58 protein-coding genes and 1 pseudogene (1 of these 59 running past the window's edge) are annotated in these 54,482 nt (G+C 66.9%); 39 read left to right on the top strand and 20 right to left on the bottom strand.

The genetic code is table 11. The annotated features are described in order from the left end of the window. The 7 genes and pseudogenes from OCH239_RS23050 to OCH239_RS00035 form a co-directional block, all read left to right on the top strand. Window positions 1–540, top strand: a pseudogene (locus OCH239_RS23050) (hypothetical protein); the annotation flags it as partial. 678 nt (window positions 541–1,218) lie between these two features. Beyond that, window positions 1,219–2,190 (top strand): DUF1775 domain-containing protein, encoded by a 972-nt coding sequence (locus OCH239_RS00010; protein ID WP_037256831.1) that lies wholly within the window; start codon window positions 1,219–1,221, stop codon window positions 2,188–2,190. Then, window positions 2,190–2,789 (top strand): SCO family protein, encoded by a 600-nt coding sequence (locus OCH239_RS00015; RefSeq protein ID WP_037256834.1) that lies wholly within the window; start codon window positions 2,190–2,192, stop codon window positions 2,787–2,789. The genes OCH239_RS00010 and OCH239_RS00015 overlap by 1 nt, the downstream gene beginning before the upstream one ends. A 75-nt stretch (window positions 2,790–2,864) precedes the next feature. Further along, window positions 2,865–4,214 carry a PepSY-associated TM helix domain-containing protein gene (locus tag OCH239_RS00020; RefSeq protein ID WP_037256841.1) on the top strand — a complete coding sequence of 450 codons (1,350 nt, stop codon included), beginning with the start codon at window positions 2,865–2,867 and terminating at the stop codon, window positions 4,212–4,214. A gap of 250 nt (window positions 4,215–4,464) precedes the next feature. Further along, window positions 4,465–5,400 carry a YihY/virulence factor BrkB family protein gene (locus OCH239_RS00025; RefSeq protein WP_037256844.1) on the top strand — a complete coding sequence of 312 codons (936 nt, stop codon included), beginning with the start codon at window positions 4,465–4,467 and terminating at the stop codon, window positions 5,398–5,400. A 243-nt stretch (window positions 5,401–5,643) separates the two neighbouring features. Further along, window positions 5,644–5,850, top strand: coding sequence for a cold-shock protein (locus OCH239_RS00030; RefSeq protein ID WP_037256848.1), 207 nt, complete (start codon window positions 5,644–5,646; stop codon window positions 5,848–5,850). Between the two features lie 122 nt (window positions 5,851–5,972). Next, complete coding sequence (locus tag OCH239_RS00035; protein WP_037256851.1) at window positions 5,973–6,182, top strand: hypothetical protein; 210 nt, start codon at window positions 5,973–5,975, stop codon at window positions 6,180–6,182. Window positions 6,183–6,297: 115 nt separating this feature from the next. Here OCH239_RS00035 and OCH239_RS00040 read toward each other — a convergent pair whose 3' ends face one another. After that, window positions 6,298–6,726, bottom strand: a complete 429-nt coding sequence (locus OCH239_RS00040) for a PACE efflux transporter (RefSeq protein WP_037256855.1) — start codon at window positions 6,724–6,726, stop codon at window positions 6,298–6,300. A 103-nt stretch (window positions 6,727–6,829) separates the two neighbouring features. Next, on the bottom strand, window positions 6,830–7,903 hold the full coding sequence (locus OCH239_RS00045) for an HPP family protein (RefSeq protein ID WP_051489063.1): 1,074 nt from the start codon (window positions 7,901–7,903) through the stop codon (window positions 6,830–6,832). Window positions 7,904–8,441: 538 nt separating this feature from the next. Here OCH239_RS00045 and OCH239_RS23680 point away from each other — a divergent pair. The 9 genes from OCH239_RS23680 (at window position 8,442) to OCH239_RS00085 (ending at window position 16,008) form a co-directional block, all read left to right on the top strand. Then, on the top strand, window positions 8,442–8,573 hold the full coding sequence (locus OCH239_RS23680) for a hypothetical protein (RefSeq protein WP_280110269.1): 132 nt from the start codon (window positions 8,442–8,444) through the stop codon (window positions 8,571–8,573). Window positions 8,574–9,170: 597 nt separating this feature from the next. Next, complete coding sequence (locus OCH239_RS00050) at window positions 9,171–9,401, top strand: hypothetical protein (RefSeq protein ID WP_037256859.1); 231 nt, start codon at window positions 9,171–9,173, stop codon at window positions 9,399–9,401. A gap of 343 nt (window positions 9,402–9,744) precedes the next feature. Next, a complete protein-coding gene (locus OCH239_RS00055; RefSeq protein ID WP_037258001.1) occupies window positions 9,745–10,743 on the top strand; it encodes an ABC transporter ATP-binding protein in 999 nt (332 codons plus the stop codon). 47 nt (window positions 10,744–10,790) lie between these two features. Further along, window positions 10,791–12,050: an ABC transporter substrate-binding protein gene (locus OCH239_RS00060; RefSeq protein ID WP_037256861.1), complete on the top strand. Its 1,260-nt coding sequence runs from the start codon at window positions 10,791–10,793 to the stop codon at window positions 12,048–12,050. After that, entirely contained in the window at window positions 12,047–12,988 is a 942-nt protein-coding gene (locus OCH239_RS00065) for an ABC transporter permease (protein WP_037256864.1), read from the top strand. The genes OCH239_RS00060 and OCH239_RS00065 overlap by 4 nt, the downstream gene beginning before the upstream one ends. A gap of 3 nt (window positions 12,989–12,991) precedes the next feature. Then, the gene (locus OCH239_RS00070) at window positions 12,992–13,870 is read left to right on the top strand and encodes an ABC transporter permease (protein ID WP_037256866.1); all 879 of its coding nucleotides are present in this window, start codon (window positions 12,992–12,994) and stop codon (window positions 13,868–13,870) included. After that, the gene (locus OCH239_RS00075; protein ID WP_037256869.1) at window positions 13,870–14,577 is read left to right on the top strand and encodes an aspartate/glutamate racemase family protein; all 708 of its coding nucleotides are present in this window, start codon (window positions 13,870–13,872) and stop codon (window positions 14,575–14,577) included. The genes OCH239_RS00070 and OCH239_RS00075 overlap by 1 nt, the downstream gene beginning before the upstream one ends. A 127-nt stretch (window positions 14,578–14,704) precedes the next feature. After that, window positions 14,705–15,124: a nuclear transport factor 2 family protein gene (locus OCH239_RS00080; protein ID WP_037256871.1), complete on the top strand. Its 420-nt coding sequence runs from the start codon at window positions 14,705–14,707 to the stop codon at window positions 15,122–15,124. Beyond that, a complete protein-coding gene (locus OCH239_RS00085) occupies window positions 15,121–16,008 on the top strand; it encodes a polysaccharide deacetylase family protein (protein WP_037256873.1) in 888 nt (295 codons plus the stop codon). Before OCH239_RS00080 ends, OCH239_RS00085 begins: the two co-directional genes overlap by 4 nt. Before the next feature lie 62 nt (window positions 16,009–16,070). On the opposite strand, the gene OCH239_RS00090 is transcribed toward OCH239_RS00085, so the two are convergent. Next, window positions 16,071–16,838 (bottom strand): IclR family transcriptional regulator, encoded by a 768-nt coding sequence (locus tag OCH239_RS00090; RefSeq protein WP_037256876.1) that lies wholly within the window; start codon window positions 16,836–16,838, stop codon window positions 16,071–16,073. A 161-nt stretch (window positions 16,839–16,999) separates the two neighbouring features. Between OCH239_RS00090 and OCH239_RS00095 the strand changes: the two genes are divergently transcribed. From OCH239_RS00095 to OCH239_RS00125, 7 genes are all read left to right on the top strand, one after another. Then, the gene (locus tag OCH239_RS00095) at window positions 17,000–18,505 is read left to right on the top strand and encodes an ABC transporter substrate-binding protein (protein ID WP_037256880.1); all 1,506 of its coding nucleotides are present in this window, start codon (window positions 17,000–17,002) and stop codon (window positions 18,503–18,505) included. A 109-nt stretch (window positions 18,506–18,614) separates the two neighbouring features. Then, window positions 18,615–19,532: an ABC transporter permease gene (locus OCH239_RS00100; RefSeq protein ID WP_037256883.1), complete on the top strand. Its 918-nt coding sequence runs from the start codon at window positions 18,615–18,617 to the stop codon at window positions 19,530–19,532. A 1-nt stretch (window position 19,533) separates the two neighbouring features. Continuing rightward, window positions 19,534–20,430: an ABC transporter permease gene (locus tag OCH239_RS00105; RefSeq protein ID WP_037256886.1), complete on the top strand. Its 897-nt coding sequence runs from the start codon at window positions 19,534–19,536 to the stop codon at window positions 20,428–20,430. Window positions 20,431–20,434: 4 nt separating this feature from the next. After that, window positions 20,435–21,433 carry an ABC transporter ATP-binding protein gene (locus tag OCH239_RS00110; protein WP_037256889.1) on the top strand — a complete coding sequence of 333 codons (999 nt, stop codon included), beginning with the start codon at window positions 20,435–20,437 and terminating at the stop codon, window positions 21,431–21,433. After that, on the top strand, window positions 21,430–22,416 hold the full coding sequence (locus tag OCH239_RS00115) for an ABC transporter ATP-binding protein (protein ID WP_037256890.1): 987 nt from the start codon (window positions 21,430–21,432) through the stop codon (window positions 22,414–22,416). Before OCH239_RS00110 ends, OCH239_RS00115 begins: the two co-directional genes overlap by 4 nt. Before the next feature lie 3 nt (window positions 22,417–22,419). Then, window positions 22,420–23,997 (top strand): gamma-glutamyltransferase family protein, encoded by a 1,578-nt coding sequence (locus tag OCH239_RS00120; protein WP_037256893.1) that lies wholly within the window; start codon window positions 22,420–22,422, stop codon window positions 23,995–23,997. Beyond that, window positions 23,994–25,376, top strand: a complete 1,383-nt coding sequence (locus OCH239_RS00125; RefSeq protein ID WP_037256897.1) for a M20 family metallopeptidase — start codon at window positions 23,994–23,996, stop codon at window positions 25,374–25,376. The genes OCH239_RS00120 and OCH239_RS00125 overlap by 4 nt, the downstream gene beginning before the upstream one ends. Window positions 25,377–25,491: 115 nt before the next feature. Here OCH239_RS00125 and OCH239_RS00130 read toward each other — a convergent pair whose 3' ends face one another. Then, on the bottom strand, window positions 25,492–26,811 hold the full coding sequence (locus tag OCH239_RS00130) for a FliI/YscN family ATPase (RefSeq protein ID WP_037256901.1): 1,320 nt from the start codon (window positions 26,809–26,811) through the stop codon (window positions 25,492–25,494). An 88-nt stretch (window positions 26,812–26,899) separates the two neighbouring features. Between OCH239_RS00130 and OCH239_RS00135 the strand changes: the two genes are divergently transcribed. The 8 genes from OCH239_RS00135 to OCH239_RS00170 are packed head-to-tail and all read left to right on the top strand — an operon-like array spanning window position 26,900 to window position 33,166. Further along, the gene (locus OCH239_RS00135; protein WP_037256904.1) at window positions 26,900–27,295 is read left to right on the top strand and encodes a flagellar basal body rod protein FlgB; all 396 of its coding nucleotides are present in this window, start codon (window positions 26,900–26,902) and stop codon (window positions 27,293–27,295) included. A gap of 12 nt (window positions 27,296–27,307) precedes the next feature. Further along, window positions 27,308–27,718, top strand: coding sequence for a flagellar basal body rod protein FlgC (gene flgC / locus OCH239_RS00140; RefSeq protein ID WP_037256905.1), 411 nt, complete (start codon window positions 27,308–27,310; stop codon window positions 27,716–27,718). Between the two features lie 10 nt (window positions 27,719–27,728). Next, window positions 27,729–28,034, top strand: a complete 306-nt coding sequence (gene fliE, locus OCH239_RS00145; protein ID WP_037256907.1) for a flagellar hook-basal body complex protein FliE — start codon at window positions 27,729–27,731, stop codon at window positions 28,032–28,034. Between the two features lie 8 nt (window positions 28,035–28,042). Beyond that, window positions 28,043–28,312, top strand: a complete 270-nt coding sequence (gene fliQ, locus OCH239_RS00150; RefSeq protein ID WP_037256908.1) for a flagellar biosynthesis protein FliQ — start codon at window positions 28,043–28,045, stop codon at window positions 28,310–28,312. After that, entirely contained in the window at window positions 28,309–29,166 is an 858-nt protein-coding gene (locus OCH239_RS00155) for a lysozyme family protein (RefSeq protein WP_051489067.1), read from the top strand. Before fliQ ends, OCH239_RS00155 begins: the two co-directional genes overlap by 4 nt. Before the next feature lie 9 nt (window positions 29,167–29,175). Continuing rightward, window positions 29,176–31,275 (top strand): flagellar biosynthesis protein FlhA, encoded by a 2,100-nt coding sequence (gene flhA / locus OCH239_RS00160; RefSeq protein WP_037256910.1) that lies wholly within the window; start codon window positions 29,176–29,178, stop codon window positions 31,273–31,275. Between the two features lie 3 nt (window positions 31,276–31,278). Then, window positions 31,279–32,034 carry a flagellar biosynthetic protein FliR gene (locus OCH239_RS00165; RefSeq protein ID WP_037256911.1) on the top strand — a complete coding sequence of 252 codons (756 nt, stop codon included), beginning with the start codon at window positions 31,279–31,281 and terminating at the stop codon, window positions 32,032–32,034. Between the two features lie 7 nt (window positions 32,035–32,041). Then, window positions 32,042–33,166: an EscU/YscU/HrcU family type III secretion system export apparatus switch protein gene (locus OCH239_RS00170; RefSeq protein ID WP_037256912.1), complete on the top strand. Its 1,125-nt coding sequence runs from the start codon at window positions 32,042–32,044 to the stop codon at window positions 33,164–33,166. 14 nt (window positions 33,167–33,180) lie between these two features. On the opposite strand, the gene OCH239_RS00175 is transcribed toward OCH239_RS00170, so the two are convergent. From OCH239_RS00175 to OCH239_RS00190, 4 genes are read right to left on the bottom strand one after another with little or no spacing between them, the layout of a single operon-like run. Then, entirely contained in the window at window positions 33,181–33,771 is a 591-nt protein-coding gene (locus OCH239_RS00175; RefSeq protein WP_157577758.1) for a MotE family protein, read from the bottom strand. Beyond that, window positions 33,768–34,115 (bottom strand): hypothetical protein, encoded by a 348-nt coding sequence (locus OCH239_RS00180; protein WP_051489072.1) that lies wholly within the window; start codon window positions 34,113–34,115, stop codon window positions 33,768–33,770. The genes OCH239_RS00175 and OCH239_RS00180 overlap by 4 nt, the downstream gene beginning before the upstream one ends. Next, the gene (locus OCH239_RS00185) at window positions 34,112–35,026 is read right to left on the bottom strand and encodes a flagellar motor switch protein FliM (RefSeq protein WP_037256914.1); all 915 of its coding nucleotides are present in this window, start codon (window positions 35,024–35,026) and stop codon (window positions 34,112–34,114) included. Before OCH239_RS00185 ends, OCH239_RS00180 begins: the two co-directional genes overlap by 4 nt. Next, complete coding sequence (locus OCH239_RS00190) at window positions 35,023–35,562, bottom strand: flagellar basal body-associated FliL family protein (protein ID WP_051489074.1); 540 nt, start codon at window positions 35,560–35,562, stop codon at window positions 35,023–35,025. Before OCH239_RS00190 ends, OCH239_RS00185 begins: the two co-directional genes overlap by 4 nt. Before the next feature lie 139 nt (window positions 35,563–35,701). Between OCH239_RS00190 and fliF the strand changes: the two genes are divergently transcribed. The 5 genes from fliF to OCH239_RS00215 are packed head-to-tail and all read left to right on the top strand — an operon-like array spanning window position 35,702 to window position 40,298. Beyond that, window positions 35,702–37,387, top strand: coding sequence for a flagellar basal-body MS-ring/collar protein FliF (gene fliF / locus OCH239_RS00195; RefSeq protein ID WP_037256915.1), 1,686 nt, complete (start codon window positions 35,702–35,704; stop codon window positions 37,385–37,387). Between the two features lie 3 nt (window positions 37,388–37,390). After that, window positions 37,391–38,056 carry a FliH/SctL family protein gene (locus tag OCH239_RS00200; RefSeq protein ID WP_037256916.1) on the top strand — a complete coding sequence of 222 codons (666 nt, stop codon included), beginning with the start codon at window positions 37,391–37,393 and terminating at the stop codon, window positions 38,054–38,056. Continuing rightward, window positions 38,049–38,423 carry a FliM/FliN family flagellar motor switch protein gene (locus OCH239_RS00205; RefSeq protein ID WP_051489076.1) on the top strand — a complete coding sequence of 125 codons (375 nt, stop codon included), beginning with the start codon at window positions 38,049–38,051 and terminating at the stop codon, window positions 38,421–38,423. The genes OCH239_RS00200 and OCH239_RS00205 overlap by 8 nt, the downstream gene beginning before the upstream one ends. An 8-nt stretch (window positions 38,424–38,431) precedes the next feature. Next, complete coding sequence (gene fliP / locus OCH239_RS00210) at window positions 38,432–39,235, top strand: flagellar type III secretion system pore protein FliP (RefSeq protein WP_037256918.1); 804 nt, start codon at window positions 38,432–38,434, stop codon at window positions 39,233–39,235. Window positions 39,236–39,248: 13 nt separating this feature from the next. Beyond that, the gene (locus tag OCH239_RS00215; RefSeq protein ID WP_051489160.1) at window positions 39,249–40,298 is read left to right on the top strand and encodes a flagellar motor switch protein FliG; all 1,050 of its coding nucleotides are present in this window, start codon (window positions 39,249–39,251) and stop codon (window positions 40,296–40,298) included. Window positions 40,299–40,301: 3 nt separating this feature from the next. Here OCH239_RS00215 and OCH239_RS00220 read toward each other — a convergent pair whose 3' ends face one another. From OCH239_RS00220 to OCH239_RS00255, 8 genes are all read right to left on the bottom strand, one after another. Continuing rightward, window positions 40,302–41,120, bottom strand: a complete 819-nt coding sequence (locus OCH239_RS00220; protein WP_037256921.1) for a DUF1217 domain-containing protein — start codon at window positions 41,118–41,120, stop codon at window positions 40,302–40,304. Beyond that, window positions 41,117–41,551 (bottom strand): flagellar biosynthesis repressor FlbT, encoded by a 435-nt coding sequence (locus OCH239_RS00225; protein WP_051489078.1) that lies wholly within the window; start codon window positions 41,549–41,551, stop codon window positions 41,117–41,119. Before OCH239_RS00225 ends, OCH239_RS00220 begins: the two co-directional genes overlap by 4 nt. Before the next feature lie 3 nt (window positions 41,552–41,554). Further along, a complete protein-coding gene (gene flaF, locus OCH239_RS00230) occupies window positions 41,555–41,953 on the bottom strand; it encodes a flagellar biosynthesis regulator FlaF (protein ID WP_037256923.1) in 399 nt (132 codons plus the stop codon). Window positions 41,954–42,060: 107 nt separating this feature from the next. Next, the gene (locus OCH239_RS00235; RefSeq protein WP_037256925.1) at window positions 42,061–42,966 is read right to left on the bottom strand and encodes a flagellin N-terminal helical domain-containing protein; all 906 of its coding nucleotides are present in this window, start codon (window positions 42,964–42,966) and stop codon (window positions 42,061–42,063) included. 90 nt (window positions 42,967–43,056) lie between these two features. After that, window positions 43,057–44,031, bottom strand: coding sequence for a flagellin N-terminal helical domain-containing protein (locus OCH239_RS00240; RefSeq protein ID WP_037256927.1), 975 nt, complete (start codon window positions 44,029–44,031; stop codon window positions 43,057–43,059). Between the two features lie 146 nt (window positions 44,032–44,177). Beyond that, window positions 44,178–44,564, bottom strand: a complete 387-nt coding sequence (locus OCH239_RS00245) for a flagellar protein FlgN (protein WP_037256930.1) — start codon at window positions 44,562–44,564, stop codon at window positions 44,178–44,180. Beyond that, window positions 44,564–44,866 (bottom strand): rod-binding protein, encoded by a 303-nt coding sequence (locus OCH239_RS23440; RefSeq protein WP_244430283.1) that lies wholly within the window; start codon window positions 44,864–44,866, stop codon window positions 44,564–44,566. Before OCH239_RS23440 ends, OCH239_RS00245 begins: the two co-directional genes overlap by 1 nt. Before the next feature lie 11 nt (window positions 44,867–44,877). After that, window positions 44,878–45,999 carry a flagellar basal body P-ring protein FlgI gene (locus OCH239_RS00255; RefSeq protein WP_037256935.1) on the bottom strand — a complete coding sequence of 374 codons (1,122 nt, stop codon included), beginning with the start codon at window positions 45,997–45,999 and terminating at the stop codon, window positions 44,878–44,880. 173 nt (window positions 46,000–46,172) lie between these two features. On the opposite strand from OCH239_RS00255, the gene OCH239_RS00260 reads away from it, so the two are divergent. Next, complete coding sequence (locus tag OCH239_RS00260; protein ID WP_037256938.1) at window positions 46,173–46,883, top strand: response regulator transcription factor; 711 nt, start codon at window positions 46,173–46,175, stop codon at window positions 46,881–46,883. A gap of 10 nt (window positions 46,884–46,893) precedes the next feature. On the opposite strand, the gene OCH239_RS00265 is transcribed toward OCH239_RS00260, so the two are convergent. The 4 genes from OCH239_RS00265 to OCH239_RS00280 all read right to left on the bottom strand — a co-directional run bounded on the left by OCH239_RS00265 (window position 46,894) and on the right by OCH239_RS00280 (window position 52,848). After that, a complete protein-coding gene (locus tag OCH239_RS00265) occupies window positions 46,894–47,940 on the bottom strand; it encodes a flagellin N-terminal helical domain-containing protein (protein ID WP_037256941.1) in 1,047 nt (348 codons plus the stop codon). 19 nt (window positions 47,941–47,959) lie between these two features. Further along, the gene (flgK, locus tag OCH239_RS00270; RefSeq protein ID WP_037256943.1) at window positions 47,960–49,366 is read right to left on the bottom strand and encodes a flagellar hook-associated protein FlgK; all 1,407 of its coding nucleotides are present in this window, start codon (window positions 49,364–49,366) and stop codon (window positions 47,960–47,962) included. Window positions 49,367–49,389: 23 nt separating this feature from the next. Next, window positions 49,390–50,679 carry a flagellar hook protein FlgE gene (locus tag OCH239_RS00275; protein ID WP_037256946.1) on the bottom strand — a complete coding sequence of 430 codons (1,290 nt, stop codon included), beginning with the start codon at window positions 50,677–50,679 and terminating at the stop codon, window positions 49,390–49,392. Window positions 50,680–50,769: 90 nt separating this feature from the next. After that, window positions 50,770–52,848, bottom strand: a complete 2,079-nt coding sequence (locus tag OCH239_RS00280) for a hypothetical protein (protein ID WP_157577759.1) — start codon at window positions 52,846–52,848, stop codon at window positions 50,770–50,772. Between the two features lie 90 nt (window positions 52,849–52,938). On the opposite strand from OCH239_RS00280, the gene OCH239_RS00285 reads away from it, so the two are divergent. Together OCH239_RS00285 and flgG are read left to right on the top strand one after the other, a co-directional pair. Further along, on the top strand, window positions 52,939–53,694 hold the full coding sequence (locus tag OCH239_RS00285; RefSeq protein WP_037256953.1) for a flagellar hook basal-body protein: 756 nt from the start codon (window positions 52,939–52,941) through the stop codon (window positions 53,692–53,694). A gap of 16 nt (window positions 53,695–53,710) precedes the next feature. After that, window positions 53,711–54,482, top strand: the 5' portion of a protein-coding gene (gene flgG / locus OCH239_RS00290) for a flagellar basal-body rod protein FlgG (protein ID WP_037256956.1). Its footprint extends 14 nt past the window's final position; only the first 772 of its 786 coding nucleotides appear in the window; the start codon lies at window positions 53,711–53,713; its stop codon lies off the right edge, out of view.

Genomic DNA, 54,482 nt, shown 5'->3' on the forward strand with positions numbered 1-54,482 from the left:
GCGGGATGCGAGGAAGGCACCGCGATCGTGCATCAGGACGGGGGCGAGCTGTCGCTCGGCCTCCTGCCCTACCCGGACGACTTTCCCGGAAACGCGACCGGCACGCTTCTCGGCGGCTCGGCGGTGCAGATCTTCGTGGGCGATTACGGCGACACCGACCTGGTGGTGATCGATCCCGAGACCGAGCCCTATTTCAGCCGCGTGGAATTCCCGTTCCGCCATGTCGACTTCGTGCTCGACCCGGCGAAGCCGCAATACGCCTATGTCCTGACCGAGGACGGCACGCTGCACCGGCTCAACATCCTCAGCCTCGAGCGCTCGTCGCGGGCCTCCGCCACCGCGCACTATTCGATGGACGGCCACTGGCGCGACCCGCGCCCCCGGCTTGCGGTCGCCGGAGACGAGATCGTGCTGACCGACCCGAACGAAGGCCTCGTGCGCGTCATCGACAGCGAGAGCCTCGAAGAGCTGCGCAGCATCGAGGTCGAGGGCACGCCCTACAACGTGCTCGCGGTTGGCGGCAGCGGGCTCGTTCACTGATCGAAAAAGCCCGGCGCCGAATGCACCACTGGGCTGCGGTTGACCTGTGAGCCCCATCGGCGCGCCCCCTCCCGGGCGCGCCGATGAGACTGAAGCGGAGCTGCTATGGCGCTCTGTGCTGTCCCGGTGCGGGCCGGATCACCCCTGGACGGCCGCGGCATCTCGCTTTCCCGAAAGATCCTGCGACGTTAACGCGCTTTTGGCTTTGGCGCGTCGGGTGTATAGGTGTCGCATGCTTCGCCACCCCGCCCGCACGTTCACAGCTATCTTCGCCGCGCTCGTTCTTGCGGCGCTTACTGCCGTGTCCGCGCATGAAATGGCACCGGACCGTGAGGCATTGGAGCGGCAGGCCGCCCTGCAAGCCATGGGCGCATCCCTCGAGGAATTCTGCGGTCTCACGGAAGGCGGTCACGAGCATCACTGTCCGTTCTGTCACAAGCTCCCCGACGCACCCCGCATTGGGGCACCTGACAATGGCGCTCGCATTACCCGTGTCATCGAACATCGGGTGGGGCGCGATCTCGTGGTCGGGCCGCAGGATGTTCGGGCTCATGCCTCTCCACGCGCGCCGCCGCGCACAGTCTGATCTCTGACATCTTCGTCCGCTTCGCATTGACCGGAGCGGAATTTCCCGGACGCCGCCACTCGCGCGCGTGTCCGTTCCCGATGGAGACAGACATGTTCACCAAGACCACCCTGACCGCTGCAGCGGCTCTTTTCGTGCTGTCCGGCACAGCCTTCGCCCATGCCACCCTCGAGCAGAAAGAGGCCGCGATCGGCGCCACAACCAAGGTCACCCTGCGCGTCCCGCATGGCTGCAACGGCGAGGCCACCAATGCCGTGCGTATCCAGATTCCTGAGGGCTTCTACGCTGTGAAGCCGATGCCCAAGGCCGGCTGGGACCTCTCTACCGAGACTGGCACCTACGAGACGCCGTACGACAACCACGGAACCGAGGTGACCGAAGGCGTACGCGCCGTGACCTGGTCCGGCGGAGACCTGCCGGACGGCCACTACGACGAGTTCACGATCCGCGGCTCTGTCGGCCCGCAGCTTTCCGCGGACGAGGCTCTCTACTTTCCTTCCGTCCAGTCCTGCTCGAACGGCATGGCGGACTGGACCGATACGAGCGGCTCCCATGACGTGCCGAATCCGGCGCCGTCACTCACCCTCGTGGCCGGAGATAGCGCGCATGCGCATGGCCACGGGGACGCCGGCATGACGACTGGCGCGGCCGTCACGCTCGGCGACCTCGAGATCGCGGGGCCTTTCGCCCGGGCCACGCTGCCGAACCAGCCCGTCGCCGGTGGCTTCATGACCGTCACAAATACCGGAGAAACGGACGACACGCTCATCGCCGCGAGCTCTCCGGCCGCGGGACGTATGGAGGTCCACGAGATGGCGATGGACGGCGATGTCATGCGGATGCGCGAGCTGGAGGACGGACTTCCGATCCCCGCCGGCGAGACCGTGTCGCTCGAGCCCGGCGGCTATCACGTCATGTTCATGGATCTCTCCGGACCCTTGGCCGAAGGCGACACTGCCGAGGTCACTCTGACCTTCGAGAAAGCCGGCGAGGTGACGGTGACCATGCCAGTTGTGGCGCGTGATGCCGCCGGGATGGATCACGCCGATCACGGGAGCCACTGATGTCCACGCTGCGCAAGGTAGCCTTCGCGGCATGGGGCGTTCTGGCCGTGCTGGCCCTGTCCCTCGGAGCCTGGGTCTACATCCTCGAGCCGCGCCTGAACCGCAGCGTCGCCGACACGCTCGGCCAGGGCGACTATGAGCTTGTCACCACTGACGGCGGCACCTTCACGGAGGACACGCTGGAAGGCGCGCCCTCGGCGGTATTCTTCGGCTTTGCCCATTGCCCCGAGGTCTGCCCGACGACACTCGGCGATATCGGCGTCTGGCAGGAGATGCTGGCCGGGGAGGGCAAGGGCCCGATCCGCGCCTTTTTCGTCACGGTGGACCCGGAGCGAGACACGCCCGAGATGCTGGGCGACTACGTCTCCTGGGCAGAGGGCGTGACGGGCGTGTCGGGCTCTCGCGAGGAGATCGACAAGGCGATCAGCGCCTTCCGCATCTACGCCCGGAAGGTGCCGCTCGATGAGGGAGGCTACACCATGGACCACTCGGCCATGGTGCTGCTCTTCGACGAGCACGGCCGCTTCTTCCAGCCGGTCAGCTACCAGGAAGACCCCAAGAAGGCGGTCGGCAAGATCCGGCGCCTGCTCGCGGGCTGACATCTTCTACGCAATGATCACCGCTCCGGAGCGTGTCCGGAGCGGCCTTCACAGACATTCAACGGACCCTGGGACATGGCACAGGCATCTTCGCGGACAGGCACGTCCGCGCTCTATCGCGCCGTCTGGCGCTGGCACTTCTACGCGGGGCTCATCATCCTGCCCTTCGTCATCCTCATCGCGATCACCGGCGCGATCTACCTCTTCAAGGACGAGTACACGCTCGCAGCGCAGTCGGATCTGCGCATCGTCACGGCGGAGGAGACGGCCCCCCTCGCACCTTCGGCAATCACGGGTGCGGCGCTCGCGGCGCATCCCGGCACCCTCAAGTCCTACACGCCGGCCACCGGGCCGGATCGCTCGGCGGAGGTGAAGATCACCGATGCGGAGGGCGCGACCGACATCGTCTTCGTGAACCCCTACAATGCCACGGTCCTCGGCACCGCGTGGGATGCGGGCGCGTCGGGCTCACCCGCGATGCACGTCGTGCGGAAGCTGCATTCGCTCGAATATGTGGGCTGGTGGGGCAACCGGATCATCGAGGCGGTCGCGGGGTGGATGGTGCTGCTCGTCGCGACCGGCATCTACCTCTGGTGGCCGCGCGGCCGGAACGTGGGTATCGCCCGACCCCGCAAGACGTCCGGCCGGCCGTGGTGGCGCGACATCCACGCGGTCACGGGCATCTACACCGCGGGCTTCATCGTCTTCCTTGCACTCACCGGGCTGCCCTGGTCGGGCATCTGGGGGGCGAAGTTCTACGAGCTCTCCTATGCGGCGGGCATCGGCATGCCGGACGGCTACTGGTCGGACTACCCGACCTCCACCGTGCCGACGGGCGAGGCGCTCGACCGCAGCCCCTGGATCCTCGAGAAACAGCCGATGCCGGTGTCCGGCGCCTCCGAGGGGGTTCCGGCGGCCATCGACACGGTCGTCGCGAATGTCGAGGCGGCGGGCATCCATCCCGGTTACGCGCTCAACATGCCGTCCGGGCCGGAGGGCGTCTTCACCGCCTCCGTATACCCCCACGACATCAGCCGGGAGAGGGTGATCCATCTCGACCAGTATACCGGCGAGATCCTCTTCGACATGGGCGTGGACGAGCTCGGCGCGCTCGGCTGGGCCGCGGAATGGGGCATCGGCATTCACATGGGCCAGGCCTTCGGAGTGGTGAACCAGATCGTGCTGGCGCTTGCCTGCGCGGCGATGGTGCTGATGTCGGTCTCGGCCGTGGTGATGTGGTGGAAGCGACGCCCGGCGGGCGGCCTCGGCGCGCCGACGCTGCCCACCGACTGGCGCATCCCGCGCGGCATCCTCGTGATCGCGGTCGCGGCGGGGATATTCTTTCCGCTCGTCGGCCTGCCGCTGATCGTCGTCGCCGCGATCGAACTGTTGCTGCTCGGCGCAGGCCGGATGCGCTCCGCGTAAGCAGACGGCACCCGGAGCGGCATGCTGACGCGCCGCTCCGGGTCCGCGCGGTCCCGCCGGGAATCTGCCCGGGTGCAGCAGGCGGCCCTCATGATACCGTGAACGTCACGCTTTGCGCCGCCAAACATGTGGCGCCCAATCCTCGCGAGATGCACTAAGTCGATCCGAGGGGCGACCCGTATGAGGCAGGCCGGTCGGAGCGGGCCGGTTGCGTCTCCGGCGGTCGTCCAGCCATCCACGGAGGGCCCACATGGACGCCCAGGCGCGGCAACAGACGTTTCGCGACACCGTCGTGACCCACGGCGTGGTCAGCGCGAAACCCGAGGATCTCCTGCGCGGCAGCGGCTGGCGCGTGCCGGTCGCCATCGTTCGCGAGGCGGCTTTGCGCCTCTGGAGCGACGATGCGTTCGGCCTCGCAGGCAACGTGGCCTTCCGCGCGCTGCTTGCGCTGTTCCCGTTCCTGATCTTCACCAGCGCGCTCACCGCATTCATCGGGGATCGGACGATGGCCGACGATCTCATCGCGTTTCTCCTCGCGATCGTTCCGACGGCTCTGGTCGGACCGATCGTCGCCGAGGTCCAGCAGGTCATGACCGTGCAGCGGGGCGGCGTGCTCAGCATCGGTATCCTGCTCACCATCTGGTTCGCCGTCGGCGGCGTCGACGGTGTCCGCGTCGGTCTGAACCGCGCCTACGGCATCAGGGAAACCCGGTCGGCACTGGTCATGTACGCCACCGAGGTCGTGGTCGTCATTCTCGCCAGCATGGTCCTGGTTCTGGTGGGATACCTGCTTGTCCTGGCGCCCCGCGCCGGATCCTGGCTGCACGTCATCATGCCGGGATTCGATCCGGCATCGGTGACCGTCGGGCTTGTCCGGTATCCGACGGCAGGGTTCATCCTGATCGCCGCCCTCTTCGCGGCGCATGTTTTCCTGCCGGCCCGGCGCACCCGCTTCTCGAGCATCTGGCCCGGCGTCGTGTTCACGGTCGCCGCATGGACGCTCCTGACGGCGATATTCTCCTTCTATCTCTCGAACATCGCCGATTACCAAAGCTACTATGCCGGACTGGCCGGCATCATCGCGGCCCTCTACTTCATGTATCTCGCCGCCCTCGTCCTGATCTTCGGAGGCGAACTCAACCGGGCCATCCGAATCCGCCGCCTCGCGAGAATACTGCGGACATGACATGATGGCCCCGCCGGCCATGACGGCCGCACTCCTGTGGCCGGAAAGCGCGCGCAGGACCGCGACACAGAATGATCGGTGACGGAACTCATTGCATTTGCGCGGTCGGACGTCCATGTGTGTCGGGCTTACGTCTTTGTCTCGACCCTCTGTCTCCGCACCGCCGGCCTCAGTTGACTGATCGAAACTGGCACGGCCGAAGCTGTCGCATCCTGCGGGCAGCACATCATCTGGAGGCACAACATGGCCACTGGCACCGTAAAATGGTTCAATTCCACCAAAGGCTTCGGCTTCATCGAGCCGGAATCGGGTGGCAAGGACGTCTTCGTCCACATCTCCGCCGTCGAGCGTTCCGGCCTGTCCGAACTCAAGGACAACCAGAAGGTTACCTTTGAGATCGAAAACGGCCGCGACGGCCGTCAGTCCGCGATCAACCTCGAACTCGCGTGATTTTTCGCGTGTCGCCGGCGTCACGCCGCGCGGCACGCGACTTGGAATGCCGGAGCGCGGGGATCCGCGCTTCGGCCCGCGTGTCGTTCCGCACGGCAGACGAGACCAGCCGAGGTGCCTGAATGAGTTCGAAGAAATCCGCGCCCGGACCGTCGAAATCGGAGACTCGCGCCGAGCAGACGACGGCGATCGCAAACGAGATCATCGGCCGGGAAACCAGCGAGCGCGCCGAGAAGACCGAGCGCCTTCGGGCCGCACGGCTCGAGCGCGACGCAAAAGCGCCGGAGACCACGCCCCGGCGCAAGACCAAAAAATCCCAAGAGAAGACCTGACCGCCTTCGCGGCAGCGATCCGGTGTCCTAGCTGGAGCGCCGACCGCAGTCGGAAGCGCACCGGTGAGGCAACTCGGCTCGCCGGGAGCGGATCGCCCGGTGCCCGCGGCCTGCCTCATGCAACCTGCTCGGTGCGTTGCGGCGGAAACAGGATGTCGTAGCCCCAGGTGAACACGAAGGCATAGGCCATGTAGAAGGCCGCGAACGACAGCTCCATCACCAGGACGGTGAGGAGCGAGGCGTCGAGCCACCAGGCGAAGATCGGCAGCAGGAGCACGAGCAGCGTCGCTTCGAAGAGAACCGCATGAACGATCCGAAGCGGGAGCGTCTTGCGGACATCGCCCCGACGCCAGCGCAGGGCGTGATCGAACCCCAGATTGAAGATGTAGTTCCAGACTGTCGCCGCGGTGGCGCCGAGCACCACCAGCACGCCCATCTCTTCCATGGAATGGTCGAACACCCAAGCGAAGAGGGGCGTGACGATCAGAATTCCGATAAGCTCGAAGCTCACGGCCTGGCGGATACGGTCTGCAGTGCTGCGCATGGGAAGGCTCCGATTTGCTGTTCGGGCCGTCCCGCGTGGTGACCGTGTGGCCGGGCGAGGTCGTCCTCGCCTGCTGCGATGATAAGTTTCGCGCGCCGGCTTTTCAACCGGCAGAGCGGTCCTCCGCCCCGTGCAGCAGCAGCCCGATGATGTCCGACCGCGTGAGGATGCCGACAAGCCGGCCGTCGCGAGTCACCGGAACGACCTCGCTTCCCTGCGCCGCCAACCGCCCCAGAAGCGCACCGACGGGCAGATCGTGAGCGACGGCGCGTGCGGCCGGGCGCATGACCTCCGACACAGTACGGTGCCGCGAGGGCCGCGCAGCCGCGTCGAGGAGATCCGACTGGAGCACCAGGCCCTGCAGGATCATGCCCTCGTCGACGACGGGAAGGCTCTTGATGGCATGGCTGCGGAAGAGCCGCGCGGCTTCCGCAATCGCCGTGCCGGGCCGCACCGTGATCAGGCCGGTGGTCATAATGTCGGCGCAGCTCGTGCCGTCGAACCGATGCCGGGCCGCCTCGGCCTCGGCGGCGGCCAGCACCCAGCCGAGATCAGCGACGCCCATATTGGCCGACTGGTTGAAGCGTCCGAGCAAGGCTTCGAGCTGCGCGGTCGACATCCCGAGCCGCGGTTCGGGCTCGCCGGTGCCCTCTTCATCCGGTTGGCGGAAGGGATAAACCCGCCCGGTGCTCTTGTTGTAGGCGATGGCGGCGAGCACGAGCACGGCCGTTGTCAGACCGACCGGCATCACGGCCAGCAGCGGCCCCGTCTCCAGAGCGGCGTCCGGGTCGAGGGCGGTGAGCAGGGCCACTGCGCCTCCCGGCGGATGCAGCGCCCGGACGAGCATCATCGCAGCGATCGCCGCGCCGACGGCGACGCCTGCCGACCAGGGGGCGGGCACGATCCGGACGGCGAGCAGAGCGACGAGCGCCGCCGTGACGTTCCCGGCGATGGCCGACCACGGCTGGGCGAGCGGCGAGTTCGGCACGCAGAAGACCAGCACCGCCGTCGCCCCGAGGGGGGCGACCAGATAGAGATGCGGGGCTCCGAGCGAGCTGCCGACCCGCACCACCAATGCGCAGAGGCTGATCCCGACCAGCGCGCCGATGCCGGCCCGGAGCTGCTCGCGCCCCCCGGCCGCGGGCAAAGCCGGACAGAGATGATGCCACGCTTTCATCCGAAGGGCCTTTCGTCCTGTACTGAAACCAGTCGACGGGTATCCCATGCCCCAGACGCCGGGACGAGGTGAACGGTCATACGCGCAGAAAAGGACAGGATTTCCGGGCCCTCCCGTAGTCCTGGGCCGGGATTTTGCGTCATGCGCCGAAACGGAAACAGCCGGTCGCCCGGACTCCCCATGCATTCGGCGCAGATGGATCGCCGCAGCGCGACGAGAATCATCCGAGGTTGCATCTCGGTCGAGACCCGCGCAGGTGCATGCGGCGGGGCTTGCCGATGTCCGCGAGGGTCCGCTGGTCAGCGATCCGAAACGCCCGCCTTTCTCGGAGACACCACGAACCTCTTCGGGCGCGCCATCCGCCTATCCCTTGGGATAGGTCAGACATGCGTTCGTTCCGGTAGTTTATCCTCGGGCGCAGTTCGTCCGGCAGGGGATCTCGCGTATCAAGGTCCCAAGGCGGAACCGCTGGGATCGTTCCAGCGCACCGCCCGAGACACCTGATGCTCCGACCACGAGCACGACGAGGAGAGATGCGATGAGCCGCACAGAGTTTGCTTCGGAAATGCGCGACAAGAAGCGGGATCAAGCGCGTGGCCATCTCATCGAGACGCTCGTGGGTTTTGGCTTTATCATCTGGGTGGCTGCGAAGTTCGCGGCCGGTCTCTGACACTTCGGATTTCCTCGGGCATCTCAGGGGCGCTATGGTCGGACGCGAGCTTCGCCGCTTCCGCGACTGAAAAATGCGTGAACCCCCGGGACGGCCAAGGTGTTGCCACGATGAGGTGGTATAAAGAGAAACGGACCGTCCAGAATTGGACGGTCCGCTGTCGGTAACGAGTAACGGCTTGCCAAGCCGCAGAGTGTACAAGGTGCCTGTTACCAGTGTGGCCTCTCGCGTTGCAGCGCGGGGGGCCTTTTTGCGTTCGGGGGGCGTTTCAATACCCGATATATGCCTATTCCCGGCGGCCCGCGCCATTAGTGGAATCCCGTAGGCGGCGACCGCCCGAGGTCCCGGCGGATCGCCAGCGCCACCTCTTTTCACCGTTCCGATGCATCGGACTCGCGCTCTTGGGCTTCGCTCCGGGCGACGGGACTCGTAGCCCTCGGCGGGGCGGAGAGAGCAGGGCGCAGGCAAGCATGCCGGCAGGGTTTTGTCCCAGGTTGCAACACTATCGCTTAAGGCGAAACTATTCTCGCGCTCACTGCGTATATGGAATATGTCGCCGCCGATTCAGCGACACGGATGTCTAGCGGGAGCCCGTCGATGTACAAAGCGCAGGTTTCGAGTGCCGAGCCAGAGTCTCGTGAGCATGCCTCAGGTGACTGCGCGAGCCTGCGCGATACGACCACGCGTGGCCCGAGACGGCACGCAGGCGACGCTACGGTTCGGGGTGACATCAAGCGGCGGCCCGAGTTGCGGCCGGTTGCGGAGATCCTGCCCGACATCTCCGCGAAGACCCGAACGCTGCTGGTCAAGTCGCAGAAAAAGGTCTGACCGGACCGTCTGCGGCCCGGACACATGCCCTCACGCGTGACGCGCCCGGGCGATCCGTTCCGCCACTCCAGGATCGGGGACTTCGCCCGCTACGCCGCCCGGAGCCAGCAGGGCGCAGTCTATCCCGCGCGTATGGGGCCGCGCCGATGATGCGAGGGTGGGCCTCGTAAGGGCGCGGACCGCTCGGTATCGGTCTTGCCGCAATTTTCGGCAAAGTCGCGCCTTCTGATGAAAACTCTGGCGAAGGACGGCGTCCGATCGCCGTCACCCCGTCCTGTCACGCATGTGACGTTGAGCAATCCCGGCTTTCCTTTTTCGGTGTTTCGAAACTTGGGGAATGCCGATGTCCGAAGCCCAGACAGTCGAACTGGCCGCCGTCACGAAACGCTACGGCGACGCGCTGGCGGTCGACGCCATCAGCCTCAAGATCCGCGCCGGAAGCTATTGCTGCCTGCTCGGGCCCTCGGGATGCGGCAAGTCCTCGACGCTCCGGATGATCGCAGGACACGAGGCGGTCAGCGACGGCGACATCATGATCGGGTCGCGCATCGTCAACGACGACCCGCCGGCACTCCGCGGCACGGCGATGATGTTCCAAAGCTACGCGCTCTTCCCGCATCTGAGCGTGGCCGAGAACGTGGCCTTCTCGCTTCGCATGAAGGGTGTCGCCAAGGACGAGAGACTGGCCCGCGCGGCCCGGATGCTCGAACTCGTCTCGATGTCCGATTTCGCCGACCGGACCCCGAACCTGCTGTCCGGCGGGCAACAGCAGCGCGTCGCCCTCGCGCGGGCCCTGATGACCGAACCTTCCGTCCTCCTCCTCGATGAGCCGCTGTCGGCGCTAGACCCGTTCCTGCGGGTGCGGATGCGGTCGGAGCTGCGGCGCATCCAGTCCGAGCTTGGCATCACCTTCATCCACGTCACCCACAGCCAGGAAGAGGCGATGGCGCTCGCAGATCTCGTGGTCGTCATGAACGAGGGTCGCATCGCGCAGGCGGCGCCGCCGCGCGAGATCTACAACGCGCCGCGCACGCCGTTCGTCGCGCGCTTCATCGGCGGTCACAACATCCTCGAGGATGGCGGCCGCACGATCACGCTACGCGCGGACGAGCTTGCCATCCTGCCCGAGGGCCGCGCCTCCGAAGCGCAGCGCCGCGCCCGGATCAGCGAGATCGAGTACCGCGGCCCCGACGTGCGGCTCGGGCTCGAGACCGAGGCCGGCGAGAGCCTGACCGCGGTCATGGGCGAGCGGGACTTCTTCGAGAGCCCCCTGCGGGAGGGCGCCGACGTCGCAGTCGGCTGGCGCCCCGAAGCGGCGCACGAACTCGCGCGCGACGGCTGACGCGCGGCGTCACGACATAAAAAACAAGACCCGACAGGAGAGAGAGTATGACGAAGATGACGACCACACGACGTTCCGTCCTGCGCGGCGCAGCGGCGCTCGCCGGCACCGCCGCGTTTCCCGCGCCGTTCGTCCACGCGCAGGAGCGCGTGACGCTGCGCTACCTCTCGACCGCGGTGAACCAGTCCCCGGCGATCGCCGAGAAGGCCTCCGAGGATCTCGGCATCGACATCGAGTATATCGCGGTCAACACCGACGAGGTGCCGCGCCGGGTCATCACGCAGCCGAACTCCTTCGACCTCGTCGATTCCGAGTACTTCTCGCTGCCGAACCTCGTCCCCTCGGGCAACATGAAGGGCATGGACGCGAGCCGCATCGAGCGGATCGATCAGCTCGCCAGCGTCATCGCCGAGGGCACCGTCGAGGGCGAGAAGGTCGGCTGGGACGGCACCGCGCCGCACGAGGTGCTCTATCTCGAGGGGCAGGATGCGACCTCCTTCGCCTCGTCCCCGACCGAGTGGATCACGCTCATCCCGACGACCTACAACGCCGACACGCTCGGCATCCGTCCCGATCTCATCGACAAGGAGATCACCTCCTGGGCGTCGCTGCTCGATCCCGATTTCGCGGGCAAGACCTCGATCCTCAACATCCCGTCCATCGGCATCATGGACGCGGCCATGGCGCTCGAGGCGCGCGGCGACATCACCTACGGCGACAAGGGCAACATGACCCGCGAGGAGATCGACGCGACCATCGCCGCGCTGATCGAGGCGAAGCGGGCAGGGCAGTTCCGCGCCTTCTGGTCGAACTTCCAGGAATCGGTGAACCTCATGGCCTCGGGCGAGGTGGTGATCCAGTCGATGTGGTCGCCCGCCGTGACCGCGGTGCGGACGCAAGGCATTCCTTGCGTCTACCAGCCGCTGCAGGAAGGCTACCGCGCCTGGGCCTCGGGCTTCGGCCTCCCGCGCACCATCGAGGGACGCAAGGAGGACGCGGCCTACGAGTTCATCAACTGGTTCCTCTCGGGCTGGGCCGGCGCGCATCTGTCGAAGCAGGGCTACTACCCGGCCGTTCTCGACACCGCGCGCGAGTACATGGAGCCCTACGAATGGGCCTACTGGTACGAGGGCGAAGCCGCCGAGCAGGACATCATGGCTCCGGACGGCCGCCTTCTCGAAGAGGCAGGCGCCAAGCGCGACGGCGGCTCCTACTGGGAGCGCATGGGCTCCGTCGCCTGCTGGAACGCGGTCATGGACGAGAACCAGTACATGGTCCGCAAGTGGAACGAGTTCATCGCGGCGTGACCGACCTCACCGACACGAGAGCGGAGGTCCGGTCGGCCCGGACCTCCGCGCGCAAAGCGGGGCGTACGGGCGCCGCGCTCGCGCCCTACCTGCAGGCGGCGCCGATGGCGCTCGTCTTCCTGATCTTCTTCGTCCTGCCGCTCGCGGCGACCATCGCGGTGAGCTTCTGGCAGTACACGCAATATTCCATCGAACCCGCTTTCACCGCGCAGAATTACGGCGACGTCTTCTACGGCTGCCTCGCCAACCTGCCGAGCCTCTGCACGACCTTCCTGACCTACATCTCGACGCTGAAGTTCTGCCTGATCGTCTGGGCGACGACGCTGACCATCGGCTTCACCATCGCCTATTTCCTCGCGTTCCACGTCCGCACGCTGAAGGTGCAGGTGATCTGTTTCCTGCTCTGCACGATCCCGTTCTGGACCTCGATCGTGATCCGGATGATCTCGTGGATCCCGCTGCTCGGCCGCAACGGCCTCGTGAACCAGACGCTGATGGGGATGGGCGTGATCGACAGCCCGCTTGAAGGGCTGCTCTATTCAGATTTTGCGGTCATCCTTGCGCTGACGCATCTCTACACGCTCTTCATGGTTGTGCCGATCTTCAACTCGCTGATGCGCATCGACCGATCGCTGATCGAGGCGGCCCGGGATGCGGGCGCAAGCGATCTCCAGACCCTGCGCCACGTTATCGTGCCGCTCGCCAAACCCGGCATCCTGATCGGGTCGATCTTCGTCGTCACCGTGGTGATGGGCGACTTCCTGACCATCGGGATCATGGGCGGCCAGCAGATCGCGTCGGTCGGCAAGGTGATCCAGACGCAGATGCAATTCCTGCAATTCCCGCTCGCTGCGGCGAATGCGGTCATCCTTCTCGCGGCGGTGCTGGCCGCCGTCTGGGCGCTGCTGCGCCTCGTCGACATCCGCAAGGAGCTCTGAGGCATGCACGAGTCCCGCCCCCGGTCCTTCTACGCGCTGGCGCTCTTCTTCGCGGTCTTCCTTCTGTTCCTCTACGGGCCGATGATCTCGATCCTCGTGCTGTCGTTCCAGGGCCCCGAGGGCGGTCTCGTCTTCCCGATGACCGGCTTCTCGACGCACTGGTTCCAGAGGTTGCGCGACGGTGGCGGCCAGGTCGAGATTGGCCCCGCGCTGCGCCGCTCCTTCGTCCTCGCCCTCGTCGTCATGATCCTGACGGTCACGATCTCGGTCCTCGCGGGGCTCGCCTTCCGTCGCCAGTTCCGCGGGGCGACGGTGCTGCTTTACGTCGCCATCGCGAGCCTCATCGTGCCCTCCATCGTGGTCTCGCTCGGCATCGCGCTCGAGTTCCGGCTAATCGACGACGCGATCAAGGCCTTCGGCGCCTCGGCGGGCATCGACTGGATCCAGAGCGATTTCGTCTCGGCCCTCGGCCCCTTCACCTCCGGTCTCGGCGCGCATCTGACATGGACGCTGCCCTTCGGACTGCTGATCATGTTTGCCGTCTTCAACCGCTTCGATCCGGCCTACGAGGAGGCCGCCCGCGATCTCGGCGCGAGTCCGTGGCAGACCTTCCGGCACGTGACGTTGCCGATGATCGCACCGTTCCTGATCGGGGTCGCGGTCTTCGGCTTCACGCTCAGCTGGGACGAGCTCGCCCGGTCGAGCCAGGTGATGGGCGCGCGGAACACGCTGCCGATGCAGCTCGCCGCCAAGACGACGACCGTGACCGACCCCGAGATCTACGCGCTCGGAACCGCCACCACCGGTGGCTCGATCCTCCTTGTCCTCGTGACCTTCACGGCGATCAGCCTGATGCAACGCCGCCGGGCCGCACGGCGCTGATGCGTCTCCACGTGGTCAATCCGAACGCGAGCGCGGCGATGACCGAAGGCATCGCGTCCGCGGCGCGGGACGCAACGCCTGCGGGCGCCAGCGTCACCGTGACGGGGGCGGCGGGCGGTCCGCTCTCCATCGAGGGGCCGGTCGACGGCGCCATGGCGGTGCCGTGGATGCTGCAGCGCATTGAGGAGGCCGAACGCGCGGGCACCGACGGCCACGTCATCGCATGTTTCGACGATACCGGGCTCGACGCGGCGCGCTGCCTTGCCCGCGCGCCGGTCGTGGGCATCGGGGAGGCGGCCTATCACTGCGCGTCGCTTCTCGCCGACCGCTTCGCGGTCGTGACCTCGGTTCCCGAGGCGCTGCCCGTCCTGCGCGGAAACCTCATCCGCTACGGGCTGGCGGCGCGCTGCGCGGGGCTTCGCGCCGCGGGCGTTCCGGTCCTCGAGATCGACGCCGGCACGCCCGAGGCCCTGGCGGCGATCCGGCGGGAGGTCCATGCGGGGCTCGAGCAGGACGGCGCGGATGCGATCGTGCTCGGCTGCGCGGGCATGGCGGCGCTCGCCGCCGATCTCTCAGAGGATTTCGATTGCCCGGTGATCGAGGGGATCGCGGCCGGCCTCGCGCTTGCGGCGGCCCTCGCCGGAGCGGGGCTCCGCACCTCCAAACGCGGCGGATACGCGGCCCCGCGTCAGAAAGCACCGCGATGAGAGCCACGTGTTTCCGGACGATGACCCGCGCTGATCGCGGCTCCGCGCTGTCATCTGCCGCAACGGAGGGCTGGACCCCCGGCGTCGCTCCGTTCGTTCTAGGCTGATGGCACAAGGGAAAGCGGACATGACCGAGGACAGACTCGCCGAGGCGAAACGGATCGTCGAGGCCTATCTCGAGCGATCCATGGCCAAGGACGCCGAAGGCGCGCGGCGCTACATGGCGCCGGACTGCGAAATCGTCTTCACCGGAGGGCGCAGGATGTCCGGCCCCGACGGTCCGCCCGCCTTCAATGCCAAACGCTACGCTTCCGTTCAGAAGCGCCCGCTGCGCACCGACGCGGTCTGGAACAAGGAGGCGGGCGCGGTCCATGTCTGGGCGACGGGTCACCTTCATGGCGCATGGCCCGACGGCGAGGCCTTCGACGGCAACCGCTACGTCGATTTCTTCGCGGTCCGGGACGGCCTCATCGTCCGCACCGAGGTCTGGAACGACAGCGCCGAGATTCTTCTGGCGCGCGCGGGCCTCTCAGAGGCGCCGCTGTGAGTCTGAAGCATCACGGCCGGTTCGACTACGTGCCGATCACCAAGCGGCGCGATTTCACCTGGCCCGAGGGGAAGCGGCTCGCCGTCTATTTCGGGATCAACCTCGAACATTTCGCCTTCGGCGAGGGGCGGGGCGCGCAGCTCGTGCCGGGCGATAGCCAGCCGGACGTTCTGAACTATGCGTGGCGGGAGTACGGCAACCGGGTCGGGGCATGGCGGATGATCGAGATGTTCGACGCGCTTGGCCTTCCCGCCACCGTCCTCGCCAACAGCGAGATGTATGATCACGCGCCCGAACTCATGGAAGCCCACCGCGCCCGCGGCGACGAGATCGCGGGCCACGGGCGGACCAATTCCGAACGTCAGGACAGAATGCCCGAGGCGGAGGAGCGAGCCCTGATCGCGGAGGCGACGGACGTGCTCGCGCAGGCCGAGGGGCGACCGCCGGAGGGCTGGCTCAGCCCCTGGATCGCCGAGAGTGTCGTGACGCCCGACCTTCTCGTCGAGGCGGGATACCGCTACACGCTCAACTGGTGCATGGACGATCAACCGATCTGGATGCGCACCCGCTCGGGACTTCTCCTGTCCATTCCCTATCCGCAGGAGGTCAACGACATCCCCTCCATCGTCGCGCGGCAGGATCCGGCGGACATCTTCGCCGAGATGATCCTCGGCGATTTCGAGGAGCGCCTCGAGCAATCCCGCAGCCAGAGCCTCGTCATGGGAATAGCCCTGCATCCCTATATCGTCGGCCAGCCGTACCGCCTCCGCGCGCTGCGGCGCGTTCTCGAGCGGATTTGCGCCGCGCGGGACGACATCTGGATCACCCGCGCCGGGGATATCAGCCGCATCTGCCACGGACCGTTGCGAGACATAATCGCCTGATCAGGGCGCTTCGGCTGTCGATCTGCTGAAAGGCCGGAGAGACAGGCGACCACGGAGCGCAGTCAGGCGAGGATCCCGTTCGCCGTGTCGAGCAGCGCCGGCAGGATCTCCTCTTGAATACGGGTCTCGTCGTAGGAATGGGCCGAGAGGGACACCTGCACCGCGGCCTCCGCCGGGCCTGCGACCCCATGCACCGGTGCTGCGATGCTGACCTCGTTGAGGATCATCTGGTTGCGGGTCATCGCGTAACCGTTCTGGGCCGCGAGCCGCACATCGGCGCGGATCTGGTCGCGGTCCGTGACCGTCTTGGGCGTCATCGGCGCGATCGGCCAGAGGTCGATCGCCCTGTCCGCCTCTGCCTCGGGCCAGGTCGAGAGCATGACCCGGCCCGCCGCGGTCGCGATGGCGGGAAGCCGGCGCCCGACGATGCTGGCGGCAAAGTGGGTTCGCTGATTCGGCAATCGCAGCGAATAGATGATGTGATCGCCGGACATCTGCGCGAGATTGACGGTCTCGCCGATCGTGCGGCTGAGGCCGATCAGCCGGGGCAGGGCGCGCGCGATCAGCGGGTCCGACCAGTAATAGGCATAGGCAAGCTCGAGCCAGGCATGCGACGGAGAGAACCGGCGCGTCACCGGGTCCTTGTTCAGCATGCCCTCGCGGTGAAGCGTATGCGCAAGGCGCTGCACGGCGCTCTTCTCGAGGCCGGTGCGCTGGACGAGCTCGGCTAGCGAAAGCCGGACATTCTGTTCGTCGAAGGCGCGCAAGATCCGGATCCCCTTGGCCAGGGTGCCCGTGAAAAGCGGATCCTTCTTCGTCTCCGATGACATTTCGCTCACTGCGTCGTCTCCCAGGAAAAAATTGTAACGCGGACTTGACGTGGCGGGGTGGGCCGCGACTATGATGATTATATGACAATAAGCCGTATTGTATAGTGATACATGAGAAGCGGTAGAGACGTGCATCGGTTCAACAACAGGGAAGGCCGAACATGAAAACCATACTGAAGACGACCGCTCTCGTGGCGCTCAGTGCAGCGCCCGCCTTCGCAGACAAATCGGACGACACGCTGAACGTCGCGTTCACCAAGGAGCTCGAGAACGTCGACAGCTACTTCAATTCCTCGCGGGAGGGCGTCGTCCTCCAGCGCGCGGTCTGGGACGGCCTGATCTACCGGGATCCCGAGACGAACGAATATGTCGGCAACCTCGCCACAAGCTGGGAATGGGTCGACGACACCACTCTCGAATTCAAGCTTCGCGAAGGGGTCACCTTCCACAACGGCGAGCCCTTCAACGCCGACGACGTCGTCTACACGGTCAACTACGTCGCCAAGGAAGAGAACGGCGTGAAGACCCAGCGGAACGTCAACTGGATGGAATCCGCCGAGAAGATCGACGAGTACACCGTCCGCATCAACCTCAAGGACAAGTTCCCGGCGGCGATCGAGTTCCTGTCCGGCCCGGTGTCGATGTATCCCGACGAGTACTACGCCGAGGCGGGGCCGTCCGGCATGGGCCTGAAGCCCGTCGGAACCGGCCCCTACAAGGTGGTCGACGTGACACCCGGCCAACATTTCGTTCTCGAGAAGAACGAGGATTACCACGACAGCCCCAAGGGCGAGCCGGAAATCACCAATATCGACATCCGGACCATTCCCGACGTGAACACGCAGATGGCCGAGATCTTCTCGGGCTCGCTCGACTTCATCTGGCAGGTGCCGGCGGATCAGGCCGAAAAGCTGGCCACGATGGATCAGTTCACGGTGGCGAACGCCTCGACCATGCGCGTCGGCTATCTGCAGATGGACGCGGCCGGGCGCAGCGGCGAGGACAACCCCTTCACCAACGCGAAGGTCCGGGCCGCGGTCAACCACGCGATCAACCGTCAGGAGCTTGTCGACGCGCTGCTCAAGGGCGAAAGCACGGTCATCAACACCGCCTGCTTCCCGAGCCAGTTCGGCTGCGCGCAGGACGTGACCTCCTACGAGTACGATCCCGAGAAAGCCCGGGAGCTGCTCGCCGAGGCGGGCTATCCCGACGGCTTCGAGACCGAGTTCTACGCCTATCGCGACCGGCAATACGCCGAGGCGATCGTGAGCTACCTCGGCGAGGTGGGCATCGAGACCGACTTCAAGATGCTCCAGTATTCCGCCCTGCGCGAACTCAACATGGACGGCGAGGTCCCGATCTCGTTCCAGACCTGGGGCAGCTACTCGATCAACGACGCCTCAGCGATGGTCAGCCAGTATTTCAAGCACGGCACGCTCGACAGCGCCCGGGACGACCAGCTGCTGGAATGGCTCGACGTCGCGGACAGCTCGACCGATCCCGAAACCCGCGTGGAATACTACACCAAGGCGCTTCAGCGGATCGCGGACGAGGCCTACTGGGCTCCGATGTTCAGCTACAACACGAACTACGTCTTCACCAAGGAGGTCACCTACGAGCCGACCCCCGACGAGGTGCTGCGCTTCGTGGACATGAGCTGGCAGTAAGCCGGCGAGGGCGGGGGCGCGCGCTCCCGCCCCGTTCGACCCGTCATCCCCAGACGCATCCCACCCCGCGGCGCCGCAAGGCATCCGCGCGCAAGACGAGGTGCATCCGATGCTCCCCTTCATACTCAAGCGATTGGGCCTCGCGCTGCTCGTCGCATTCACGGTCAGCTTCATCAGCTTCCTGCTGCTGTTCCTGTCGGGCGACCCGGCCGCGGCTCTGGCCGGCGAGACGGCAAGCGGCGAGGACATCGAGGCGATCCGCCGGGTCTACGGCTTCGACCGCCCGATGCTGGTGCAATACGGCGAATGGCTGGTCTCGGCGCTGCAGGGCGATTTCGGGGAAAGCTACTACTTCAAGCTGCCGGTCGCCGGGCTGATCGCAGAGCGCCTGCAGGTCACGATGATCCTCGGGGTCTGCGGCATCTCGTTTGCGCTCCTGACGGCCGTGCCGCTCGGCGTCGCCGCCGCGATCCGCCCGAACTCCATCGTCGACCGGGTGGCGCTCTTCATGTCCGTCGCGGGCCAGGCCATGCCTTCCTTCTGGTTCGGCCTCATTCTGATCGTCGTCTTCGCCATCCAGCTCGGCATGCTGCCGCCCTCGGGGGCCGAGACCTGGCGCCACTTCATCCTTCCGACCGTGGTTCTGGGATATTACGCGATGCCCGCGATCATGCGCCTGACGCGCGCGGGCATGCTCGATACGCTGAACTCCGACTACATCCGCACCGCCCGGGCCAAGGGTGCGGGCGAAGGGCGGGTGCTCTTCAAGCACGCCCTGCGCAACGCGATCATCCCGGTCGTGAGCCTCGCGGCGGTGCAGATGGGGTTCATGCTCGGCGGCTCGATCGTGGTCGAGTCGGTCTTCGCCCTCCACGGCGCCGGCTATCTCGCCTGGGAGAGCATCGCCCGGAACGACCTTCCCACCGTGCAGGCGCTGATCCTCGTCTTCTCGATGTTCTACATCGTCTTCACCTTCCTAGCCGACGTGCTGAACGCGTGGCTCGACCCCCGCATGCGGAGTGCCTGAGATGACCGACGCGACCGATCCCCTCACGCGCGAATGGCAGGGGCCGACCCCGCGCGACATGCTCGTGGCCAAGGTGAAGGGTCATACCGGCCTGCTCATCGGCGTCGGCATCGTCGGGCTCCTGACCTTCGTGGCCATCCTCGCCCCGGTGCTCGCGCCGCACGATCCCTATGCGCAGTCGCTCATGACGCGGATGGAGCCGCCGGTCTTCCTCGGCGGCACCTGGGAGCATCCGCTCGGCACCGACCATCTCGGCCGGGACTATCTCTCGCGGCTGATCTACGGCGCACGGGTCTCGCTGCTCATCGGCGCGGTCGCGGCCCTGATCTCGGGCCTGATCGGCACCGCGATGGGCGTCGCCGCGGGCTATTTCGGCGGCAAGGTCGACATGGTGGTGACCTTCCTCATCAACGTGCGCCTCGCCATGCCGGTGGTGCTGGTGGCGCTCGCCGTGGTCGCGATCCTCGGCGGCTCGCTTACGGTGGTGATCTGCGTCCTCGGCCTTCTCCTGTGGGACCGCTTCGCGGTGGTCATGCGCGCCTCCACCCTGCAGGTGAGTCGCCGCGACTATGTCGCCGCCGCCCGCTCGATCGGCGCCTCCACCCCGCGGATCGTGCTGACCGAGATCATGCCGAACATCTTCAACAACCTGATCGTGGTCATCACGCTCGAGATGGCGCATGCGATCCTGCTCGAGGCCGCGCTGAGCTTTCTCGGGCTCGGGGTCCAGCCGCCGACGCCGTCCTGGGGCCTCATGGTCAGCGAAGGCAAGAACATGATGCTGTTCGAGCCGTGGCTGGTGCTCATCCCGGGCGCCGTCCTGTTCCTGCTGGTGCTCGCCATCAACCTCATGGGCGACGGCCTGCGGGACGTCACCGCCCCCGAGAACCGGAGCTGACCTCATGACCGACGACACGCTTCTCGAGGTGCGCAACCTGACCCTCGACATCCCGACCGGCGCGGGAACCCTGCACGCCGTCCGCGGCATCGACTTCGAGCTGAGGCGCGGCGAGACGCTTTCCATCGTCGGCGAGAGCGGCTCGGGCAAGTCCCTGACCTCGCTCGCGGTGATGGGGCTTCTCGGCAAGGGCATCCGCCGCGACGCCGACGTCATGCGCTTCGAGGACACCGACCTGCTCACCGCCTCGCGCCGCAGGATGCGCGCGCTTCGCGGCGACCGGATCGCGATGATCTTCCAGGAGCCGATGACCTCGCTCAATCCGGCCTACACGATCGGCGACCAGCTGATCGAGACGCTCAAGCTGCACCGGCGTGTCAGCACCTCGGCCGCGCGGGCTCGGGCGGTCGAGCTTCTCGAAAAGGTCGGCATCACCGCCGCCGCGAGCCGCCTCGGCCAGTATCCGCACCAGCTCTCGGGCGGGCTGCGCCAGCGCGTCATGATCGCGCTCGCGCTCATGTGCGAGCCCGACCTCCTGATCGCCGACGAGCCGACGACGGCGCTCGACGTGACCATCCAGGCGCAGATCCTGCGGCTTCTGGTGGATCTCACCCGCGAGATGGACATGGCCATGATCCTCATCACCCACGATCTCGGCGTGGTGGCGCGCGTCGCCGACAAGGTGGCGGTGATGTATGCGGGGGAACTGGTGGAAACCGGCCCCGCCGCCGCGGTCTTCGAGAGGCCCAGCCATCCCTATACGCGCGGGCTTCTGCGCTGCATCCCGCAGCCGGGAAAGACCGACCGCGGCTCCCAGCTCGGCACCATCCCCGGCATCGTGCCCTCGCTCGTCGGCGAGGTGACCGGATGCGCCTTCCGCACGCGCTGCCCGCATGCCGTCCCCGAATGCCGCGCGGCGATCCCGGTCCGGGGCGACGCGGCCCACGATTTCCGCTGCGTGCACGCCGACGGAGCGATCTCTGCCGAGAAGGAAACCGCATGACCGACGCGATCCTCAAGCTTGACCGGGTCCGCAAGACCTACACGATCAAGCAGGGCCTCTTCGGCGAGCGCAAGCCGCTCACCGCCGTGAACGACGTGACGCTCTCGCTCGGCAAGGGCGAGGTGCTCGGGCTCGTCGGCGAAAGCGGCTGCGGCAAGTCGACCCTCGCCAAGCTCCTCCTCGGCCTCGAAACGCCGAGCTCGGGAGAGGTCCTCGTCGAGGGCAGGGCGCTCCACGATCTCGACCGCTCCGCGCTCGCGAGCCGGCTGCAGCCGATCTTTCAGGACCCCTATTCCTCGCTCAATCCGCGCAAGTCGATCTACGACATCGTCTCGCTGCCCCTCCGCGTGCACCGGATCGGCGACGCGAAGAGCCAGGAAAAGGCGGTGCGCGAGATGCTCGACGTGGTGGGCCTGCCCCAGCGCGTGATCAATTCCTATCCGAGCCAGATGTCCGGCGGTCAGCGCCAGCGGGTCGCCATCGCCCGTGCGCTCGTCATGCGGCCCGAGATCGTGATCTGCGACGAGCCGACCTCGGCACTCGACGTCTCGGTGCAGAGCCAGATCCTGAACCTGCTCGGGGATCTCCGCCGCGAGTTCGGCCTGACCTATCTCTTCATCTCGCACGATCTTGCCGTGGTCGAGCATCTCGCGACCCGCGTCGCGGTGATGTATCTCGGCCGGGTGGTCGAGGAGGCGCCCGTTGCCGATCTCTTCGAACGTCCGGGCCATCCCTATACGCGGGCGCTCCTGAGTTCGGTCCTGACCCCGGAGCCGGGGCTCGGCGTGCCCGAGACCTCACTCGGCACCGCCTATCCCAACCCGATCGATCCGCCCTCCGGCTGTGCCTTCCATCCGCGCTGCCCGCACGCGACGGATCATTGCGCGGCGGTCGCGCCGCGGCCGGTCGAGACGCAAGGCGGCCGGGTCGAGTGCCATCTCCACGATCCGGACAGCCCGATGTTCGCAAAGGACGCAGCCTGACAGATGAGTTCCGCGCTTTCTCGAACCCAATCCACCCGCAAGCACGTTGTCGAGACCGCAGGCGGTGTCGTCGCCTCCCAGCACCGCCTCGCCGCCGAAGCCGGGGCAGAGGTCCTGCGCGTGGGCGGTGACGCCGTCGATGCCGCCGTCGCCTGTTCCTTCGTCGTCGGCGTGCTCGAACCCTGGATGTCGGGTCCCGCCGGCGGTGGTGCCGCCCTGAACTGGCGCGCGGAGACCGGCGAGGCGACGGCGATCAATTTCGGCATGCGCTCGCCGAAGGGCCTCCGGACGGAGGATTATCCGCTCTCGGGCGAGGGCAAGGCGGGTGACCTCTTTCCCTGGGAGCGGGTGGTCGAGGACCGCAACGTCCAGGGCGCGAGCGCCATCGCGGTTCCCGGCACCGTCGACGGGCTCGGCCAGGCGCACGCCCGCTGGGGCGTGATGCCGTGGTCCGACCTCCTCCAGCCGGCGATCGGGCACGCGCGCGACGGCATGCTGGTCGATTGGTACGCCGCGCTCATCATCGCCTCCACCGCCCGCGAGCTTGCGAAGGATCCGGATGCGGCGGCTTTGTTCCTCGACGACGGCATCTGGCCCAAGGGCTCGGGCTGGACCGCCATTCCCGAGAACCGCCTCGACCAGAGCCGCATGGCCGACAGCCTCGAGGCCATCGCACGCGGCGGGCCCCGGGCCTTTCACGAGGGCGATCTCGCCGAGGCGATGGCGAAGGACGTCCAGGACAAGGGCGGATCCCTCACCGCGGGCGATCTCGCCGGCTACCGGGCATGGATGGGCGACGCGCGGAAGGTCACCTACCGCGACGCCGCGTTCCACGTCATGCCGGGCCTCACCGCCGGGCCGACCTTCGCCCACGCGATGGCCGAACTCGAAACGCGGGACCTCTCCGCGATGCCCGAGGCCTATGCCGCCTACGCCGATGCCTTGCGGACCGCCTATGCGGCGCGTCTCGGCACCATGGGCGATACCGGCGAGGTCGCGGAGGCGCCGGGCTGCACCACCCATTTCTCCGTCGTCGACCGCCACGGGAACATGGTCGCGCACACCCAGACCCTCCTGTCCATCTTCGGCAGCCGCGTCGTCTCGCCATCGACCGGGTTTCTCATGAACAACGGCATCATGTGGTTCGACCCCGAACAGGGGAAGCCGAACTCGCTCGGCCCGGACAAGGCTTGCCTCATGAACGTCTGCCCGGTGATCGGCGAGGCGGGCGAGCGTCGCTTCGCGCTCGGCGCATCCGGGGGGCGCAAGATCCTCGGCGCGGTGACGCAGCTCTCCTCCTTCCTGACCGATCACGGGATGAGCCTCGAACAGGCGTTCCACACGCCCCGCATCGACGTCTCGGGCGGCGATGCGGTGATCGCCGACGAGACGCTGCCGCAGGCGACGCTCGACCGGCTTGGCCGGGACGCCGCCCTGCGCACGACCCGCCGCACCGTCCTGCCCTACGCCTTCGCCTGCCCCGCGGGAGTGATCCGCGAGGCCGGGCGGCACGCCGGCTGCACCGAAATCATGTCGCCCTGGGGCGACGCCGCACTGGAAGAGACCGAGGACCAAGCATGACCAGAACCGCCGCCATCGACCGCGTGACCGACTATTTCGACGCGGGCACGTTCCAGTCCGACCTCGGCGACCTCGTCACCTTCCGCTCGGAGAGCCAGAACCCCGCCGACGAGGCGCGCGCCGAAAGTCTCCGCTATCTTCGCGAGGCGATGCTGCCTCGCCTCTCCGCGATGGGGTTCGAATGCGAGATCATCGACAATCCCGATCCGCGCGGCGGTCCGCTCCTTCTCGGAGACCGCCACGAGGGGGACGGCCTCACCACGGTGCTGACCTATGGCCATGGCGATACCGTCCGCGGCCAGGAGGGGATGTGGCGCGACGGCCTCGAGCCCTGGGCGCTCACCGAGGAGGGCGAGCGCCTCTACGGACGGGGTGCGGCGGACAACAAGGGCCAGCACCTCATCAACATCGCGGCGCTCGAGGCGGTCCTCGTCGAGCGCGGCTCGCTCGGCTTCAACATCCGCATCGTGATCGAGATGAGCGAGGAGGTGGGCTCGGTCGGATTGCCCGAGGTCTTCGAGCGCTACCGGGACCGGCTGACCGCGGACGTGCTGATCGCCTCCGACGGGCCGCGCCTGCAACCCGAGGTCCCGACGATGTTCATGGGCTCGCGGGGCGGCACGACCTTCGACCTCGTCGTCGAGACCCATGAGGGCGCGCACCATTCGGGGAACTGGGGTGGCCTTCTCGCCGACCCCGCGATGATCCTCGCCCATGCGCTGGCCGCGATCACCGACCGCCGCGGGCAGATCAAGGTGCCGGAATGGCGCCCGGGCAGCCTGACCGACACCGTCCGTGCGGCGCTCAAGGACCTGCCCGTCGCGGGGGGCGAGGGGCCCGAGGTCGATCCGGATTGGGGCGAAGAGGATCTGACGCCCGCCGAACGCGTCTTCGGCTGGAACAGCTTCGCCGTGCTGGCCATGGTCTCGGGCGTGCCCGACGCTCCGGTCAACGCGATCTCGGGATGGGCCCGCGCGACCTGCCAGCTCCGCTACGTCGTCGGAACCGACCCCGAGGACGTGGTGCCGGCCTTGCGCCGCCATCTCGACGCTGAGGGATTCCGCAACGTGCAGATCCGACCGCACGACCGCGGCTTCTTCGCGGCGACACGGCTCGACCCGAGCCACCCCTGGGCGGACTTCGTCGGCCGATCGATCCAGGAAACGAGCGGCGGGCCGCTGCACGTCCTGCCGAACCTCGCGGGCTCCCTTCCGAACGACAGCTTCACCGACATCCTCGGCCTGCCCACCATATGGGTCCCGCATTCCTACCGCGGCTGCTCGCAGCACGCCCCGAACGAGCACGTGCTCAAGGGCGTATGCCGCGACGCCCTCCGCACCATGGCAGGAGTGTTCTGGGACGTCGGCACCCGGCACTGACCGTCCGGTTCCCCCCCCCCGGTACAGGGTGATCCGGCAGGAGCGGTGAGACTCTTCTCGGCTTCCGAGAAGTCTCCTCGATCGCCGCTCCGACCCGCGCCACGCATTGTTTCCCTCAGGGCTCGACGCCGGCCTCGGACAAGATGGCGCGAAGACCGGCGAACGCGTCGCAGGTCGGAACATGGCTGTCGCGGGACTGGGCGAGGTAAGTCTCCGCGCCCGTTGCGACCGCAACGGACGTATCGGTCGCCGGATCGGCGCCGGACTTGTAGGCGCCGATGCGTATGAGGTCCTCCATCTCGCCGTAGCGCCCGAGCGCCGAGCGGGCGGCCGTGAGGACCGCGTTTTCGGCAGGCGAGTGGCAGTCGGGCAGCATGCGCGACAGCGAGCGTTCGAGGTCGATTGCGGGGTAGCGTCCGCGTTCGGCCACACGCCGGGAGAGGACGAGATGTCCGTCGAGGATGCCCCGTACCGCGTCCGCGACCGGATCGTTGAGATCGTCCCCATCGACGAGCACTGTGTAGAGCGCGGTGATGTCGCCTTGACCCTCTGTCCCGGGGCCGGTGCGCTCGAGGAGCTGGGGCAGTTCGGCGAAGACCGTGGGCGGGTAGCCGCGGGCGGCGGGCGGTTCTCCGAGGCTTAGGCCGATCTCGCGCTGCGCCTGCGCGAACCGCGTGACCGAGTCGAGCATCATCAGCACGTTCAGCCCTTCGTCGCGCAGGGCCTCGGCCACGGTGGTGGCGGTCCAGGCCGCCTGCCGGCGCAGGAGCGGCGCGGCATCCCCGGTGGCGGCGACCACGACCGACCGCGCGAGGCCTTCGGGTCCGAGCGCGTGTCTCAGGAAATCCTGCACCTCGCGGCCCCGCTCTCCGACAAGACAGACAACGATCACGTCCGCCTCGCCGCGGCGGGCGAGCATGGACATGAGTGTCGATTTCCCGACCCCGGAGCCGGCGAAGATGCCCATGCGCTGCCCGGTGCAGAGGGGGGCGAAGATGTCCATCGCCTTGACCCCGGTTTCGAGCCGGGAACCCACGCTCCGGCGTCCGAAGGCCGGGGGCGGGGCGCTGCGGATCGGGCGGGCGGGACCCGCGGGGGGCAGGGCGCCCAGATCATCGAGCGGTGCGCCCAGCGGATCGATGACCCGGCCGATCCAGGCGCGTCCCGGCCGTAATGTCGCGCCGCCCGGAATGACCTCGACCGAGGCGCCGGGGCCGATCCCGGACCACGTGCCGAAGGGCAGAAGATGCACGCCGGCCTCGTCGATCCCGAGGACCTCGCCGTCGACGGAGGGGCCCGCGAGGGGCGTCACGCGGCAGCGCGCGCCGATCCCGACCGCCCGTTCGATCCCCCGGACGGTCAGCTTCATTCCGATCACCGCACTGACGTGACCGGTGATACGGCGGCCGGGCAGGTCGTGGGCGGCATGTGTCATTTCAGCGAAAAGGCTCATGAGGCAGAATTTATACTTGCTATTCATGAATAATAAAGTGCAAAACATGCATTGACGAAAGGAAAACGTGATGGCCTTCGACAATCTGTCCTTCTTCAATCTCGCCTCGGACCGGCTGAACTGGCTCGGGAGCCGCCAGCAGGTGACCTCGGAGAACATCGCAAACGCCGACACGCCGGGCTACCGCGCGCGTGACGTGGATGCGTTCGAGGATCTTCTGAAGCGCAGCGCGCCGCTGCGGGGGCTCGAGACGACAAACGGCAAACACATCTCCTCGGGGGATGTGGGCGGCGTGCGGGTCAGGGAGGATCGCGTCCCCTGGGAAGAGAGCATCGACGGCAACAGCGTCGTGCTCGAGCAGCAGGTCATGCGCGCCAGCGAGACCGCGGACAGCTACCGGCTGGCGGCCGATCTCTATCGCAAGGGTCATGATCTGCTGACCCTCGCCGCCACCGGCATGCGATAGGGAGAGCCTTCTATGGATCCTCTCAAGTCCATTTCCTCGATCGCCTCGAGCGGATTGCGGGCGCAGGGCACGCGTCTTCAGATCGTCGCCGAGAACGTAGCCAACGCCGACACGCGCGGCGCGACGCCCGGCGCCGATCCCTACCGGCGCAAGACGGTCTCCTTTGCCGAGGTGTTGAATGGCGCGACCGGCACCTCCCACGTCGAGGTGCGTGATGTCGGCCGTGCCGCGGGCGCGTTCGAGACGGTACTCGATCCCTCGCATCCGGCGGCGGACGCCGACGGGCTGGTGAAGGTGTCGAATGTCAACACCCTCCTCGAGATGGCCGACATGCGCGAGGCCGCGCGCAGCTACGAGGCCAATATGACCATGTTCGAGACCGGGCGTACGATGCGCTCGCGGATGCTCGACCTGTTGAAGTGACGAGATACCGATGGCAGAACCGCTGATTTCCTCCTCCGCCGCGCTCGGCGCCTACCGCAACAGCCAGTCGCTCGAGAAGGCTGCGCCGGAGCCAGGAGGCGGCGATTTCGCCAAGCTCCTCGGGGAGGCGACGAGTTCGGGGCTGTCGCAGGCGCGGGCCGCAGAAACGGTGATGCAGGAGGGGCTCTCCGGCCAGCAGAGCACGCAGGCCGTGGTAGAGGCGACGCTGCAGCTCGAATCCACCGTGAAGATGGCAGTGTCGATCCGCGACAAGCTGGTGGAAGCCTACCAGGAAATCATGCGGATGCCGGTCTGAGGGCCATTATGAGCGAGAGCCAGATCTACGACATGATGTCCGGGGCCTTCTGGGTGGTGCTCATCGCCTCGGGGCCGATCCTTGCGCTGGCGCTGATCGTCGGCCTCGTGATCGCCTTCATGCAGGCGCTGACGCAGGTGCAGGAGATGACGCTGACCTTCGTGCCGAAGATCGTCGTGATCTTCATCGGCCTCGTGGCGACGACGCCCTTCATGTACGCGACACTGCACGAGCTCGCCGAGCGCAGCTTCGACGCCATCGCAAGCGGCCAGCCGTGAGGGCGGCGGCGCTCTTCTGCGCAGCGCTCCTGGTTGCGGGTCCCGCGGCGGCGAACGGCTGGGCGGGGTTCTACGCCGGCAGCGAGCAGGCGCGGGAGGAGCCGCGCGCGCCTCAGGCCGAGCCGGCGCCCGCACCCGCGCCGGAGCGCTCGCTTGCCATTCCCGACACCGGCGCGCCCGACGAGGGGATCTGCATCCGGGCCATCCTCGAGGCGCAGGAGCGGCACGGCATCCCGGACAACATCCTGCTCGGACTCGGCCTGCAGGAGGCGGGCCTGATGAAGAACGGCGAGCTGACGGTCTGGCCCTGGGCGGTCAATTCCGAGGGCGAGGGGCATCTCTTCGACAGCGCTGAAGAGGCCCTGTCCTTCGTCTCCTCCGAACAGGCGCGGGGCGCCCGCTCGATCGATGTCGGCTGCATGCAGATCAACCTGCGCTGGCACCCGGAGGCCTTCGTGACCGACGCGCAGGGTTTCTGGCCGGGCCGCAATGCCGATTACGCCGCCCGCTTCCTGCGCGGGCTCTACGAGGAGAGCGGCGACTGGATGGTCGCGGTCGGCCATTACCATTCGCGCACGCCCGAGCATCAGGGCCGCTACACCGCCTCGGCCAAGCGCAACATCGCGGTCGCGAACCAGCGCATCGCAAATTTCGAGGCGCTCGCGGGCCTCGGCGCGACCGCTCCCGTCCGCTCCGCTTCGGCCGAGGCGCCGTCCCGCGCCACTGCCAACGCCACTGCCTCTGCCCGGCAGGAGGGTGTCCCGTTCTGGAGCACGCGCTCCTCCGAGGGGCCGCGCCGCACGCTTTTCGGCACCGGCATCCTGCAGCCGATCCTGCCGTCCTTCACGCGTTAGGGCTCGTTCATGGCCACCCCTCCGACTTCTCCGATCTCCGCGATCTCGGGCGCCATGTTCGGCCGCAGCATGGCCAACCGCGACATCGGCTTCGCGATCGGCGTGACGCTGATCCTGGCGGTGCTCTTCGTGCCGCTGCCGCCGGTCTTGCTCGACCTCGGGCTGGCGCTCTCGCTGTCGGTCTCGGTCCTCGTGCTGATGGTGGCGCTCTGGATCCGCACGCCGCTCGAGTTCAACGCCTTCCCGACGCTGCTTCTCGTCGTCACGCTCCTGCGGCTGTCGCTGAACGTCGCCTCGACCCGGCTGATCCTGTCGCAGGGCCATACCGGATCGGGCGCCGCCGGCGGGGTGATCGAGGGCTTCTCGCGCTTCATCGTCGCCGGCAGCTTCGTCATCGGCATCGTGATCTTCGCGATCCTCGTGGTGATCAACTTCATCGTCATCACCAAGGGCTCGACCCGGATCGCCGAGGTCTCGGCGCGCTTCTCGCTCGACGCGATGCCGGGCAAGCAAATGGCGATCGACGCCGATCTCGGCGCGGGTCTCATCGACGACAAAGAGGCGCAGGCGCGCCGCCGGACGCTCGAGGAGGAAAGCGGGTTCTTCGGCGCCATGGACGGCGCCTCCAAGTTCGTGCGGGGCGACGCGGTCGCCGGCATCATCATCACGCTGATCAACATCATCGGCGGCATCCTGATCGGCACGGTGCAGCACGGCATGAGCATCGGGGACGCGGCGAACGCCTATACCACGCTGACCATCGGCGACGGGCTCGTGAGCCAGGTGCCGGCGCTGGTCGTCGCCATGGCGGCGGGCCTCATCGTCACCAAGGGCGGAACCGAGGGCGCGGCGAACGAGGTCGTGCTGCGCCAGCTCGGCCGCTTCCCGAAGGCGCTCTACATGGCCGGGGCGCTCCTCTTCGGGATCGGGCTGCTGCCCGGATTTCCCATGATGCTCTTCACCGCGCTGGCGGCGTTGATGGCGGGAACGGGCTACGTGCTCTGGCGCAAGACGGACGAGGCCGAGAAGGACGCGGCGATCAAGGCCGAGAGGGACGACGCCCCACCGCCCAAGACCGAGGCCGAGCAGCTGAGCGACACGATGCGGGTCGACGATCTCTGCCTCGAGCTCGGGGCCGGCCTCGTGATCCTCTCGGACAGCGCGGAGGCGGCGCTTCCCGGCAAGATCAAGAGCCTGCGCGGCGTCTTCGCCCGCGATTACGGCTTCGTTCTGCCGACGGTCCGGATCCGCGACGAGGCGACCCTGCCGGCGAACCGCTACCGGGTGCTGGTGCAGGGGGTCGAGGCGGCGAGCGGCGATCTGCGCGGGCAGGGCCGGATGGTGCTGATCCCGCCGGGCGATCACGGGCTCTCGGGCGAGCCCGCCAAGGACCCCGCCTTTGGGCTCGATGCGCTCTGGGTGGATTCCGAGACGGCGGACAAGGCCGAAGCCCAGGGGCTGACGGTGGTCGATCCCGAGAGCGTTCTGACGACGCACCTGACCGAGGTGGTGAAGGACCACATGGCCGAGCTGCAGAATTACGGCGCGACCCGCGAGGCCGTGGACCGGCTCGACCGGGACTACCAGAAGCTGGTGACGGATCTTTCGGTGCCCTCGCCGATGATCCTCGTGCAGCATGTCCTGCAGCGGCTGCTGGCCGAGCGCGTCTCGATCCGCAACCTGCCGCTCATCGCCGAGGCCATCGCCGAGGGCGCGCGCGGGACATCCTCGGTCACGAAGATCACCGAGCACGTGCGCCAGCGGCTTGCCAACCAGATCTGCGCGCAGCTCGATGACGGGGCGGGTTACGTTCCCGTCCTCGCCCTCTCGCCCGCCTGGGAGAAGGAATTCGTGGAGGCGATCCGCACCGGGGGCGACGAGCCGACGTTCCTCATGTCCCCGCAGCGGGTGCAGGATTTTGTCCTCGCCGCCCGGCAGCAGATTCAGGCCCATGCCGGTGGCGACGCCTGGCCCGCGATCCTCGTCAACGCCGATGCGCGGCATTTCGTGCGCTCCATGCTGGAGCGGGTGAGCCCGACGACCCCGGTCATCAGCCACGCCGAGATCCACCGCAAGGCGTCGCTGCGCACGGTGGGCCAGATCGGCTGAGGCATGGATCTGTCGGTCTTCCTCACCTCGCAGATCCTCGGCGTCGGCATGGTCTTCGCCCGGATCGGCGCGATCATCATGTTCGTGCCGGGCCTCGGGGAGCAGTCGATCCCGGTACGCCACCGCCTCGCCATGGCGCTGGCGCTCTCGATCGCGCTCTCGCCGATCCTGCCCGTCGGGCCGCTCGATCTGCAGGAGCCGCTGGTCATCCTCCGGCTCCTCGGGGTCGAGATCACGCTCGGTCTCTGGTTCGGGCTCGTCGCGCGGGTGATCATGAGCGCGCTGACCTTCGCGGGCTACCAGATCGGCCTCGTCTCGGGCCTCGCCAACGCGATGGCGCCGACGACGGGCGCGTTCGAGGGGGCGACGCTGGTCGCCTCGGCGCTCACCACAGCCGGTATCGCGCTCGTCTTCGCGAGCGACCTGCATCACCTCATCATCGGCGCGATGATCATGTCCTACGACGTCTTCCCGCTCGGCCGGATCATGCCGGGCGATCTCGCCCAGCAGATGGTGCGGGCAGGGGCAATGAGCCTCTATCTCGGCGTCTCCATGTCCGCGCCGTTCTACGTCATGGGCATGGTCCTGAACGTCGGCCTCGGCGTCGCGAACAGGCTGATGCCGACGCTGCCGGTCTTCTTCGTGGCGACGCCCGTTCTTCTTGCCAGCGGGATCGGGGTCCTCGTCTTTGCAGGCCCCGCGATCCTGACGGCGTTTCTCATGCGGTTGAGCGACTGGCTCGGCACGCTCAGCTTCTGAGGCGGGCATGTCCGAAGGCGAGGACAAGGACAACAAGACCGAGGAGCCTTCCGAACAGAAGCTCCGAAAGGCGCGCGAGAAGGGCGACGTGCCGAGCTCGAAGGAAGCGGGCAACATGACCAGCGTCTTCGCGCTGTTCCTCTTGGCGCTCTTCGCCCTGCCGGCCGCGGCGCCCCCGCTCGCCGAGGCGCTCGGGGGGCTCTTCTCCCAGGCCGGGACGATCGAGGTCGGGTCCAACGCGTCAGGGCTCGGAGACCTCGGAGAGGTCGTCGACGCGCTGACCTGGCCGCTTGCGGTAACGCTCGCCCCGGCGCTCGCCATCATGGTGGCTCTCGCGATCTTCGGCGTCCTGATCCAGGGCGAGGTTGTCGTCTCGGGAGAGCGGATCAAGCCCAAGCTTAGCAAGATCAATCCCGCGCAGGGGCTGAAGCGCCTGTTCTCGGCCGAGACCGGCGTCGAATTCGTCAAGAACCTCGCCAAGGTGGGCGTCGTGGCGGGGATCGGGATCTGGGTCGCGCGGGGCGCTGTCACCGATATCTGGGAGATGCCGGGGGTCATGCCGGAGGCGCTGCCCGAATACCTCCGGCAGCACATCTCGCGCATCCTTCTCGGGGCCAGCGTCTTTCTCGTCCCCCTCGCGATCTTCGACGTCATCTGGAAACGGCACCGCTGGCGCGAGAAGCAGAAGATGTCGATCAAGGAGGTCCGGGACGAGCACAAGGACAGCGAGGGCGATCCGATGATCCGCCAGCAGCGTGCCCGGCTCCGGCGCGAGCGGGCGCAGCAGCGGATCTCGCAATCGGTGCCGACCGCGACCGTGATCCTGACGAACCCCACCCATTACGCCGTCGCCCTGCGCTACGAGATGGGTCAGGATCTCGCCCCGGTCTGCGTCGCCAAGGGCACGGACCTCATGGCCGCGCAGATCCGCAAACTGGCGCGCGAGAGCGAGGTGCCGGTGCTCGAGAACAAGCCGCTCGCCCGCGCACTGCACGCGACGGTCGAGGTCGACCAGCAGATCCCGGCGGAGCACTGGCAGGCCATCGCCGAGATCATCCGCTACGTGATGGATCTTCGGGACGACATGGCCCGCAAGCCGCCCCCGGGGACAGCGCCGCATGTGGAGGCTTGAAGCGCCCCCGCGCCTCAGTCGATGCGGATGCCGCTGAGGTCCTGATCGCCGGGCAGTTGCGCGCGCTCGAGGATGATCTTCGAGATCGCCCTGGCACGGACCGGGCTGAGGCGGGCCATGATCGGGGCCGCGTCGCGTTCGGGCATGGTGCCGAGCACGAGGATCGAGACCTCGAGGTCGAGGTCGTTCATGATCAGCGCCGCTTCCTCGGGTTTCATGTTGCGATAGAGCGCGACGAGCCGGTCCAGATCGGCGTTCTGCGCAGTCTCTGCCTGGTCGAGCAGACCCGAGAGTTCCTCGCGCAGCGCGTCGAGTCTGCTGGTCTCCGCGGCGAGCCGCTCGTCGAGAAGCGCGAGTTCCGCCTCGCGCGCGGCAGCGTGTTCCTTCTGCGCCGCGAGCAATTCGCGCTCTTCGCGGATTGCCCGCATCAGAACCTCGGGGGGCTCGCAGTTGGACGACCCGTCGGTTTGTTCCGCGTCGGCCGCTTCGGCCGGGCTCACGAACATCCCGGAGATGTCTTCGGAAACGAATGGCAGGGCGGTGCGCAGGATTGCAGCGGTAGCGAAGGCACCAAGACCGACCTGAAGCAGGGATGGGCGTTTCACGCCTCGCGGCTCCGGACGGTTTCGAAGAACGAGCGCACCAGATCGGACTTCCCTTCGATCCGCGCCGTTCCGTCCTTCGCCGGCGCGGTGCGCCGCGTCTTCTGGAAGGCCGGTTCGACACGGCGTGCGGCAGGCCGGGAGCGCTCTGTCCCTTCGGCGGCGGACCTGAACGAGGTCACCGCGTCGGCACTGCGGTCGACGGCCGAGGAAAACTGCGAGACCGCGGGTTCAAGGTCTCCAAGCGCGGCCATCAGGCGCCGCACCCTGCGGTCGATGACGAGCCCGAACCCGAGTGCGCCTATCAGAAGCGCGAGGATCGTCAGGTCGAGAATGTAGCCGATCATTTTTCCCCTCCGGCCGTGGTGAAGTTCGTGTCAGTGATGCGGATCGCGGCCGCGCCGGTGCGCCTGCGTCCCATCGCTCCCCGCATCAGGTCGCGGCCGCGAACCGACACGGTGACTTCGCTGTCGGGAGCGATTCCGAGATCGATGACCTGACCGACCTGCCAGTCGAGCGCTTTCGCCAGAGGCACCCGCATCGTCCGGAGGAGCGCGGTCACGGTCACCTCGGTGTCGGTCAGAGTTTCCTTCATCCGGTTGGACCAGGTCTCGTCTTCGCCGAATTGTTCGCCGAGAAACATCTCGGACAGGCGGGCCTTGACCGGGTCGAGGGTCCGGAAGGGGATGACGAAGACGATCCGTCCCCCGCGGCCGTCGATATCGACCTCCAGGGTGATCCGCGTGCATTGCGCCTTCTGCGGCGCAATCATGATCGCTTGCGGGCTGCTCTCGATCCAGCCGACCGAAAAATCCACCTTGCTCACCGGCGCGAAGGCCGTGCCGAGTTCCTGGAGGGTGAGCTCGCACAGCTGCCTGGCCAGTCGTTTTTCGATCGAGGTGAAGCTGCGCGGCGTCCAGTCCGAGGCGTTTGCGGCACGCCCTCCGAGTAGGATTTCGAGGAGGGAGAACAGAAGCTGGGGATCGAGAGCGATCGCCAACCTGCCGTCCCACGGATCGGCGTCGCATACGACGGAGAGCCATGTCTGGTCGGTCCCTTCGAGCGCCTCGCCGCAGGACACGTAGGTGACGTTCTCGACGCGGGCTTCGGCCGGCATGCCGCAGAAATTCTTGAGCGCGACCGACAATCCTTGCGCTTGTCGCTCGAAGATCGCCTCCAGAACCGGCAGGCGTTCGATCTTGCGCGAGGTGGCGCGGATGATCTCTTCCTCGAGAGCGGGGCGGCGGTCTGTGCTCATTGGATCACCATGTCCGCAATCAGGATCTCTCGTGGGGCGTCGCTTCCGGACACCGCCCGCGCGCGGCGCAGGAGTTCCGATTTGAGGCGGGCGAGCCCGGCACTGCCCTCGAGATCGCTCTCGCCGAGCTGGCGCATGTAATCCTGGAAACTGTCGCGGATGTAGAGATATCGCGCGGAAATCTCGTCGGCGCCGGCAATCTCGGGATCGTAGAGAATGACTGCGTCGATCTTGAGAAAGCGGCTTGTGATCCGGCCACTGAGCGTCAGCGCGGTGATGTTCACGATCATCTCGTCGACCGGCAGCATCTCGAACGCGGCCGAGGTCTCGCCCTGCGCGGTGGACCGGGACGTCTCCGGATCTGCGTCGGCGTCACCTGTCGCGGAGGCGTCGAAGACGGAAAGGAATGCGGCGGAACCCATGGACAGGGCCATCCCGCCCGCCGCTGCGGCCAGGCACACGACGAAGAGCACACCGGCAATGCCTGCCTTGTGCAGGGGCGATTTGCCGCCCTTCTGGTCTTCGGTCGCTTCCATGTCCGCTCTGCCACTGCTCGGCTTGTCATGGTTTTAATCGTACAAACCGGATTGACTGGCAAGCATAATTTTCGCAATACATGATTAAACAAGAATAGACCGGTGCTGGTTCCGGTCCAAACGATCGGAGACCGAAGACGTGAAGGCGTTGCAGGCCAATCTTGCGGGGCTCGGCCGGGGCAGGCTGCTGGCGCTCGGCGCGACCGGTGTCGGGCTGCTGCTTGCCGTCTTCCTCGGCCTCGGGGCGATCTACGCGCCCTCCTACACGCCACTCTACGGGGATCTCTCGCCTGCCGCGGCCAGCCGGATCGTGGCCGCCCTCGAGCAGGACGGGTTCGATGTGGAGCTGGGCCAGGGCGGCAGTCTCGTCAGCGTGCCCGAGGCTGATGTCGCCCGCGCCCGCATGGCGCTCGCGGATCAGGGGCTGCCCTCCGAGGGCGTGCCCGGCTGGGAGCTCTTTGACCAGTCGAGCGGTCTCGGCATGAACACCTTCCTGCAGAAGGTGAACCGGCTGCGCGCACTCGAGGGCGAGATCGCCCGCTCGATCCGCACCATCGACGGGATCGAGGCGGCCCGCGTGCATCTCGTCCTCCCCGAGCGCGAGGCCTTCAGCCGCACCCGGCCGGAGGCCACGGCCTCGGTCATCGTGCGCAACCGGGCAGGCTATGCGCTTTCCCGCCGGCAGGCGCTGTCGATCCGGGCGCTCGTCGCCTCGGCGGTTCCGGACATGGACGCCTCCAAGGTGACCGTGCTTTCGGCGAGCGGCGAGACGATCCTCGCCGAGGATGCCAGCAGCGATGTCGAGGGGGCCCTGCAGACGCGGCAGACCGCGCTCGAGGACAGGCTCGCCCGGTCGGTGCGCGAAATCGTCGCCGCGCGCGTCGGGGCCGCGAACGTGCGAGTCGAGACCAATGTGCAGCTGAGTACCGAACGTCAGGTCGTGCGGTCGGAAAGCTACGATCCCGATCAGCAGGTGGTCCGCTCGACCGAAACGCGCGAGGAGCAATCGGAAGGCAGCGAGGACCGATCGGGCGAGGTCAGCGTCGCCAACGGCCTGCCGCCCGAGCTTGCCGGCGGAGCCGAAGGCGGCACCGGCTCGCGCCAGTCGAGCAGCCAGAGCAACGAGATCGTCAATTACGAGATCGGCAACACGCGCACCGAGACGATCCGCGAGCCGGGTCAGGTCGCGCGGCAAACGGTGGCCGTCCTCGTCAACGGGATCTATGCCCCGGATGCCAACGGCGATCCGGCCTATCAGGAGCGCCCGGCGGAGGAACTGGAGCGGATCGAGGCGCTGGTGCGCTCGGCGATCGGCTTCGACGAAGCGCGGGGTGATACCGTGTCGGTCGTTTCCATGGAATTTGTCGACATGTCGCTCGATGCCGGCACCGCTGCCGGAAACTCGCTCACCGACGTGCTGGCCCGTAACGCGATGTCGATCCTCCGCGGCCTGTTGGCGCTTGCGGTGGTGGTCGCGGTGCTGCTCTTTGCCGTGCGTCCGGCTCTGAAGCGGGCGTTACCGGTCCTCGCCGAGGGCGCGGCGCCCGGCGGGCTTGCCGCGCCGGAGGGGAGCGGTGCGGCGCAATTGCCGGGCACCGGCCGGACCTCCGCGCCCGGTCTGCCCAAGGCTGAACGTGGCGTCGAGCCCTACGACGCGTCGGCGCTCGCCCATGACGATGCAGACGAGGAGGACGATCTCATCGCCCTCGCCTCGGTCCAGGGCGGCGTGCGCAAGCGGCGGGTGCAGACCGTCGGCGAGCTTGTGACCTCCGATCCGGACGAATCCCTCCGCGTGCTGCGGCAATGGTTGGCCCAAGGAGCCTGATCCATGCGTTTTTTCTTCGAACGTGATTTCGACCGCGAGCTCGAGATTGAAAGCGGCGAGACGCCTTCCGAGGCCGCCGGGGTGATCGCGCAGGACATCGAGGAGCGGATCGCCGAGGCGCGGGCGGCCGGCTTTGCCGAAGGCGAGGCCTCGGGCCGGGCGGCGGCCGAGATTGATCTGCGCGGCGCCTGCGAGACCCGGCAGGCGGAAGCACTGACGGCCCTCTCGTCGCGACTTAAAGAATTCGTCGCCGAGGCCGACATGCACCGCGCCAAGCTCGAGATCGAACTGGTGGATTTCGCCCTGGCGGTCTGCGAACGCCTCGCGCCGGAAGCCGTGGTGCACTTCTCGGAGCCGCGCCTACGTGACGAGCTGCAGGCCGGCCTCAAGCTCGTTCAGGGCGAGGGGCGGGTGCGCGTCCGCGTGGCGCTCGATCTGCGGGACAGGATCGAAGCCGATATCGCGAAAATGGCGGGATCGGAGCTCGCGGCCCGTGTCGAGGTGAGTGGCGATGCCGGCCTCGCGGCCGGGGACGTCCGCCTCGAATGGGACAACGGCTTCATGGAGTACAGCTTCGCCGCCACCTGCGACCGGCTGATCTCGGCCCTCGATACCCTTGCCGGAGGTGAGTCCCGTCCGGCCCCTTTCCGGAGAGCAGCACATGCCTGACGACACGAAAAGCGCCGAGGCGCCGACCGCCTTCGGTGACGAGATCCCCGAGCTCGAAGCCGAGCGCGAGACCCCGCCCGAGACCGGACCGGCAGAAGCGGCGGCGAAGGCGAGCGGCATCGAGGCGGTGATGAACGTCAATCTCGACGTGCAGGTCGTGCTCGGCGAATGCCGCATGCCGATATCGAGCCTCCTGAAGCTCGGCCGCGGCTCGGTCATCGAGCTCGACCAGAAGATAGGCGAGCCGGTCTCGCTGGTCATCAATGACCGGCTGGTGGCGCGCGGCGACCTCGTGAAGATCTCTGAGGATCGCATCGGTGTGTCGCTCACCGAGATCGTGCTCGAGCATCCGGCCTCGATCATCTGAGCGGATCGATGCGCCGCCTCATCCTTCTCACGGCCCTTCTCGTGCCGCTGGCGGGCGCCGCCGCGGCGCAGGATGCGGGCGGCTTTCTCGGCGCGGTCGCGGACGCCCTCGGCGACGCGCCGGCAGGCTCGGACGACCGTGCCCAGCTCTCGGGGCGGATCGTCCAGCTCCTTGCGCTCTTCACCGTGCTCTCGGTCGCGCCGGGGCTGCTGGTCGTGATGACGAGCTTCACGCGGTTCGTGATCGTCTTCTCGATCCTGCGCTCCGCGCTCGGCCTCAACCAGACGCCGCCCAACATGGTGATCTCGGCGATGGCGCTCTTCATGACCTTCTTCGTCATGCAGCCGGTGCTGATGGACAGCTGGGAGGGAGGCGTCGAGCCGCTGCTCGAGAACACGCTGACCGAAGAGCAGGCGGTGGCGCGGATCGGCGAGCCCTTCAAGGCCTTCATGTTCGCTAATACGCGGCCCAAGGATCTGGCGCTCTTTGCCGATTACGCGGCGCGCTCCGAGGGCGTCGAAGGGGAACTTGCCGCGGCCGAGACCGCCGAGGAGGCATCCTGGCGCGCGCTCGTTCCGGCCTTCATGATCTCCGAGTTGCGGCGCGCCTTCACGATCGGATTTCTCATCTACCTGCCATTCGTGGCGCTCGATCTCATCGTCGCCTCGATCCTGATGAGCGCGGGCATGATGATGCTGCCGCCCGTGCTGATCTCCCTGCCGTTCAAGGTCATCTTCTTCGTTCTGATCGACGGCTGGTACATGCTCGCCGGCAGCCTGATGGAAAGTTACCTGCCCGTTGCGGGCGGCTGAGGACCAAACCGACATGACGCAAGCAACCTTTCAACGCGCCACGCTCGACGCCGGGAACGTGCCGGGCAAGGCTCTGGTCGGACCCGAGAAGGCGGCGGTCCTCTTTCTCTGCCTCGGCGAGGACCGTGGCACGGATCTGATGAAACAGCTCTCCAAGGACGAGATCCGCAAGATCTCGCACGCCATGGCGGGGCTCGGCGTCGTTCCCGCCCCCATGGTCGAGGAGGTCATGGTGGATTTCGGGCGCGCCGTGGCACATGGCGGCTCCGTGATCGGATCGTTCTCCATGGCCGAGTCGATGCTGCGCAAGGTGCTGCCCGAAGACCAGGTCGCCACCATCCTCCGCGAGATCCGCGGTCCGCTGCAGGAGCGCGACCTCTGGGCCCGGTTCTCCATGCTGAACGAGACGAGCATCGCGGGCTACCTCAAGTCCGAGCACGATCAGACCGCCGCCGCGATCCTCTCGCATGTGGAGCCGCAGACGGCAGCGTCCGTGCTGCCTCTCCTCGGCGAGGAGCGCATGCTGTCGATCATCGAGCGCATGGTGGCGCTCGATGCGGTCCCGCAGCACATGATGAAGCAGATCGAAGAGGCTCTGCAGCAGGACATCGCTTCCGTGGCCGCGCAGCCGACCGCCGGAGAGAAGCGCCGCCGCATGGCCGAGCTCTTCAACCGGCTCGACATCGAGATGTTCGAACAGCTGGCGCCCCGGCTCGAGGAGAGGATGCCGACCGCGTTCCCCGAAATCCGGGCCCGGATGTTCACGTTCGACGATCTGGTCCGGATCGATCCGCAGGGCCTCGTGCGGGTGATGCGCGGGGTGGAGGGAAACACCCTGCCGGTCGCCCTGAAGGGTGCCAAGGAAGACGTGGCGCAGAAGTTCTTTGCCGCGCTCCCGCAGCGCTCCCGGGAGATGCTGCAGGAGGAGCTCTCGGTCATGGGGCCGATGCGGGCCCGCGACGTGCGCGAGGCTCAGAGCGCGATGGTCACATGTGCCCGGCAGCTGGCGGCGGAAGACCTTATCGTCCTCCCGCTCCACGACGACGAAGTCATGATCCAGTGAGCCTCAGCCGTAGGGGCGGCGGGGCAGGGCGCTGATCGCCGAGATGTCCAGCGTCATCGGCGCGAAGGCCCCGCCGCCGCGTGCCATGCCCGAGAGCATCTGCACGGCCGGATTCGAGGAGGCGCCCTGCGCCGAGGTCGCATCGCTGATCGCGACATAAATCCTCTCGAAGCGCTTCAGCTTCTCGGGATCCTTGAGATCGGCGAGATCGAGCTTGCGCTTGAAGATCTCGGCCTGCTTGTCGATGTCGAGCCCGGCGGTCGCCTCGGGGATGCCGAGCGCGGTGCGCAGCACCTTCGAGAGGTCCTTGTCCTTGAGGATGTCGAAGACGTTCCGGACATTCGCCGCCTTGTCGCGGAATTCGAGTACCCGGCCGACCGTCTCGTTCTGCGCCTCGCCGTCGTTGATGTACTGGCGCGTGACGTAGCGGTCCACCATCTCCTCCTGCCAGGCGGGATCCGAGAAGTCCTGCACCGGACCGGCATCGGTGAAAGCCATCTCCGCATGCAGGTCCTTGAACCGCGAATCCGTCAGGCGGTTCACGAGCGAGGTGCGGTCCGAGACGTCGCTCGTCAGCATCTTGCGGATCAGCGCCTTGCCGAAGATCTGGTCCTCGAGGTCGTGCGCGCGCATCACGAAGGTATAGAGATCGCGGTCCTCCATCAGATCGTCGATCGACGAGACGTCACCGATCCTCTCGCGGAACTGCGTGATCGCCCGCTCGTGCTGCGCCGAGTTGCGGATGAGCGACAGGCTCTTGTCCTTCGTCGCATCGAGCAGCGACAGCCCGGTGCCCGCGCTCATGCCGCCGATCGGGATCATTCCGCCGCCACCGCGGGTTCACCGCCCTCGGCCTCCTGGGCCGCCGTGAGCGCCATGAGCTTGGCCTCGTGCTTCAGCACAGGCCGCAGCGCGGAGAGCGCCTTGTAGAAGTCAGACTGGCTGACGAAATTGGCCGCCTCGAAGATCCGGCTGAGATTGTCGCCGCCGAAGACCATCGCGAGGTCCGCAAGATCGCTCTGGATCAGCGGCACGAGGGCCTCGCGGTGCGTCGCGTGGATGAGCGCCGTCTGGATCAGGAAATAGGCGCGCCGGACCGGGGTCGGTGCGCTTTCCTTGTCGAGCAGGTCGCTCTCGCGCACCACGTCGGCGTGGCTCTCGATATGGATCATGTGGCGGCGGTTCGAGTTGCGGATCTCGCAACCGTTCACCACGAGGCGTTCGTTGGGCTTGAGCGTGATCGCGAGCGGCATCTCTCAGACCCCGCTCGGACCTGGCGCCTGGCCGGCCAGCCCGCGGATGATGGTGTGGTTGATGTCGACGAGCGCCTTCACGCCGGCCTCGCCGCCCATCACGCGGGAGCTCTGCCGGTCGATCCAATGGGCGATGGAAATCAGCTGCGCGCGCAACTCCTTTGGCAGTGCGTTGTCCGGCTCGCTGAGATCGTGCCGGATCGCGAGCCAGAAGCGCTGGTTGTCGGAGATGGCGTCGCGCAGGCCCGCGGCGAGGATCGGCAGGCGCTCGGTGCGCTCTGCGGTGTCGTACACCCCGGCGGCGCGCTCGATGGCGGCGGTGACGCCCGAGAGCACCCTCCGTTCGATCTGGCGCGGTGTCTCGGTCTCGCGGACATTCTGCTTGTAGGCGGCGATGCTCATGAATTCTGCCCTCTCGGCCTCTGGCCCCGGCTTCTGCCGGAGTGGTCGGGACGGGGGCCCGGGATCATCCCGGGCCCGACGCTATGTCATGCGGAAGGTCTGCCGGATCAGCGGAAGAGGCTGAGGATGTTCTGCGGCTTCTGGTTCGCCATGGTCAGCGATTGCGTGGCGAGCTGCTGCTGCACCTGCAGGGCCTGCAGGCGCGCGGCTTCCTCTTCCATGTTCGCGTCGATCATCGCACCGACGCCGGCGTCCAGGTTGTCGGTCAGCTTGTTGAGGAACTCTTGCTGTCCCTCAACGGATGCAGAAGACTGGCCTAGCTTTGTTGCAATGTCAGCCACTTCGCCGGAGGTCGTTTCGGCGGTTTCAAGAACGGCCTTCAAAAAGGCTTCACCTGTGGTGAAATCGGTGGCGATTTCTTTAAAGTTCGCGATGTGCTGTGCCATATTATGCCCCTCGACCTCCATGGTGGTCGCGGTGAAATCACCGGCGCGAGAGATCCCCGTCACAACATTCTTATTTGTACTGGCGGACGTCCCGGTATCTTTGCTTGTGAACGTCCCATCAGTCGCCAAGTCGGCTCCGGTTGCGGCGGAATAGCTTGAGGCACCCAGTAGGTCATCACCGTTGAATGTCGACTGCGCTAGCGTAGCTTCCATGCGCTTGACGAGTTCATTTAGATCGTTCTGGATGTCGGTTTCGCCACCTTTCGCGCCTTGTGCAAAGGCAATCTTGTCGACGAATTCCTTCGACAACGTGTTGATTGTTTCAGCACCGACCCGGGCGGTTTCGATCGAGTTTTTGGTCAGTGTGAGACCCTCGTTGATCGAAGACAGGGCGGAACTGTCGCCTTTCATCGATTCCGAGATCTGGAAATAAGCGGCGTTGTCCTTGCCCGAATTGACCTTGAGACCGGTCGAGATCCGGTTCTGGGTGCTGTCGAGGCTGTTGTTGATGTTCCGCAGCGTCGTGAGGGCGTTCATTGCGGAATTGTTGGTAAGGATGGAAGACATTGAGGTTCTCCTGCTAGCCGTTTGAGAGGACCGTCGTTCTGACGGAGAGCGGTCATACCCGCACTATTTAAGCCGGTTGTGGCTTCGATATTAGCGGAAAAGGCCGAGAATATTCTGCGGCTTCTGGTTTGCCATGGTCAGGGATTGGGTTGCGAGCTGCTGTTGCACCTGCAGCGCCTGAAGGCGTGCCGCTTCCTCTTCCATATTGGCGTCGATCATCGAGCCCACGCCCGCATCGATGTTATCAGTAAGCTTGTTCAAAAACTCTTGCTGACTCTCGATGGAAGAAGCGGACTGGCCCAGCTTTGTCGCAATGTCAGCCACGTCTCCCGACAGACCTTCGACAGTTTTTAGAGCACCTTTCAGAAAGGCCTCACTGGACGTGGGCGTCTTGGCCGCTTCGGCAAAGCCATCCGCCATTGTCTTAAAGTCCGTTATCAGAGACGCCACGTCGTGTGTTTCCATCTGCATGGTAGTCGCACCGAAGGTTCCTGCCCGAGAAATGCCGGTGACCACGTTTCGCGTAACCTTAACAGTGGCAGGGCTAGCGCCGCCAGCAGCGGTACTCCCGTTTTCTGTTTCTCCAATGGTTCCGTTAGCAGTATCCAAGACTCCCGCCGTAATATCCAGGTCTTCATCGTCCTCTGTGTATGATGCCGCCCCAAGCATGTCGTCGCCATTGAACGTCGATTGAGCCAGCGTCGCTTCCATCCGTTTGACGATTTCTTTGAGGTCGTTGCCGATGTCATCCTCGCCTCCCTCAGCGCCTTGGGCGAAGGAAACCTTTTCGAAGAACTCTTTGGACAAATCATGTATCGTTTCGGCCCCAACTCGGGCGGTCTCGATCGAGTTCTTTGTCAATGTAAGACCTTCGTTGATCGACGACAGCGCTGAACTGTCACCTTTCATGGATTCCGAAATCTGGAAGTAAGCGGCATTGTCCTTGCCGGACTGCACCTTGAGACCGGTGGAGATCCGGTTCTGGGTGCTGTCGAGGCTGTTGTTGATGTTCCGCATCGTCGCAAGCGCGTTCATTGCGGAATTGTTGGTGAGGATGGAAGACATGAAGTCCCTCCGTACGTTCTGATCACCTAGGGCGTCGTTCTGACAGCCGGGGCGACCGAAGCCGCTCACAGGGAAGTTGGGAAATGCGGTTTCAAGAAGGTTAAGGTTTGGGAAATTTTGGAGGGGCTGAAATTGGCCCTCGCGATTCAGACCTCGCGATCGAGCAGGCCCTTCGGGGCATGTGCGCTCCCGAGGGAGCCGTCCGCACCGTAGAGGCCGCCGAGCCCGTGACGGCCGCTGATGCGTTTCAGCGTATTGGCCATGCCGCGCACCGTCTCCGCGACATGGGCGAGGCGGCGGCCGTTGCGGGTCATCTGCGTGCGCGTCGTCTCGAGCCGGTCGCGCATCTGCGGATCGGTCTCGGCCGAGGCGAGCAGTTCCTCCGCCCGCGCATCGAGCCGGTCGAGCAGGGTTTCCTTCTCGGAGGTCATCGCCGCAAGCGCGCGCGTGTCGCCGGCATCGAGCGCGGCGCTCTCGCGGCTTAGCAACGTGTCGAGAGCATGGAGGTCGGGATCGGTCCGTCGGAAAAGCATCACTTGGTCTCCTCAGTGGGAAGGGCCTGTCCGCCCTGATACGCGTCCATCGCCCGGCCGACGCTGCGTGCGATGCCGGTGCTCCCCTCGGCCGCGATCTGGTCGGCGACCGCGCGGGCGAGGAAGGACCGCCAGGTTTCCTCGGCATGCCCGCCGCCGAACATGCCGATCTTCACGGTCTTCAGCATCTCGTCGACGGTTTGGGTCAGGAACGCGGCCTCGAACTCCCGCGCGGTCTCTGCAGACGCGTTCTGCGCGGCGGGCGGTGCGGGAGGAACGGCAGCGAGGCTCGGGATCTTCACGACAGCGCTCCTCAGATGATCTCGAGATCGGCGTGAAGCGCGCCCGCGGCCTTGATCGCCTGCAGGATCGATATCGTCTGCGTCGCGGTCACGCCGATGGCGTTGAGCCCGTCGACCAGCCGCTGCAGGCTGACATCGCCCTGCAGCACGGTGAACTGGGCGGGCTCCTCCTGCACCTCGACGCTGGTCTGCGGCACCACCACCGTCTCGCCGATGGAAAAGGGCTCGGGCTGGCTGACCTCGATCTGCTCCTTGACCATGACGGTGAGACCGCCCTGGCTGACCGCGACGGTGGCGATGCGCACGTTGCCGCCCATGACGATGGTGCCGGAGCGCGCGTCGATGACCACCTTGGCCCGCATGTCGGGATCGACGGAGAGGTTCTCGACCGCCGCCAGCACCTCGGGGACCCCACCGGCCTTGCCCTCGTAGTCGATCTGGACCGTACCGGGATCGAGCGCGCGGGCGGAGTTCGGCCCGAGCTCGGTGTTGATCGCGTCGGCGATGCGGGAGGCGGTGGTCATGTCGGGATCGCGCAGGGCGACGCGCATGGAATTGAGTGAGCCGAGCTCGAAATCGATCTCGGTCTCGACGGTCGCGCCGTTCTCGATCCGCGCGACGGTCGGCACGCCCTCGACGATCGAGGCGTTGACGCCCTGCGCGGCATAACCCGCGACCGCGATCGGTCCCTGCGCCACGGCGTAGACCTCGCCGTCGGCGCCGCTCAGCGGCGTGACGATCAGCGTGCCGCCGCGCAGGGAATCCGCGTCGCCGAGCGAGGAGACGACCACGTCGATCGTCGAGCCGCGCCGCGCGAAGGGCGGCAGCATCGCGGTGACCATGACGGCGGCGGTGTTCTCGGTCCGGATCCGGTCGTCGCTGAGATTGCCGACGCCGAGGCGCTCGAGCATGCCCTCGATGCTCTTTTCGGTGAAGGGCGCGTTGCGCAGGCTGTCCCCGGTGCCGTTCAGGCCCACGACGAGGCCGTAGCCGACGAGCTGGTTCTCCCGCACCCCCTCGAAGAACGCGATGTCCTTGATCCGCACGTCGGCGAGCGCCGCACCCGCCAGCGCGACAAGCGCCAGCACCGGTGTGATGCTGCGAAGAAGGAGGAGGCGGCTGAAGATCGGCATCGAGGATCGGCCCGGGTTCGAGTGCATGGGGCGGATTGAGCACAGGCGGTCAAGAATAATCAAGAATAAAATCTTCTAATCATGTATTAATTGTTGAACGGTGGCGCTTTTCTTGTCAGTCTGGACAACAGAACGCGCAAGGAGCGCAGCGTCTGTGGCGCTGCGGGACGAGTATGAACCTTTTTGTCTTCGAGCCCCGGACAGAACGTCATGCGGCGCTGGCCCGCGAGTTGAAGAGTGCAGGTCTGACGATCCGTTTTCTCACCGCCGAGGCTCTTTCGGCGGATTCAAAGACGCTCTCGGTTCTCTGTATCGAAGGGGCCGGGATCCTCCTTGCGGACAGCGAGGACGCGCTGGCGCAGGTCGAGGCGCTCCGGGCGGCCGGCAGCAGGACGCCGATCGTCGTGATGCGGGACGTGCGGAACGGGCCCCGAGTGGCCCTGCTGCTCGATGCGGGCGCCGACGACGACATCGTCATCCCGGTGAAAGGGGAGGAGCTGCGGGCCCGGCTTCGCTCGATCATGCGCCGGGTCGCGGGACATGCGGGACGCAGCCTGCAATTCGGAGAGATCACCGTGTTCTTCGACGGCCGCCATCCCGAGATCCGGGGAGAGGCGATCCACCTGTCGGGCCGGGAATATGCGCTCTTCCAGCATCTTGCCCTGAACGCGCGTCGCATCACCAGCAAACACGCGCTCTATGACGCGCTTTACGGCCTCTCCGAGGATCGCCCCTATGACAAGGTGATCGACGTCTATCTCTGCAAGCTGCGCAAGAAGCTCTCGGCGGCGTCCTCCTGCGGCCATCCCTATATCGAGACGGTGCACGGTCGCGGCTACACGCTGACGACCCCGGATGAGCCCGACGTGATCGCCGCCGAATAAGGGGCTCGGCTCAGCGCATGTAGTCGAGGAAACTCAGGTTCAGGATCCGGGCGGAGACCTCGTAGCTGGCCTGCAACCGGCCTTGGGTCTCCGTCATCCGGCTGGCTGCCTCGTAGGGATCGACGCCTTCGAGATCGTTGATCTGCTTGGTGTAGAGCGACTTGCGGCCTTCCTGCCGCTCGACCATGTCGGCGAGCCGCGCCTGCTGCCCGCCGAGGGCCGCCTCGCTTTCGAGAAGGCCCGAGAGGCCGCTGGAGAGCTTCCCGGTCGCGTGGCCCATCCACGCGCGGTAGGCCTCCGGGTCCTTGATCGTCGCCGCATCGACGCCCGCTAACATCGCCAATCCCTGCATCAAGTCGCGGAAGGCGGGATCGTTCGCCTGGATGCCCCAGTCGAGCGTCTCCCCGGTATCGATCGAGGCGCCGAGCCTCGGGCCGTCTGCCGGGGCGCCGCCATAGAGCGCGGTGTCGTAGGCGGCGCCGGCGAAGGCGTCGTCGAGCTCCTCGGCCATGGCGGCCGCCTCGGTTCCGGTGGTCGGCCCGCCGCCGGCAACGCTCGCGACGAGAGCCGCGGGAGACATCACCCCGCCGGGGCCTTCCTCCTGCCAGCCGGCGAGGGCCCGGGCGTCCGTCGCGACGCCGGCAAAGAGCGCGCGGCCCTCGTAGGAGGTGTTCGCGAGCGCGGCGATCTGGTCGAAGGCCGCCCGCGCCTGGCTCGCGAGCGTGCCGGCGGTCTGTCCCGGGGCATCCGCGTTCGGCATCGCAAGGCTGAGGACCTCCTGCGCGATCTTTCGCATGCCCGAAAGCGCGGTCGCGGTCGCGCCCATTCGGTTTTCGAGCAGGGCATTGGAGGTCAGAAAAGCCTCGGTGCGGCCAAGATTGGCCTCGAGCCTCAGCGATTGTGCGGCATCGTGCCCGAGCGCCTCGTAGGAATTTGCATGGCGCCCCGTCGACACCTCCTGCGCCGCGCGGTCGATTTCGGACTGGACCCGCAGTATGGTGTCGCGTCGCATCAGCTGCGTGGCGAGGGTCGAGGGGGCGAGAGGGCTCATGGCCATGGGCGATGTCTCCGGAAGGTCAGACGGCGTCGAGCAGGGTGTCCATCATCCGCGTGAGAGCGGAGATCACCTGCGCGTTTGCGGCGTAGGATTGTTCGATGGACAGAAGCTCCTGCAGCTCGGTGTCGACGTTGACGCCCTCGGTGGTGGAGCGTTGCGTCGCGATCGCCGCGGCCGAGGCGGCATGGCCCGCCGCCCTGTCGCGCGCCTCGGTGGCGGCGACGTTGTGATCTGCGACGATCGTTGCGGCATAGTCGCTGAGCCTCACGGATGTTCCGGAATCGTCGAAACTCTGTTCTTCGAGGGCCTCCGCGTAGGCGAGGATCTGGGTCGGGTCGGAGGTCGAGCCGCGGGTGCTTGCATTCACGCCGTCACGGAGCCGCCAGAGTTCGTTGTCGCCGTCTGTCCGGACCCTCTCGTTGACAGCGAGATTTGAGGCGAGCTCGTCTGGGCCGTCATTATCTTCAGGAGGATCGTAGACAAACAGTCCTTCCCCGCGGGCCGCGGGTGTCTTCTCAGCCTTTTCGAACAGGGTCACGAGCCCTTCGGCGAGCGAGTCGAGCTCTGCCGACATATCGGGCAGCTTGCGTGTCGTCAGCGTGACGTTTGCCGCGAGGCTGCCGCTCGAGATGCCCCGCGAGCTGGAGCGTTCCGGCGTGATGTCGATGCGCGCTTCGCCGGCGCTGAGGGTCCCAGTGCCGTCCTCGAACGTCAGGTGATGCGCTTCCGTCCCTTCGACAAGAGCCGCGCCACCGCCGACGCGGAGATCGAGCGTACCGTCGGCGCGGGGCGAGACGTCGAGATCGACGATCTCCGAGAGCCGGTCGATGGCCGCATCGCGCGCATCCTCGGCCGTGGCCCGCTGCGCACTCCCGACCTCGGTTTCGCCGATCCTGAGATTTGCCGTCGCGATCTGGTCGAGCAGCTTGTTCGCTTGCGCGATGTCGGAGCTCACCGCCGAACGGGCATTCGCCTTCGCCTCGCTCGCCGCATTTGCCGCCTCGCGGATGTCGCGTGCGAGCGTCTCGGCCGAGGAGAGCACGGCGCGCTGCGCGCTGGTATCGCCAGGTGATCCGCTCAGCAGGTCGAGATCGGCCTGCAGGTCCGCGATGCGCGCGGGCAGGGCGTGCCCTGATCCGCTGCCGGCGAGGCGGTCGGTGTAGAGCGCGATGCCGTCGCCCAGCGTCCGGTGATAGGCGGCCGCGGCCACGTCGTCCCGCTCGCGCGCCTGCAGCGCCCCGTTCACGTCGCGCCGGATCGCCGAGACCGCAACGCCGCCGCCCACGCTCGGGGCGTCGAGGGAGGCGGAGCGGCGCACGTAATCGGCGCGCCCGGCATTGGCGATGTTCTCCGAGGTGATGGCGCCGCGCGTGCCGGCCACGGACAATCCGCTGCGGCTGGCGGCGAGGGCTGCGGTGATGCTCATGGCTCAGGTCTCCTCGGGCGGGATCAGCGCTTCAGCGACAGCGTTTCCTCGAGCATCTGGTCGCTCGTGGTCACGATCTTGGCGTTGGAGGAGTAGGCGCGCTGCGCGACGATGAGGTCGGTCAGCTCTTCGGCCACCTCGACATTGGAGCCTTCGAGGGCGCCCGCGCTGATCGCGCCCGCGCCACTCTCGCCGGCCCGCGCAAGCTCGAGCGGGCCGCTCGAACTAGACAGCTGGAACGCGTTGCCGTCCGCCTGCGAGAGGCCGTCGGGGTTGGTCACGGTCGCGAGCGGCACCGAATAGAGCAGCTTGCGCGCGCCGCTGTCGAAGATGCCGTAGACATCGCCGCTGTCGGTGATCTCGGAACGCACCATCGATCCCGCCGCCGTGCCGTCCACCTCGGCGGAAAGGCCCGAGAAATCGCCGGCGAACTGGGTGATACCGTCGGTGGAGTCGGGGGTGCCGAGCGAAAGTTTGATTTCATGGGGCTCGGCTCCGTCGTCCATTGTGAGCGTGGCGATGCCCGTATCTGCGTCAAAAACGAAGCGGTCACCTGGGACTGAGGCCAAGGAGTAATCGCTCGGGGTGCCTGGTGACGCCTTAGTACCGTCGAATATGATTCCGATCGTGCCGAGATCATCTTCGCCATCGGCGATGGTCACCTCCCAAGTGTTGGCGTCCTTGCCCGGCTTCCACGAAAACTGCAGCCGCTGAGCTTCGCCGAGCGGCGTGTAATATTCGGCCGAGGAGACGAAGGGATCACCGGCCTCAAGACCGGTGGCCTGCGCGGGCAGGTTGGCCGCGATGGACATGGTGGTCGTGGCCTGTCCCTGGATCGTCTGGTTGCCCACGTTCACGGTCTGCAGATCGCCGAAGGTGTTCTGGTCGACCGCGCCGAGCGTTCCGTCCTCCCCATAGGCGTTACCGGCGAGGTAATACCCCGCGGCGTTCACCAGGTTGCCGTTTTCGTCCGGGCGGAACGAGCCCGCGCGGGTCAGCATGTAATTGGCGGCGTTGGTCTCGTTGGGATTACGCGACACCACGAAGAACCCCTGGCCGGAGATGCCGAGATCGGTGCCGACGCCGGTCGATTTGAGCCCGCCGCCGGTCGAGATGTCGGCCCGGCCCGTCGCGCGAACGCCCGCGCCTGCGGACATGGGGCCTTCTCCCGTGGTGGAGGAGACCATTTGCGAAAAGCTGCGCCGGTAGCCGTCGGTATTGGCGTTGGCGATGTTGTTCGAGATGTTGCCGACACGGCTCGAATTGGCCGACAGACCGCTGATGCCGATCTGCATCGCTTGAGAGATGCTCATGATCCTGTCCCTTTCTGGATGGAGCCGGCTTCGGCCGACAACGTGTGACAGCGCTTGCCCTCGATGTTGTGGGGGGCGCTTTCGCAAAGGTTAAAGTTCGGGCTCATCGACGCCTTCCGCGCGCATGCGCCCGCTCCGGTCGGCGACCTGCGCCGCGGAATCGATCTGCCGCCGGACCGCCTCACGGCGTAGCGGGGACGAGGGCTCCGCAGGATTGGCGACCTCGCGGGCGATCTCGGCCCAGGCCGGCGTCTCCTCCAGCGTCGGCAGCGCCGCGAGGATGCGCTCCACCTGTCGGGGCAAACCGGCCCGGTGCGCCGCAAGCACCATTCTCGGGGCAAGGCTCGGGCCGATCGCGCCCTCCGCCTCCCAAAGCTCCGCATAGAAATCCGAGGCGCGGCCCCATTGGCCGTCGTCGTATAGGGCGTCCGCCTTGAGGCGCAGCAAGTCGGGCGCGGGGCTGGTCTGCAGCAGCGCATCGGCGTCGCCGCTCGCCAGCAAAACCTCGGAGCGGAGGGCGTCGAACCTTGGGCGCAGCGCGGGCTCCAGATCACCGGGGCCCGCAGCGAGGATCGCGGCCGCCGCGTCGATCCGCCCGCCTGCGATCAGGGCCTCCGCCTCGCGCAGGCGCAGGCGCGCCCGGCGGGCGGGCTCGTCCTCGGCGGGATCGACCTCGGCCGCGACCTCGACGAAATCCGCGAGCGTTCCGAATTCCCGCGCCGCCGCCGCGGTCATGCCAAGCGCGAGGAGGTGACCCGCGAAGCGCTCGGCCTCGGCGTGAAACGCCGCCTCGAAGCGCAGATCCGCGGCGAGGTTCTGATGCAGCTCGGCAAACGCGCCGAGGGAGATCTCGCCCGCCGTGCCGGCGTCGTAGATCTCCTCGAGAAGGCTCACGGCCCGGCGGCGCGCCTTCTGGGCGGCGAAGCTGCGGGGATGGGCTCGGAAGACCTCCGCGAGGGCCATGACGGCGCCGGCACGGTCACCGGCCGCGAGGCGCGCCTCGGCGAGGGCCTCCAATGTGGCGCGGCCGATCTCGTCGCCACGCCAGAGCGTTGCGGCTTGAGTCAGGAGTTCGGCGGCTTCCTCGGGTCGGAGCGTCTCGGTCCGCAGCCCGAGATCGACGAGCGCGAGCCGTGCGCGCTGCGCAAAGGCGTCGCGACCGAGGGCCGCCCGGCGATAGGCGTCGAAGGCCGCGACGTGCTCGCCGCCGGCCTCCCCGACCTGACCGAGGAGGTAATGGAACGCGCTGCCGTCGGCGATCCCGGGATGGTTTTCGAACCGCGTGGCGAGATCATGCGCCTCGCGCCAATCCTCGCGTTCGACGGTATATGCAAGAAGCCGGGGCAGCGCCTGCGCGCGCAGGACCGGCGGCAGGATATCGAGCGCAGCGACGGCACCGGCCAGCATCTCGCTCGAATTGTCGGCCTCCGGCGCCTCGAGTAGATCGAGAAGGGGACCGAGCGGCCAATCCGAGGGCAGCTCGGCCGACGGGGCCTCGCCGATGTCTCCAAGGACATGCGCGATGCGGCGGAGCGCGTCACGGCGCAGGCGGTCGCTCCGGTCCGTGACGGCGACGCTGCCAAGAAAGGAGAGCGCGTCCGAATGCAGACCCTGCGCGACGTGCAGGGCGGCGAGGTCGAGTGTGGCGCTTGCGTCGGGCTCGCCGTCCGGCGCCAGATCGGCGATCAGGCCGGCGCGGGTCTCGACGAAATCCGTAGCCCCGAAGGCCGAAAGGCCGAGATCGGGGATGGCGGAGGGAACGGGAGCAACCGGGGAGGGGGCAGGGATCTCCGGCCCGACCATGCGCGGGCCGGGATAGGGGAGCGGGTTCGGCCCTGCCATGGGCGCGACCGGCGATATCGCGTCGGGGAGAGGGACAAATATCGGTACGGGGTAAGGCGGCTCTCCCGCATGACGCCATGCCGCGGAACCAACGACCTTAGGTGGCGTCGCGGCTTCGGAGAATTTCGGCGCGGCCTTCTGCAGCATCTCGGGCGTGTCCGGGGCGGACGGCTTTCGGGGCAATGGCTGCGCCAAGCCAGGCACATCCGACGGCCAGCCGAGCGCCTCCTGCGGCGCGCAGAAGCAGGGGGGCTCGGGCGAAAGCGCCACCCCGGGATCGAGGCTCAGCACAAGCCCTGCCGATACTATCCATGAACTTATTTCCATGGCGCGTCTTCTATTCTTGCATTTGGGTGCTTTTTGTCCTAATCAATTCATGAAAGCAAGAAAAACATGACCTCTCGATGGTAAGCTCATATGGATAGTGTCGCGTATCTTCCGCTCTCGCTTGCCGGCGCGTTGCGCCGCGATCTGGACGTGACCGCGAACAATATCGCGAATGCCGACACCGCGGGCTTCAAGCGCGAGAGGGTGTCGTTCGAGACCTATGTCCAGCAAAGCGCATCGGTCGACCGGGACGAAGACGTCAACTTCGTCGTCGACCGGGGCTCCTTCCTCGACACCGCCCAGGGCGCGCTCCAGCATACCGGGGCACCGCTCGACCTCGCGCTCGAGGGCTCGGGCTGGTTCGCCTACGAGGGCGCGGACGGCGCGCGCAGCTACGGTCGCGACGGGCGGCTCTCGCTCGACGGGCAGGGCAATCTCGTGACGCTGACCGGCGCGCGGGTGCTCGATGCGGGCGGCGCGCCGATCGGGCTGCCGCCCGGCGATCTCGGCGCCGTCAGCGTCGCCCGCGACGGCACCATCACCGGGCCGGACGGTGCGGTGGTCGGGCAGGTGGGCGTCTTCGAGATCCCCGATCTGCAGGCCTACGAGCGCCAGGGCGCCGGCATGTTCGCGGCTCCGGCGGATCGGGACACGGCCCCGGTCCTGCCTGCGGCCGACACGTTCATCGTGCAGGGCGCGATCGAGGGCAGCAACGTGCAGCCGGTGATCGAGATGACACGGCTCATGGACATCCAGCGCAGCTTCGAGCGCGCGATGAAACTGACCACCACCCATGACGACTTGCGCCGCGATTCCATCTCGCGGCTCGGGCGCGCGACGCCCTGAAGAGGAGACGGACCTTATGAAAGCGCTCGGAATCGCGGCGACCGGCATGCTGGCGCAGCAGACCAATGTCGATGTCATCTCGAACAACATCGCCAACGCCAACACCACCGGCTTCAAGGCGCGCCGCGCCGCGTTCCAGGACCTCATCTACGAGAACGTCAAGCGCGAGGGCACCCAGACGGCGCAAGGTGGCGCGGCGCGGCCGACCGGCGTCGATGTGGGTCTCGGCGTGCAGACCTCGGGTGTGGTGCGGCTCAACACCCAAGGCGGCCTCGCGCAGACCGGCAACCAGACGGACATGGCGATCGACGGGAGGGGGTATTTCACCGTGCTCCTGCCCGAGGGCGGCCAGGCCTATACCCGCGACGGGGCGTTCCAGCTTTCGGCCGAGGGGCAGCTCGTGACGATGCAGGGCCATGAGGTCGATCCCGGCATCGTCGTGCCGGAGAACACGACCTCGCTCGAGGTGACCGACGACGGCACCGTGCAGGCCTTTGTCGAGGACGATCCGGTTCCGGTGGAGCTCGGCCGCCTGACGCTCACCACCTTCGTGAACGACAGCGGTCTGCGCGCGCTCGGCGACAACCTCATGCAGGCCACGGTCGCCTCGGGAGATCCACTTCCGGCCAATCCCGGCGATCCCGGTGTCGGCGTCATCCGGCAGGGGCATCTCGAGAACTCGAACGTCAACATCATCCAGCAGATCACCGATCTCATTCAGGCGCAGCGCGCTTACGAGATGAACTCCAAGACGATCGAGACCGCCGACCAGATGCTCTCGACCGCGA

Origin of the sequence: Roseivivax halodurans JCM 10272 (assembly GCF_000521785.1) — a bacterium.
Taxonomy (GTDB): Bacteria; Pseudomonadota; Alphaproteobacteria; order Rhodobacterales; family Rhodobacteraceae; genus Roseivivax; species Roseivivax halodurans.

Coding starts and splice junctions, on each gene's coding strand:
- OCH239_RS00010 (WP_037256831.1), top strand. CDS start 1,219: ATGTTCACCAAGACCACCCTGACCGCTGCAGCGGCTCTTTTCGTGCTG.
- OCH239_RS00025 (WP_037256844.1), top strand. CDS start 4,465: ATGGACGCCCAGGCGCGGCAACAGACGTTTCGCGACACCGTCGTGACC.
- OCH239_RS00265 (WP_037256941.1), bottom strand. CDS start 47,940: ATGGCCATGAGCCCTCTCGCCCCCTCGACCCTCGCCACGCAGCTGATG.
- flhA (WP_037256910.1), top strand. CDS start 29,176: ATGGCCACCCCTCCGACTTCTCCGATCTCCGCGATCTCGGGCGCCATG.
- fliQ (WP_037256908.1), top strand. CDS start 28,043: ATGAGCGAGAGCCAGATCTACGACATGATGTCCGGGGCCTTCTGGGTG.
- OCH239_RS00110 (WP_037256889.1), top strand. CDS start 20,435: ATGACCGACGACACGCTTCTCGAGGTGCGCAACCTGACCCTCGACATC.
- OCH239_RS00090 (WP_037256876.1), bottom strand. CDS start 16,838: ATGTCATCGGAGACGAAGAAGGATCCGCTTTTCACGGGCACCCTGGCC.
- OCH239_RS00030 (WP_037256848.1), top strand. CDS start 5,644: ATGGCCACTGGCACCGTAAAATGGTTCAATTCCACCAAAGGCTTCGGC.
- OCH239_RS00060 (WP_037256861.1), top strand. CDS start 10,791: ATGACGAAGATGACGACCACACGACGTTCCGTCCTGCGCGGCGCAGCG.
- OCH239_RS00125 (WP_037256897.1), top strand. CDS start 23,994: ATGACCAGAACCGCCGCCATCGACCGCGTGACCGACTATTTCGACGCG.
- OCH239_RS00105 (WP_037256886.1), top strand. CDS start 19,534: ATGACCGACGCGACCGATCCCCTCACGCGCGAATGGCAGGGGCCGACC.
- OCH239_RS00205 (WP_051489076.1), top strand. CDS start 38,049: ATGCCTGACGACACGAAAAGCGCCGAGGCGCCGACCGCCTTCGGTGAC.
- OCH239_RS00185 (WP_037256914.1), bottom strand. CDS start 35,026: ATGAGCACAGACCGCCGCCCCGCTCTCGAGGAAGAGATCATCCGCGCC.
- OCH239_RS00045 (WP_051489063.1), bottom strand. CDS start 7,903: ATGAAAGCGTGGCATCATCTCTGTCCGGCTTTGCCCGCGGCCGGGGGG.
- OCH239_RS00225 (WP_051489078.1), bottom strand. CDS start 41,551: ATGCCGCTCGCGATCACGCTCAAGCCCAACGAACGCCTCGTGGTGAAC.
- OCH239_RS00240 (WP_037256927.1), bottom strand. CDS start 44,031: ATGTCTTCCATCCTCACCAACAATTCCGCAATGAACGCGCTTGCGACG.
- OCH239_RS00280 (WP_157577759.1), bottom strand. CDS start 52,848: ATGGAAATAAGTTCATGGATAGTATCGGCAGGGCTTGTGCTGAGCCTC.
- OCH239_RS00130 (WP_037256901.1), bottom strand. CDS start 26,811: ATGACACATGCCGCCCACGACCTGCCCGGCCGCCGTATCACCGGTCAC.
- OCH239_RS00095 (WP_037256880.1), top strand. CDS start 17,000: ATGAAAACCATACTGAAGACGACCGCTCTCGTGGCGCTCAGTGCAGCG.
- OCH239_RS00165 (WP_037256911.1), top strand. CDS start 31,279: ATGGATCTGTCGGTCTTCCTCACCTCGCAGATCCTCGGCGTCGGCATG.
- OCH239_RS00285 (WP_037256953.1), top strand. CDS start 52,939: ATGGATAGTGTCGCGTATCTTCCGCTCTCGCTTGCCGGCGCGTTGCGC.
- OCH239_RS00070 (WP_037256866.1), top strand. CDS start 12,992: ATGCACGAGTCCCGCCCCCGGTCCTTCTACGCGCTGGCGCTCTTCTTC.
- OCH239_RS00260 (WP_037256938.1), top strand. CDS start 46,173: ATGAACCTTTTTGTCTTCGAGCCCCGGACAGAACGTCATGCGGCGCTG.
- OCH239_RS00015 (WP_037256834.1), top strand. CDS start 2,190: ATGTCCACGCTGCGCAAGGTAGCCTTCGCGGCATGGGGCGTTCTGGCC.
- OCH239_RS00235 (WP_037256925.1), bottom strand. CDS start 42,966: ATGTCTTCCATCCTTACCAACAATTCCGCAATGAACGCCCTCACGACG.
- OCH239_RS00100 (WP_037256883.1), top strand. CDS start 18,615: ATGCTCCCCTTCATACTCAAGCGATTGGGCCTCGCGCTGCTCGTCGCA.
- OCH239_RS00170 (WP_037256912.1), top strand. CDS start 32,042: ATGTCCGAAGGCGAGGACAAGGACAACAAGACCGAGGAGCCTTCCGAA.
- OCH239_RS00120 (WP_037256893.1), top strand. CDS start 22,420: ATGAGTTCCGCGCTTTCTCGAACCCAATCCACCCGCAAGCACGTTGTC.
- OCH239_RS00055 (WP_037258001.1), top strand. CDS start 9,745: ATGTCCGAAGCCCAGACAGTCGAACTGGCCGCCGTCACGAAACGCTAC.
- flaF (WP_037256923.1), bottom strand. CDS start 41,953: ATGAGCATCGCCGCCTACAAGCAGAATGTCCGCGAGACCGAGACACCG.
- OCH239_RS00190 (WP_051489074.1), bottom strand. CDS start 35,562: ATGGAAGCGACCGAAGACCAGAAGGGCGGCAAATCGCCCCTGCACAAG.
- OCH239_RS00245 (WP_037256930.1), bottom strand. CDS start 44,564: ATGCTTTTCCGACGGACCGATCCCGACCTCCATGCTCTCGACACGTTG.
- OCH239_RS00255 (WP_037256935.1), bottom strand. CDS start 45,999: ATGCCGATCTTCAGCCGCCTCCTCCTTCTTCGCAGCATCACACCGGTG.
- OCH239_RS00050 (WP_037256859.1), top strand. CDS start 9,171: ATGTACAAAGCGCAGGTTTCGAGTGCCGAGCCAGAGTCTCGTGAGCAT.
- flgC (WP_037256905.1), top strand. CDS start 27,308: ATGGATCCTCTCAAGTCCATTTCCTCGATCGCCTCGAGCGGATTGCGG.
- OCH239_RS00020 (WP_037256841.1), top strand. CDS start 2,865: ATGGCACAGGCATCTTCGCGGACAGGCACGTCCGCGCTCTATCGCGCC.
- OCH239_RS00040 (WP_037256855.1), bottom strand. CDS start 6,726: ATGCGCAGCACTGCAGACCGTATCCGCCAGGCCGTGAGCTTCGAGCTT.
- OCH239_RS00035 (WP_037256851.1), top strand. CDS start 5,973: ATGAGTTCGAAGAAATCCGCGCCCGGACCGTCGAAATCGGAGACTCGC.
- OCH239_RS00075 (WP_037256869.1), top strand. CDS start 13,870: ATGCGTCTCCACGTGGTCAATCCGAACGCGAGCGCGGCGATGACCGAA.
- fliE (WP_037256907.1), top strand. CDS start 27,729: ATGGCAGAACCGCTGATTTCCTCCTCCGCCGCGCTCGGCGCCTACCGC.
- OCH239_RS00275 (WP_037256946.1), bottom strand. CDS start 50,679: ATGAGCATCTCTCAAGCGATGCAGATCGGCATCAGCGGTCTGTCGGCC.
- OCH239_RS00215 (WP_051489160.1), top strand. CDS start 39,249: ATGACGCAAGCAACCTTTCAACGCGCCACGCTCGACGCCGGGAACGTG.
- OCH239_RS00115 (WP_037256890.1), top strand. CDS start 21,430: ATGACCGACGCGATCCTCAAGCTTGACCGGGTCCGCAAGACCTACACG.
- OCH239_RS00200 (WP_037256916.1), top strand. CDS start 37,391: ATGCGTTTTTTCTTCGAACGTGATTTCGACCGCGAGCTCGAGATTGAA.
- OCH239_RS00135 (WP_037256904.1), top strand. CDS start 26,900: ATGGCCTTCGACAATCTGTCCTTCTTCAATCTCGCCTCGGACCGGCTG.
- OCH239_RS00080 (WP_037256871.1), top strand. CDS start 14,705: ATGACCGAGGACAGACTCGCCGAGGCGAAACGGATCGTCGAGGCCTAT.
- OCH239_RS23680 (WP_280110269.1), top strand. CDS start 8,442: ATGAGCCGCACAGAGTTTGCTTCGGAAATGCGCGACAAGAAGCGGGAT.
- flgK (WP_037256943.1), bottom strand. CDS start 49,366: ATGAGCATCACCGCAGCCCTCGCCGCCAGCCGCAGCGGATTGTCCGTG.
- OCH239_RS00220 (WP_037256921.1), bottom strand. CDS start 41,120: ATGATCCCGATCGGCGGCATGAGCGCGGGCACCGGGCTGTCGCTGCTC.
- fliP (WP_037256918.1), top strand. CDS start 38,432: ATGCGCCGCCTCATCCTTCTCACGGCCCTTCTCGTGCCGCTGGCGGGC.
- OCH239_RS00180 (WP_051489072.1), bottom strand. CDS start 34,115: ATGATCGGCTACATTCTCGACCTGACGATCCTCGCGCTTCTGATAGGC.